The following is a 55,735-nucleotide window of genomic DNA, read 5'->3' as shown; positions in this document are numbered from 1 at the left end:
CTGAAGTATAAATCTTCACGCCTTTTTATAGATTTATTAGTTTTTTTGTAATAAAAAAGGTGATCTGTAATTTTATTTAAAAATTATGGGTTACCTTTTTTTATTTCGGGTATTAACCAAAAAAACTATTAAATCACTCATTAAAAAATTGAACATGAAAAATTCATTCAAATTAGGCTTAGTTGCCTTAGCTATCGCTACTTCATTTGCAGCTTGTAAAGGTTCTGGTTCTGCTTCAGGTACAGATACCGCTAAAATGGACACTGCTAAAATGGACACTGCTAAGAAAGATACCACTAAAATGGACACTGCTAAGAAAGACACAACTAAGAAAGACACTGCTAAAAAAATGTAATCTTACTTTTTTTAGATTCTACAAAAAACGCCTTCGATTTTCGAAGGCGTTTTTTGTATAGTACCAAGTCGCAGGTATCAAGATTTTTTTTTAATTGTATTAAAATATTTGCTTAAAAAAGTACAAGGAAGCGAAACCGGCATATCCAACGCGTCTTGATACTAATTACTCGATCCGAAATCAATGAACGCTATCGCGCAATGCTTTGATTTCGTCATGGGCATCCAAAATTTCGTCATGTTGCCTGTTTATCAGGTCGCGTAAAAATCCGGGTATATATTCTTCGGCCAATGCGTCGCGGTAGGCTTTTACAATAGCGTCTTCGCCAAACTCACACTCTTCTAAAATATCGTGCGTGTCATGGGCGGTAAAAGCAGCCTTCACGTCAAGCCAGGCACGGTGTATTTTACCACCGGTTGAAGTACCTGTATCAATATCTTTTCCTAAAACTTCAACTTCTTTGCCCAATTCATTCTTATAACGGTTACTGGCATCAATTAAGCTTAAAAAAAGCGTCCTCAAATCAGTTTCGCCATCTTTCAATTCTTTAAGAGCCCGTTCATAGCCCTTTATCCTGTCGTTATTAATTTGAACCAGGTCGTTTAAAACTTCTGCTGTTGCTTGTGTATTTTCCATGATAAATTATGTTTTTATACAACTATAACCTATCAAAAATTAAATTGTTTAATTAAATAATTAATAATTATCCCTATAAGAAATAACAAGTTATTACTTCCTGAATAATGAGATCAACCACACAATAACCAAAATAACTACGATAACCGCAATAACGCCAACAACGGCACCGGCCTTAAATATCCCGGTAATAACCGAGCAGCTGTTTAGCGTAAGCATGATCAGTGCGATCATCAATAAATGAACTTTTTTCATAACAATATTTTAAGTTGATGGAGTTTTATGACAGCCTTTTGCCATCCTGCTTTAGCAAATGCAAAAATCAAGCCTCTTTTTGTATACAGTGTTTTATTAGCCTGTGTATCAAAACTGCGTAAAACTTTAATACAATGTATAGTAAACCATACGCCTGTCTCGTTATATCCTGGTACATATTAACTGATAAAACAATTCAAATCAGCTTAAATTGAATGCTTTATCTATAAGCTACTGTTTATTTCGCCAAACAACATATCAAATAAGTATTAATCAACAAACAACTTAAAAAACGGAACACTTATTGTACTCATCATCCCGAGAAGAAAGTGCCAATAACATTTCAGCTACAACAACATCAGGTATTAACGTACGTAAACTGCATACGTATAGTGCAGTTTTTTGTTAAATTTTAGCCAATGCTAAAACATTTTCATAATTTTGATTTATCTATTTATAACTACATTTTGCTATGACTTTTCAAATACAACCAAACATTAAATGCGAAAATTGCATTAAATGCGGCACACGACCTCAAGTTGAACAATCAAAAAAACATTGGATTGTTGCCTGTCCAAATAAAAAATGCAATAATTTTGTTAAAGGCGAACTTGTTAATATCGAGGGATGGAACAGGTTAAACAAGAGCGATGCCAACATTACGCCAAATCAACACCTTAAGAAAACTGCTTAAACGCGCTCCCAATTATTCATGGTAAAATAAATAGCATCATACCCAGATGCTTTTCAGGGCAGTTGGTTAATTTTGCCCGCTATTAAGCTACCATGACTAAAACTATTTTTTCGATAAACAATGCAACTGTAAGATTTTTGAACAATACACTGTTCAAGGATCTTACATTTACAATAAACAAAGGCGAGAACTGGGCACTGGTTGGCCCAAGCGGTTCAGGTAAAAGCGCCTTATTACAAACCATTGCCGGCCGCTTTAATATTACGGGCGGTTCCATCGCTTATCATACTGAAAGCGCGCAGCGTGGCGAAAGCCTGGTTACAAATGGCATCAGCATTAAAACAAAGATGGTTGCCATTGTTGAACCCAGGCATCATTTCCGAAACTTATCAAACACCTCCGATTTTTATTATCAGCAACGTTATAACTCGTCCGACTCGGAGGATGCCCTAACCGTTAACAATTACTTAAACAACATTATCAATGAGACTGCCGGCGGATACTGGACCTTAGATAAGGTAATACCTTTGTTGAACCTTGGTTATCTATACGACAAGGAAATAATAAAGTTATCAAACGGCGAGACAAAGCGCCTGATGTTGGCAGCTGCCCTACTTAAAAATCCCGTTTTATTATTGTTAGATAATCCATTAACCGGACTTGATGTAAAAACAAGACAGGCGTTTAACAGTATTATCAGCCAAATTACCGCATCGGGCATCAATTTAATTATTGCCACACCCGCGCACGAAATCCCGGAAGGAATTACCCATATAGCCGTGTTACAAAATGGCGCAATTGCTCATGAAACTACCAGTACCAATTTTAAGCTGGAAGAGTTTATAACCGATGCTGCCGACAGCGTTGATATAGCGGCACTTAACATACTTTTAAACCCTGATAAACCGCGCATAAGCTATAACCATATTGTTAAAATGGAAAAGGTGCACATCCAATACGCCGATAAGGTAGTACTGGATGACGTAAATTGGGAAATTAAAACAGGCGAGCGTTGGGCGCTGCTTGGTCCTAACGGCGCAGGCAAATCAACACTACTCAGCTTAATAAATGGCGATAATCCGCAGGCTTACGCCAACCACATTGTTTTATTTGATAAAAAACGCGGTACCGGTGAGAGTATCTGGGATATAAAAAAGAAAATAGGTTTTGTATCGCCGGAGCTGCACCAATATTTCCCTACTGATAACAGCTGCCTGCAGGTAGTTGAATCGGGATACTACGACACCCTTGGACTGTTTAGGCCAAGCAATAAACAAATGGCTGGCATAGCCTTACAATGGATGAAAACCCTTGAAATAGAGCAATATGCCCGAATGCTTTTAAAAAACGTACCTGCAAGCGCGCAACGCTTATGTTTACTTGCCCGTGCATTGGTAAAAAACCCTTCGCTACTTATTTTTGATGAACCCTGCCAGGGCATGGACGACCACCAACAGCTCCATTTTAAAAACATTGTAGATACCATTTGCAAACTAAGCAATGTGACCATGATATACGTAACCCACTATCAGCATGAAATACCAAACAGTGTTGATAAGGTTTTAACGTTGGATAAAGGGAAGGTGGTTTATTAGCTTATTGGGTTCATTGGTTCATTGGTTCATTGGTTCATTGGTTCATTGGTTCATTGGTTCATTGGTTCATTGGTTCATTGGTTCATTGGAACGCGGGCATAGCGGACGGAACGTTTTAAGCCTGGCTTCCTGAAATCACCTGCACGCCATCAGACAGGACCAATGAACTAATGAACCAGTGAACCAATGAACGAAAAGAAAAGACCAATGAACTAATGAACCAGTGAACCAATGAACTATAGTTAGTCCCCCGGCTCGTAATCAACCGGCAGCAAATCGCATAGTTTGGCTTTTGACCAGGTGCCTTCGTAAAGCGGGGCCGGGTTTGATATTACGGTGCCGTTGTTATCAAACAAGGCATAACTACCGTAAAGGGTGATTATACTGGTTTCAAAGTTTTCCATATCCAGCGGGCGGTATACATCCTTAAATTCGGTAAGCTCATGCTTTTTGGTATATACCACATACAAAAAGTGCGGAAAGGCAATAGCATAAATTCCGGCCTCGGGTGTGCTGCGCAAAATCTCCATCGACTGGTATGGAATCTTCACTACGTTTTCATCGCTCCATTTGGTAAGGTTACTTAGTTTGTACCAGTGCATAACCGAATCGCGGTTGGTTTCTTTATATCTTTTTATTTTTTGTTGGATCAGTTCTTCCGGTGGTCTTTCACGATTTAATGCCCGGGTAAAGTCGTGGGCTTCAAAACCCTCTTCTTTAAGCTTATCTTTATATAATGACCTGAAAAAATGCTGGGGCGAGCCGTAGTAAGCTTCCTCGCGTTTGTGTTTCCACACTTTTTTTTGCTCGGCAGATCCCGGCAGGTTTTCAAACAAGGCCCTGCCCGAGTATTGTATGGTATGCTCAATACCATCGCTCACGTAGTTTTTCAATAAATATTTTGTCCGATAGCCTAAAGCTCTGTTCTCTACCACTAAAAACTCGTCGGCATCGGCTTCCAGCCGCTGTTTGCTGCGATGGTAATTAAGGTTAAGAACGCGCGGGTTAAGCACTTTGCATAATTTGGAATTTTCGGTAGTACCAATAAACTCCCTTCTGAACTGCTCATAGTTTTTTTTCCAGTCGGCATTGCTGCTTATCACCACTTCGCGCAGCATGAGTACTTTTTGCGTGAGCGATATATCGAGCTTTAAAGGTACGTTACCAACCTGCACGGTTTGGGCGTAGTCTTCATACCCAACCACGGTAACAATTAATTCATACTGGCCGGGTTTAACACCCGATAGCGTAAATGTGCCATCCTCGGCGGTTGAGGTACCGTAAGTAGCATTATTTAAAAACACGCTGGCATTGGCCAACGGCGATTTACTTTCGCCATGTACTACCTTACCGGTGATAGTAGCAGATTGCGCCAAAACAAACAAGGGGCATAATAAAACAAAGACTATAAAAACTATCCGGATTAGCCGCATTAACTAAAAATACTGAAATAATTATTCAAGCCACTAAAAAAAGCATTTTTTATGAACACAGGATGAATTGCCAAAGTATTTATTTGTTGATATAAGATTTTTACAATGGCCGTCGGGGGGCGGGATTCGATAGGAAGGGTTAAATCTCTTCATCTACTGCCCTTTGCATGATCATGTCTGCCCCGCCTTTAACTTCGCCCGGGGCAGACACGATTCATTACTCACTACTCAAACTACTGCTTTCCCCAGTAATAATTTACACCGAAACCAATATTTGTATTCAGGCCAATATTAAAGGAATTGGCTTTGGTTTGATAATCATGGGTATACAATATGTTGCCAAAGCCAAGATTTACGGCCAGTTTTTTAGTAGCAAAAAACACGATGTTGGGGTTACCGCCAACGCTTATCGAGCCCGAATTAAAGTTGTTGACATTGTTGGCCTCGGTAACGCCAAACTGTGGGAATATGCCAATCCTGTCATTCAGCATACAATAGTACCTGAAGTGGATGCTTAACGACAACGCTTCGGTGTGGTATTTATGGTCGTAAGAGTAGCTGGTGGTGCCGCTGCCGGCCAATGCGGTATAAACTGATGTTTCGGTTCCGCCCGTGCGCGAGTAACCAGGCTGGATACCAATAGTCCAGTTTTTTGACAGGAACATCCCAAAATCGGGGTTAATTTGCAGGTTAGATATACCATGATTGGTATAAACCGTAGTACCCGCCGCGTACGAATAGGTGTTGGTGTAGCCATACCCATCATAATTGTAGTTAAGGCTACCGCCAGTATAATACCGGCCGGTACCAATTTGAGCTTTTGCAGCAAAAGATGCCGCCACAATAAATAAAAGTGTAAATAAGTGTTTTTTCATTGCTGAATTTTAATAGGTGTAAAAGCGAAAGCAACGGGATATAACCACCAGGCAATAAAACAGATAAGGTAAAGTACTGCATATGGTTAACATCTCATGCATCCTTTATTACGGCTTTAAACGTAAAAGTGATACTAAAGGTTAGCGCAATATAACAAACAATAGCCCTAATCAACAAAAAGCCTATCTTTGCGGCATGGGTGTATCTTTTGAAGAATTTAATTTTAACCGGCAAATTTTAAATGCCATTACCGATGCCGGTTATACCGAAGCTACGCCTATACAGCAAAAAGCCATCCCTCCTATCATGAACGGACAGGATGTAATGGGCATAGCGCAAACCGGTACCGGTAAAACGGCTGCTTATGTTTTGCCCATAATCATGAAGCTTAAATATGCCCAGGGCGAAGCCCCCCGCGCGCTCATTATTTCGCCAACGCGCGAATTGGCCATGCAGATTGAAGAAAACGTTAAAACCTTTGCCGCCAATACCGACCTTAGGGTTGTAGTACTATACGGTGGGCTTGGCCCAAAAACACAGATAGAAAACCTTAATAAAGGTGTAGACATCATTGTAGGCACTCCTGGCCGCTTTATGGATTTATACCTGGCAGGCCATATAATTACCAAAACCCTGCAGGTACTCGTTCTTGACGAGGCCGATAAAATGATGGACATGGGCTTTATGCCCCAGATTAACCGCTTACTTGAGGTTGTACCGGTAAAAAGGCAAAATCTGCTTTTTTCGGCCACCATGAGTGATAAAATTCATGAGCTATCCAATAACTTCCTGGAGTATCCAACCATTATAGAGGTTACCCCGCAGGCTACGCCCGCGCAAACGGTTAACCAACAGCTATATTACGTACCCAATGTTAAAACCAAAATTCACCTGTTAAAGAAATTATTGGAGGCCGAGGGAGAGATTACCAAGCTGATGATATTTTGCAAAACCCGTGTTGTTGCCGATGATGTTTACAAATTCCTGCTGCGCAAATTTGGCGAAGGAGGTGTTAAAGTACTACATGCCAATAAAGGGCAAAATACCCGCATCAACTCCATAAACTCGTTTAAAAACGACGAGGTTAAAATACTGGTAGCAACAGATGTGGCATCGCGCGGTATTGATGTAAGCGATGTAAGCCATGTTATTAATTTTGACGTACCTGTTGTAATAGAAGATTATGTACACCGGATAGGCCGCACGGGCAGGGCCCTGCAATCGGGCGAGGCCATTACATTTTGTGGTCCGGCCGAGGAGTACTATCTTAAAAAGATAGAAAAACTCATTAAGCAAAGTATCCCTGTTTCTGCTATTCCGGATGATGTTTTTATTGAGGAGACAGGCTACGATGAGCGCCAGGAAATTGCCAAGGAAATTGATATGCAAAAGCGCAAAGACGACCCGGATTTTAAAGGCGCTTTTCACGAAAAGAAAACCCTCAATCAGCACAAAAAGTTTGACGAGGCCAAGAACAAAGTAAAATATGGCAAAGCCTATAAAGCAGCCGGCGGGAAGACCAGGTCATCATCCTCCCGAAAAAAACGTTAACCGATTTTAAAAACTTCAAACATATAGTCAATCACATGAAATTGCGCATTACCCCGTTAAATTTTGCTACGACATTTTTTTTGGTGGTGGCTGTTTATATCTGGATAAATGGAGCTGCCATTGCCGGTCGCCCTTTAGAGAACTGGAGCGGTACCATTGGTTGGATATTCCTGTTATTTGCAGCGGTTGTGTTTTTTATGGATCTCATGTTCCGCAATTTTTTTGCCGAACTTAAAAAACTATGGATTATTGAGTCGTGCGTAATAGCTTTGATAGCTGTAATCTTTTTTCTGGTTAAATAAGCGTTCTCTCTTATTTCAATAATTTACATTGTGGATAAGCATAATGTTCAATCAAAAATTACAAACTCATTATAGTCCGGTCGCGGTAAAATAACCTACTTTTGCGACTTTAATAAAACAGAAAATGAAAACTGCCGAAATAAAGCTCACCGTTACGCTGGACGATAATAACGTGCCCGAAAATATCATGTGGGAATCAACCGATTCGCAATCAAAAGAGGCATTGCCCGTAAAATCGTTCATGCTGGCCCTGTGGGACCAAAGCTATAAAAACACCCTGCGCATTGACCTGTGGACCAAAGATATGCCCGTTGATGAGATGAAACGCTTTTTTTACGAAACCCTGCAAACCATGGGCGACAGCTTTTTACGCGCCACCGGCGAAAAAAACATTGTTGAAGACCTGCGCGATTACTGCGCCCACTTTGCCGATAAAATGGAAATTAAACAATAAGTTGGTAAGTGGTGAGTAGTCAGTGGTGAGTTTTGCATTTTCAAGCCAAAATTTCACCAATCACTATCCACCACTCACCGCTGACTATTCACCACTAACCACTCCCTATTCACCACTCACAAAACAACCTATATGCGCCTTAGTTCAATTTTATCATTCCTGGGCTTTGTATTGCTTTTTGCCGGTACATACTGCCCGTTGTTACGCCCGTTCCATTTGTTTAACTGGAACGTTTATCAGCTTAACCAACCGTACGGTATAGCACTTGTACTGGTGGCTGTTATTGGTGTTATTTCGTCATTTTTAAACCAGTATAAAATTACGCGGGCCTGTGCATGGGCGTCGGTTATTTTGGTAGCCGTGCTGTTTATTGCCGCCATTATAAAGGTAGAAACAACTTTTAGTTTTATCCCTTTCCGCAAGTTCGATTCACTTTTAACCAGGCAAATTAAATTTAAGTGGGGTTGGTTCGTATTATTTGCAGGCCCGTTTCTGGCGCTTGCGGGTGCTATCAACGGCAAGCCCAAAGGCTTTGTCAAACCCGCCGAAACAGTTTAAATTAATCAAAATATTCCTGATATGTTTATTAGCTGTTCACTTTACGTAAACAGCTTTTTTTTGAACATATTTGTATTTGTTTAATTATTTCTATCAATGTTGAAACTTACCTTTCGTCAGCAAGTGTTAACTGGCTTTGCTGCATCAATCATCCTGGTTTTACTGGTTGGTATACTATCCTATAACAGCATCAGCCAGTTAGAAGAAGATAACACCTGGGTTGAGCATACCCAAAATGTTATCAAATCGTCCACCGGTTTATTGCAACATATGATAGATGCAGAAACCGGCATGCGCGGTTTTGGAGCTACAGACAAAAAGGTGTTTCTTGAACCATATCATGAGGCAATACCACGCATCAGCGAGGACCTGAGCTCGTTAAAAAATCTCACCAAAGACAATCCGGTTCAGTTAAAGCGGCTGGACTCATTAACATCCCTTGTAACAGCCCAGCTAAACATACTTAAAGAGAATGTCGATACCCGCGATAGCAAAGGGCTTGAATTTATGGTTGCCAATAACCTGTTTTTGAATGGCAAGCAAAACATGGATAACATACGCGGGCTGGTAAGCAGGGTAATAGAAAACGAAAACCTGCTTCTCAACATTCGCAAACAAAGCTCGGCAAAAGCATCAAAAATGGCTATTACCGTTATAGCCTGCGGATCGTTGATATTCCTATTTATCATCCTGTTTTTGTTCAGATACATTCAAACAGCATTTGATCAGCAGAAAAAGATAGAAGAAGAAATTAAGGTTGCCAACACCGAATTGGGTATAGTGCTTGCCGAAAATGAAGCCAAAAACTGGTTGCTTACCGGCACAGGTGCACTTAACGAAAAAATGCAGGGCCAGCAAAGCGAAAAAGAATTATCTCATAATATTTTGGCCGAAGTTTGTGCTTATACCAAGGCTGCCGCAGGTACATTTTATTTATATGACGATAGGCAGCATATCCTTGAATTATACGCATCCTACGCATTTCATAATCCAAATTTAATAAAGAAACGGGTACAGTTAACCGAAGGCTGGGTTGGCCAGGTAGCTGCCGATGAAAAAGCGGCTGTGGTAAAAGGCAAGCTGAACGATAGTTTGGAACTGTCTTCATCGGTAGTTAAAGAATTACTAACCCAAACTTTTATCATTCCGTTCTTTTTTGACAAAAAGCTAAAAGGCGTAATGGAAGTGGCCTTTGCCGGCGAATTGGCAGAAAAAGACCGTGGTTATATTTTAGCCATAGCCAATGATATTGGTATTGCTGTAAATACCGCCCAGGCCCGCACCATCATGCACGACCTGTTTGAAGAAACCCAGCAACAAGCCGAAGAACTGGAAGCGCAGCAGGAAGAAATGCGCGTTACCAACGAAGAATTGGTAAATAAAACAGAAATGTTGCAGGCATCTGAAGAGGAATTGCGGGTACAACAGGAAGAGTTACGTACGATTAACGCCGAGCTTGAAGAAAAAGCAAGCTTGCTTGAAGAAAAAAACCAGGCCATTGAAGAGGCGCGTGCAGCCATTAATATTAAAGTTGACGAGCTGGAAACTACCGGCAAATACAAATCGGAGTTTTTGGCAAACATGAGCCACGAACTGCGCACCCCCCTTAACAGCATACTGGTGCTGGCCCGTATCCTAAAAGACAATAAGCCGGCCAACCTATCTGAAGATCAGATTAAATACGCCAGCGTAATTTTCAATGCGGGCAACGATTTACTTACATTGATAAACGACATACTGGACTTATCCAAGATAGAATCGGGCAAGCTGGATATGCAAAATGAGGACATCAGGATATCCGAAATTGTGGACGATATGGAAATGTTGTTTGCCGAAGTAGCAAGTAACAAAAAAATAAAATACACCACCAGCATTGCCGGGGATGTGCCTTCAACCATATTTACCGATAAGGTAAGGGTTGAGCAGGTGATAAAAAACCTGCTCTCAAACGCGTTTAAGTTTACGCCCGAGAATGGCTCAATTTCCATCAATGTAAAACCCGGGCTTAAAGAAAATACCGTCAACTTTGCCATCAAAGATTCGGGTATAGGTATCCCTGCCGAAAAACAACGGATTATATTTGAAGCCTTTCAGCAGGCCGATGGTTCAACAAGCCGCAAATATGGCGGCACAGGATTGGGCTTATCCATTAGCCGTGAGCTGGCCTTATTATTGGGCGGCAGCATAACCATGACCAGTGAGCCGGGAATAGGCAGCGAATTTATATTGACGATTCCCCTTGAGGCCAAAATAGTACCGGTTGTGCATGACGAGGTTTTACCAACAGCCCAAACTTTCAAGGCCGAAAGTAGCTTCCTGAAGCCCGCTAAAGCCATAACCCGGGAAGATAACCACGAGCCGTTAGTGGTAATTGTAGAAGATGATAAAAATTTTGCCGGCATACTGCAGGATTATGCCCGTGATCATGGCTATAAATCTATTATAGTTTATGAAGGCACCCGCGCTGTAGAAACCGTGAAAGAAGCCAAGCCTGATGCTGTAATACTTGACATAATGCTGCCCGGCAAAGATGGCTGGCAGATATTAAAAGAGCTAAAAGCAGATGAAGATACCATACATATCCCGGTACACCTGATGTCGGCAGGCGAAGCGGCGGCTAATCGCGTACAAAAAGAAGGCGCCATTAGCTTCCTTAAAAAGCCCATTAATACCGAAACGCTGGATAAACTGTTTGCAGATATCATGTTGCAAAGCGGAACCCGGTTTAAGCAAATATTACTGGTAGAAGACCATAAAGCCCAAAGCCAGGCTTTAAAAGATATGATGCAGGGCCAGGGCATTACAGTAGACCAGGCGTTTGACGGAGAATCGGCATTTAGGATGCTGCACGAGAATGAGTATCAATGCGTTATACTTGATTTAAACCTGCCCGACATTTCGGGCCTGGATTTGTTAGACAAGATTAAGGAGGTTGATCGCTTTACTTCGTTGCCGGTAATTGTCAACACTGCTATGGAGCTGGATAAAACATCGGTAAACAGGCTTATGCAATATGCAAACGCAATGGTAGTTAAAACAAATAAATCTGCCGATAGACTAATTGATGAGGTTAACCTGTTCCTGAATAAAATCAGCGAATCATCTGCCGGCGGCCAAACGGCGCAAACATCAAAACCTAAATTGCCGGCTAAAGGCAAGGACGCCATAAAAGGCAAAAAAGTGCTTATTGTTGATGATGATATGCGCAATATTTTTGCCCTGAGCAGCGCCCTGCAAAGCTATGACCTTATTGTGGAAATTGCCAACGATGGCGAAGAAGCCATAGCCAAGCTGGAGGAGATCCCGAACATTGATATTGTTTTGATGGATATCATGATGCCCAAAATGGATGGTTACGAAGCCACAAGGTACATCCGCAAGCAAAACAAATGGGCCAAATTGCCCGTAATAGCGTTAACAGCCAAAGCAATGAAAGACGACCGCGAAAAATGTATAGCGGCGGGCGCTAATGATTATATTACCAAACCGGTTGATATGGACAGGCTAATTTCGCTGATGCAACTATGGCTGGAAAGTTAATTTATGACTGATACTAACGTAATTTTAACCGCAGCCCAAATAACCGAACTTATCGACCTTGTAAAAAGGATGCATGGGTTTGATTTTTCGGGCTACACCAAAGCCTCATTAAAGCGCAGGATTACCAGGATTATGCAGCTTAAAAAACTAAGCTTTTATGACCTTAAGCATGCGCTGGTAAACAACCAGGACTTTTTCCAGGAGTTTTTGGAAGAGATAACCGTGAATGTTACAGAGATGTTTCGCGACCCTTCGTTTTACAAAGGTTTAAACAGCCAGGTTATCCCCTACCTTTCCACTTATCAACATTCTAAAATATGGGTAGCAGGCTGCTCAACCGGCGAGGAGGTATATTCGATGGCCATCCTGATGCGTGAAGCGGGCCTTAGCAATAAATCGTTCATTTACGGCACCGATATTAACACTGAGGTACTAAGGGAAGCCCGCCGGGGCATATACAGCTTGCGTAATATAAAAAGTTATGCAGAAAATTATCAATTTACGGGGCTGAAAGGTTCTATTTCAGATCATTTTACTATCTTGTACGATGCAGCTTCGATACACAATGAATTGAAACAAAATACGTTGTTTTCGGTACATAACCTCGTTTCAGATGGGATATTCAACGAGTTTCAGCTTATAAGTTGCCGTAACGTATTTATTTATTTTGAAACTGAGTTGCAGGAACACATCCTCGAGCTTTTTTATAAAAGTTTATGCCCATTGGGCTACTTGTGCCTGGGGAGTAAAGAAACAATCCGTTCAGATACTTTTAAAAAGAAGTTTAAGGTGATTAATCCAAAGGAAAATATTTATCAAAAAATTGGCTCCTGATAAAAACCTGCTTGAACGTTGGAAATCTGCCGAAATACTGCTACTCGGTGGCTCTGCCGGTTCGTTTAAAATATTGTTTCAGATAGTTAAACTATTGGCTCCCGACCTAAACAAAACTGTAATTATTGTAATTCATCGCAAAAAAAATTTTTTTAGCGAGATTGAAAAACTGTTTGCAGAAAACAGCCGTATGTTAATGCGCGAAATTGGCGACAAGGATATTCTAAATAAGAATACTATTTACATAGCGCCCGCAAATTACCATACTTTAATTGAAAAAGAGGGAACATTTGCACTTGACGTATCGGAACCGGTTTGGTTTTCAAAGCCATCTATTGATGTAACGTTTGAAAGCGCGGCCGAAGTTTATAAAGAGCGTTGCATTGCCATATTGCTATCAGGTGCAAACCAGGATGGTGCGGAAGGATTGCTTAAATTAAGAAATAGCGGCGCCACCACCATTGCACAGCATCCGGAAGATGCCGAAATGACCGAAATGCCAACGGCTGCAATTAATATTGGAGCCGCAGAATATATTTTACATACTGACGAAATTTTTACATTATTAAGTACATAGGTAATTCACCATACACTAATCAATATTACATGACCCCTGTAAATATTCTTATTGTTGATGACAGAGAAGAGAACATAATAGCGCTTGAAGCCTTATTAAAACGCGATGACATCCGCATATTTTCTACAACATCCCCTAATGAAGCTCTTAAAATAGCCTGGGAAACCCAAATTGCCATAGCGTTGGTTGATGTGCAAATGCCCGAAATGGATGGCTTTGAATTGGTAGAGATGCTTAAATCAAATCCGCGCACCAGGGATATTATGGTAATTTTTGTTACCGCTATATCAAAGGAAACCAAATACGCCGTTAAAGGGCTGGGGACCGGCGCGGTTGATTACCTGTATAAGCCGCTCGATCCGTATATAACATCGGCCAAAGTTGATTCATTTGTACACCTTGCCCGCGCACAGGCCGAAATCAAAATAAAAAACCAGGAGTTACAAAATTATTCGATAGTTGTAAAAAACTCCGCAGATATCATTTGTTCTGTTGACGCGCAAACCCTGCGGATTGACAATATTAACCCGGCAGTTGAAAGTATTTTGGGCTTTAAACCCACCGAATTACTGGGCAAGAGCATAGTTAATCTGGCCATAACCGAGCATCAACCGGCATTTAGAAAAAAACTGGGCGAAATTATTAAAGATAATTTGCCCTTCGCGGTATTTGAAGGCAGGTTTGAACGGTTTGATAAACGGGTAATATGGGGCGAATGCCGTGCATCGTACCATAATAAAATGATATTTATCAATATCAGCGATATATCTCCTCAAAAAAGCTACCAGGAACAGCTCATCAAATCAAAGGATCAGGCAGAGTATACTAAAAAAGTTAAGGAAACTTTCCTGGCCAATATGAGCCATGAACTCCGCACACCTGTTAACGGTATTATTGGCATTACCACCATGCTGCTAAAAACTAATGTTGATGAGCAGCAAAGGGGAATGCTTGATTTATTGGAAACTTCATCAAAATCATTACTTGGGGTTATTAACGATGTGTTGGATATTTCAAAAATCGAGGCCGGGAAATTTAATATTATTCGTACTGCGAATAATGTACACGATATTATCAAATCGGTATTCGACCTCCTGAAATTCAGGGCCGATGAAAAAGACATCGAGTTTTTCTTAGAAATAGATCCTGAGTTGCCGCCGTATATGATGGTTGATTCGTTGCGTTTAAACCAGATATTGATGAACCTGCTCAGTAATGCCATTAAGTTTACCGAAAGGGGATATGTAAAGCTAAAGGTATCGGTTATACAAAAGCACGCCGATAAAGTAAGGGTAAAATATAGTGTTGAAGATACCGGCATAGGAATTCCCGAAGATAAGCTTAACCGGGTGTTTGAATCATTTGAGCAGGCCGATGAGGATACGGTGAGTAAATACGGAGGCACCGGGCTTGGGCTTGCCATAGTAAAAAGATTGGTTGAACTAAAAGGCGGCGAACTGACGGTAAACAGCAAAATTGACGAAGGCAGCACCTTCAGTTTTTATAATTGGTTCACAATTTCGGCCAAACCGGTTGAAAAGCCCGGTGCGAGACCAGATAAAGCACTTGCCCCTTTTTTAAATGTTAGTGTATTGGTAGCCGAAGATAATATGGTAAACCAGTTTATGCTATCGAAAATACTTAAAGACTGGCAGGTGCAGGTTGATATGGTTGATAACGGCCGTAAAGTGCTTGATAAGTTAAGGAACAACCATTACGATATTATATTGATGGATACCCATATGCCCGATTTGAATGGTTACGAAACGGCAAAAACTATCAGGGTTGATTTTGAGGAGCCTAAACGAAGTATACCTATTATATCACTTTCGGCAGCTTCATTTGGCTATGAGCAGCAGGAAGCTTTAACAGCCGGGATGAACGATGTGTTATCCAAACCATTTCAGCCGTATCAATTGCACGAAAAAATAAGTAAGCTATTAAGTGGTCGTACCCATAAGCTAAAAGTTTAACCTGGTTTGTCCTACGCCCATAACGTTGGCTTCGTGTTGCAGCAGCCATTGCTTACGCCAAAGGCCGCCCGCGTAGCCGGTTAAACTGCCGTCTGACCCTATCACCCGATGGCAGGGAACTACAACCCAAAGGTTATTTTTCCCATTGGCGGCAGCAATGGCCCTTATCGCCAATGGGTTGTTCATTTGTTGAGATTGCTGCAGATAAGTTGTTGTGGTGCCGTACTCAATAGTTAACAGGGATTCCCAAACCTGTTGCTGAAAATCGGTGCCAGGCTGCCTGATAGGAAAATCGAAGGTTTTTCTTGTGCCATCAAAGTATTCCTGCAACTGGTCAATAGCCATCTGCAACAACGGGGTACAGGCCGGCTCTATCTCATATTCTTCATCCCGGATAGAGATCCCCGAAATAAATTCATCAGTCTGTGTAATCCGAACGATTCCGATGGGGGTACGATAATAGGCTACGGTCATGAGTTTTAATTGTAATCAAAATTAAAGTAATCGGGGCTATCAAACAAATGCCTGAAATCCCTTATCACAAATTATTACCTTTGCCGTATGAAGCTTGTTCAGGAAACCGTCCATTTGTTAAAAAAAGAAATTTTGCTGGAGTGGCGGTCAAAATATGCTTTTAACGGCGTTTTACTTTACGTAGTATCTACCGTGTTTGTTTGCTATATCTCGTTCAATCAAAGCTCAGGCCTAAGCGGCACTACAGCCTACCCGCTGGTATGGAATGTCTTGTTTTGGATCATTATGTTGTTTGCATCGGTGAATGCCATTGCCAAAAGCTTTATGCAGGAGAGTAAAAGCCGGTTACTGTATTACTACTCCATTGCCAGCCCACAGGCCATTATACTTTCAAAAACCATATACAATATTTTGCTGATGACGCTCATTAGCTTTTTAGCCTTGCTGGTATACCAGGTTTTTTTCACCAATAAACTTGGCGACTTATGGTTTTATTTGCTGGCGGTATTAATGGGCAGCATCAGCTTTTCAACCGTATTTACCATGATATCGGCCATAGCATCCAAAGCCGGCAATAACGGCACGCTCATGGCTATTTTAAGCTTCCCGGTAATTATTCCGGTGATACTCATACTTATCCGCCTAAGCAAAAGAGCAATGGATGGTATAGAACGCAGCCTGAGTTACGGCGATATCGGCGTTCTTTTTGCCATTAACGCCATTGTAATTACAACAGCATTATTGCTTTTTCCTTATTTGTGGCGCGATTGAATCCCTAAAAGCTACATTATTAAGTTTCCTATTATTTTGACTCTACATCCGTTCAAATAAGTTGATCAGTTCGTTTCTTACTTTTCAATACCCTTATTTAGAATCATTTTAAATTTTATTTGGATTAAGTCTAATTAACTTATAGTTTTGCCGTCAAAGAACATACGACGATGCATGGCAAAAACTATACTTTACTCATAATATCTTTATTTATCTCGGGCGCATTGTTAGCACAACAGCCCAATAATTCAACAGCAGAAGATTCCCTTAATAACAATACTGCAAAAAACTCCGTTCTTACCAACACCTCAATAGGTGGCTACGGAAATGCTTTCTACCAGTACAACTCCAATCAGGGAACTGCCAGGGTTGACCTGGAACGTTTTGTACTGTTTGTGGGCCATAAGTTTAGCAACAGGATTTCGTTTTTCTCAGAACTTGAGCTGGAAGATGCCAAAGTTAACGGCGGCCAGCCCGGCGGCGAAATTACTATTGAGCAAGCCTATTTAAAGTTCAGCCTTAATCCTAATCAATATATTGTGGCTGGTTTGTTTTTGCCACGCATAGGCATCCTGAACGAAAATCACCTGCCTACCACCTTTAATGGTAACGAACGTAACTATGTAGAAGCATTGGTTATCCCGGCCACCTGGCGCGAATTGGGCATAGGATTTTATGGTCGCTTAAATAACCTGCCCGTTAATTACTCATTAGGGATAATGAACGGATTGAGTGCTGCCGGTTTCACGCACGGAACGGGCATAGTTGACGGGCGCTTTGAAGGGCGTAATGCTACCGGCACCAACCTCGCCGTAACCGGCGCTTTGCAATATTACCAGGGTAGCTTTAAAGCACAGTTATCGGGCTACTACGGTGGTACGGTAGGCATACGAAAAACTGAGGCCGATAGCCTTGGCTTAAACTCGGGCATATTTGGCACACCCGTAGCCATGGGCGAGGGCGATATACAATATAATAACCAGGGGCTTTCGGTTAAGGTATTGGGCACTATAGCATCTATCCCGGATGCCGATAAAATAAACCGGGCCTATGCCAGCAATACACCCAAAACCATGTACGGCGCTTATGCCGAAATTGGATATGATTTACTTTTTCGGAGCAACTACGGAAAGACGAACCCTGCCCAGTTGATTGTTTTTGTACGGGATGAAAAGCTTAACCTTAATTCGGGTATCCCCGCAAATGGCATAACCGACCAAACCCTTAACCAAAACTTTGTAGTTGCAGGCTTTACTTATCTGCCCCTACGCAACGTGGTTGTAAAGGCCGACGTAAGGCTGGCCCATAGCGGCGCGCAAAACCCGGCATTGATAATAAACCCAAGCCCTGTAGCATTGCCTTATAAAACCAGTAACACGCTGATAAATCTGGGTGTAGGATATTCATTTTAAATGGGGCTTTATATGCACAGAAGAAAATTCATTAAACAGTCGTGCTCGTTGTGTGTAGCTGTTGGCGCCGGTATGATAGCCGGATCTATATCTGGTTGTGCTACTTTACCTGTTTACAAAACAGGTGTAGCCAATAATGCGGTAAGCGTACCTGTTGCCATTTTTGGCACAACCAATTTCCAGCTTATTCAACCTAAAAACCTGTATTATAATATCGGCCTGAAAAAGGAGGCCGATGGCAGTTATACCGCTTTGCTTTTAAAATGTACCCATGCCGATAACCAGTTAATGCCTACCGGTAACGGCTATAAATGCGATTTGCATGGCAGCGCTTTTAATGGTGAAGGTAAAGTAATTACCGGCCCTGCCGAGCGGCCGTTAAAAAAGTACAAAACAGAAATACAATCAGATCAAATAATCATCCATCTAATTTAACTTACCTATGAAAAATAACTTACTCGTATTGGTTTGCGTAGCCGCCCTCGGTTTGGGTGCCTGCAGCAAAAGCAATACAACAACCACACCGGTAACAACCGACGTAGAAGCCCAGGTGATAAATGATTTTGTGAGCGTTGTTGCAAATCCCAATTACGTACAGATACAGGCAAACGCAGTGGTGTTGCAAACGGCGGTTACTACTTTAATTGCTACCCCAAATGCAGCCAATCTTTTAGCTGCGCAAAATGCCTGGAAAGCCACCCGTGCGCCATGGGAAGCATGCGAAGGCTTTTTGTTTGGGCCGGTTGAAGACAACGATTACGACCCCACAATGGATAGCTGGCCGCTAAACAAGCTTGATGTTGATGGCTTACTGGCCAGTTCGGGCTCATTGGCTGTTGCCGACATTGACAAGCTTGATGGCACAGCTAAAGGCTTTCACGCTATTGAATATATCATATTTGGCGTTGGTGGCACCAAAAAGGCCACGGATATTACAGCCCGTGAAAAACTATTCCTGGCCTCAACAACACAAAGCCTGGTAAATACCACTACCCAGCTACGCGACAGCTGGGCTGCCACAGGCGGCAACTACTCGGCAACGGTAACAACGGCAGGTAAAGGAAGTGCCGTATTCAAAACCCGCAAAGACCTATTTAAAGCAATGGTTGGTGCAATGTCGGATATCTGCAACGAAGTTGGCACCGGTAAAATGGAAGATCCGTATGCCGCACGCGACAGCACATTGGATGAATCGTCGTTTTCGCATAACTCCACTACCGATTTTACAAACAATATCAAGGGTATCCTTAATGTGTATACCTGTTCCTACAATGGGGCAAACGGCACCGCGAGCCTAAGCACATTGGTAGCGGCAAAAAATGCCTCGCTGGATGCCAAAATCAAAACACAGTACAATGCGGTATTGGCTTTATTTGGCACCATAACCCAAACTTTTGAAAAAGCCATATACAACCAACGCGGCCAAATCAAAGCTACACAAGACGCTATAGCCACGTTACAAACAACCTTGAGCGTTGACTTAAACGCTTTTATTGAAGCAAATATCGCAGACTAATTATACAGGTTTATACAGGTGAAAAAGTTAAAGGTAGTAGGCGTATTAGCACTTTTGGTACTTATTTTATCAGAATGCCAAAAGGCTGCGCAGTTTCCTGATACAGGATATGACGAGCGCCTGTCGGGCGGAATAACTACGGTATTTGATCTTACATCTCATGCGTTCAGCAACATGTTCCCCGGCATGTCAGATTATGATCAAAAGGTACATGGCTTTGGCGATGCTGCTTTTAGCAAAATATTTGTTACCGCCCCTGCACCCATTAACAGCGGGTTAGGCACTATTTTTAATAATACATCATGTATATCGTGCCATCATAATGATGGTATTGGCTTGCCTACCGCGGGGGAATCCCGTTCTTCGCTGCTGGTACGCATCAGCCTGCCTGGCGCCGACGCCCATGGCGGCCCCCTTCCGGTACCCGGTTATGGTTTGCAATTACAGGATAAGGCTGTATTTGGCCAGGTACCCGAGGCTAAAATAAATATTGCCTACACTTATACCACTTACAGTTTTGCCGACGGCGAAACTTATGAATTAAGGGCGCCCACTTATACGCTTACTAATTTATATACAGCCATATCCGGCAGTTACCTGCTGTCGCCCCGCCTGGCGCCGCCAATGTTTGGCCTGGGTTTGCTGGAGGCCGTGCCCGAAAGTGAAATTGTAGCCATGGCCGACCCTAACGATGCTGATGGCGACGGCATAAAAGGCAAGCCCAACTACGTTTGGGACGTTACTACACAATCGCGCCAGTTGGGCAGGTTTGGATGGAAGGCCAATACGGCATCGATACTGACGCAGGTTGCAGCTGCTTATAACCAGGACATAGGCATTACCAACAGGATATTCCCGGTTGAAAGCAGTTTCGGACAAATTCAGGATGATGGCTTGAAAGATGACCCGGAATTACCGGATAGCACCTTAAATGCCGTCAGGTTTTATGCCGCAACCCTCGCCGTGCCGGCCCGCCGCGACGTTACCGATGCCGATTGCAAAAAGGGAGAGGCGTTATTTAAGGCCGCCAAATGTGCCGTTTGCCACCGGCAAACCCTTACTACTGGGGTAAATGTAGCTTTCGCGCCGGTATCAAACCAGGTGATACACCCTTACACCGATATACTTGTACATGACATGGGCCCCGGTCTTGCCGATAACCGCCCCGACTTTTTGGCCAGCGGACAGGAATGGCGCACCGCCTCGCTTTGGGGCCTCGGTTTATTCGAAAAAGTGAACAGCCCAGGCTATTATTTACATGATGGCCGCGCACGATCCGTAACGGAAGCCATTATGTGGCACGGTGGCGAGGCGGAAGCTTCTAAAGTATACTTCTCCAAACTATCGAAGTCAGACAGGGCATTGGTATTGAAGTTTTTAGGAAGTTTGTAAAAGAAGCCTGAAATGTTGGTTTGCTTAGGTATTGTAATGCGTAACGGTCGGGTACTCTCCTAATTATAAAGTCAAAAAAGGCCACCTCAACAAAAATGAGGCGGCCTTTTATTTGATTTCAATTAGCTGTTATAAATTTCGGCAAATTCCCTGGCAAAATCTTCGAGTTTTACCTTGCCCGATTGGGCGGGTTTGTGGAGGTCATAATCTTCCCAGATTATTCCACTACGTACGGCTGTGCCCATTTCTACAAAGTTTTTGGCCATCTCGGGCGGCAAACCATGCTGCAACATCCCCTGAAGCGCCTGCTCGTCGCTAAAACCAGTCCATTGCAATTCGGGTTTACCAATGGCTTTGCCTAAAGCTGTTGCTACCTGGGCGGTTGTACTTTCGTCGCTCACAATGTAGCGTACACTTTTGCCGGTAAAATCGGCTTGCAGTTCTTCGGCAACGGCATCGGCAATATCCCGTGGGTGTACCATCACAAGCCTGGCATCAGCCGGATAGTTTGATCCCAAAATTCCCTGGTGCTTAATAGCCGGAATATCATTAAGCAAATTCACATAAAAGAAAGGCGCCCGAATGAATTTGACAGCTACTCCTGGTAAGCCACTCAAAATACCTTCCACATCGTGAATACCTTTTATCGGCCCGGTTCCTTCACTTAAATGTGCGCCGATACTACTTAACGCTACCACCTTTTTAACTCCCGATTTTTGGATAGCTTCGGCATAGCTTTTACCTGTGTCGCCCATATATTGCCTTAAGTTAGCGGCACCAAAGTTTGGCGGTACCATGGCGTAAACTGCATCTGCACCGGTAAAAGTGTCTGCAAGGAATGCGGTATCTGCTAATGAACCGATAGCCGCCACGGCGCCTAATGCTCCGATAGCCGCGGCTTTATTTTTATCGCTGCCGATGACGGTTACCTGGTGTCCTGCCTCAATTAATTGCTTTACCAATGGTTTGCTGATATTGCCTAATGAACCTGTTACGATGATTTTCATGATTATAATTTTGTTTTTGTTGAGGGCAAAGTTATATTTGTACTTACTTTTATACAAGTACTTACCCTAAAGTATGTATCCGCATGACCCAGATAAAAGAAACATCTACCATACAGGAAAACAAGCAGGCCGCATTTAAGGAGTGCCCTGTAACCTACGTGATGGAGCGTATAGGCGGCTATTGGAAACCAATTATAGTGTTTCACCTGCTAAACGGCAGCAAGCGCTACAGCGAATTAAAAAAGGCAATACCTACCATAACGGAAAAAATGCTCATCCAGCACCTAAAGCAGTTGGAAGCCGATAAACTGGTTATCAGGGAAGCAAAACCAGTGGTGCCGCCATATGTAACCTATAGCCTGAGCAGAACAGGTGAAGGTTTAAGGCCGGTAATGCATGCCATGGCAAGTTGGGCAATTGAAGACAGCGAAGCTAACGGTACGGCTATTTATAAAAACATGGGCAGTTTCCCGGAGATGCCGGAAACTGCAAAATGGGCGATATAAATCAGTGTTGGGCGATACCTGAATATATCCCCCTAAATTCTAAATTTGCCCAATAAAAATCCGAACTCGAACATCCCAAATCCGAAATCCTATATGGCTACAATCCTCATTAAATCAGCAACAATAGTTAACGAAAACAGGCAATTTGTAGCCGACGTATTGATTAAAGATGGTTTGATTGACCGGATAGACCCGCAAATTGATACCCATGCCGATGAAGTTATAAATGCCGAAGGGCTTTATCTTTTCCCTGGCTGCATTGACGACCAGGTGCATTTTCGCGAACCGGGGCTTACCTACAAGGCCGATATTCATTCCGAATCGCGTGCAGCTGTTGCAGGCGGTATTACATCATTTATGGAGATGCCCAATACGGTGCCTAACACGTTAACACAGGAGTTGCTGCAAGATAAATACGACATTGCATCGCGTAACTCGCTGGCCAATTACTCGTTTTTCATGGGGGCATCTAACGACAACCTGGACCAGGTACTTCGCACCGATACCGCCAATGTTTGTGGTATTAAGGTTTTCATGGGCTCGTCAACGGGAAATATGCTGGTAGATAATCCGCAAACTTTAGACAACCTTTTTGCTAATTCGCCTATGCTGATAGCAGTGCATTGCGAGGATGAGGCCACCATTAAAAGCAACCTTAACCATTACAAACAACTACTGGGCGATAATATACCGGTGACACTTCATCCAAAGATCCGTAGCGCCGAGGCTTGTTACCTATCATCATCAATGGCGGTGGACCTTGCTAAAAAGCACAATACACGCCTGCACATCCTGCATATTTCAACCGCGCTTGAAACGCACCTTTTTGATAATACCACCCCACTTAAAGACAAACGCATTACTGCCGAGGCCTGCGTGCACCACCTGTGGTTCACAGATGCCGACTACGAGACTAAAGGCAACCTGATTAAGTGGAACCCGGCCGTGAAAAAAGAAAGCGACAGAGACGCTATTTTGCAGGCTGTTTTAGATGGACGTATTGATGTAATAGCCACCGACCACGCCCCGCATACCATCGAAGAAAAAGCACAGCCTTATTTACAGGCACCTTCGGGCGGTCCGTTGGTGCAACACGCGCTGCCGGCCATGCTTGAGCTTTACCACCACGGTAAAATTACACTTGAACAAATAGCCGAAAAAATGGCGCATAATGTGGCTACCTGTTTCCAGATTGACAGGCGCGGCTTTATCCGCGAAGGCTACTGGGCCGACCTGGCTTTAGTTGACCTGAATAACCCCTGGAACGTAAACAAGGCCAATATTTTATATAAATGTGGCTGGAGCCCTTTTGAAGGCACTACCTTCCGCTCGCGGATAGCTTACACACTGGTATCAGGCAATATTGTGTACGCCAACGGAAGCCTGGTAGAAGGTGAGACCGGTAAACGGCTGAATTTTAGCAGGTAGTCTGAATCAGAATTTGCAGAATTTACAGAATTTACAGAATTTTCTGGAGTGGAAAAGCGGCAGAAAAATATCGGAAAGTTACATCGTTAGAAAGGGGCGGAGCAATCTAAAAATGACAAACATCAATTTTCATTCAAAACACATTCTGTAAATTCTTAAATTCTGTGAATTCTGATTTAGACAACCCCAACATATATATCCACTTCAGCATCTTCCGGGTTTTGGGCTTTGGTTCCCCAAACGTCAAAATCGGCAATGTATTTCCTATCTAAATCACTGCTCCATATGTTTTGCCAGGCCTCGGCCACGCAATCGGGCAGGCGGCCTTTGGCAACGTATTTCACATAGTCAGCGGCTGGCACTATAAGGCTTATCAGCCCTTCGGGTATGTTATCCAGCGAACTTACTTTACAACCCAATACCGCGGTGTAAAAGCCTGTATAATCGCTTTCATAATCGGTGTATACACAGTATATCTCGTCTGTTATCCTGTCTTCAATCTGCAGCAGCACATTGTCAGCCATAAACCGGCCCCATAGCTCGCCAATGTCTTTTGCCGACTGTCCATTTTGATTTGTTGTACGTACCGAAATACCTTCCAAAAAGAAGCCTTTAAGATGCGTTTTTGCTGTTATAGCTGTCATTACTATTTGTTATACTGGTTTATAATTAACTTTTAGTCAATTTATTATATAGTTTACTTAATATTATTATTCATCATTACAAACCGTCATTGCGAGGTACGAAGCAATCCCGAACTATGCGGGGCTTAGCATGTCGGGGATTGCTTCGTACCTCGCAATGACGAGTGGAGTCTTACTCAATCATCTTTTTCAAACCGTCAAACATACCCTGCCAGTTTTGTTCAGAGTGATCTTTGGCTTCCTGGTTTTTTATATTATCCTGAATAATAGTTAAAGTGGTTTCGCCGTTTTCTTCGTCCAGGCTGTAAGTGATATTGGCATAGTTTTCGGGCTTATCTTCGGTACCGGCCATGCTGCTCCAATAGCTGTATGTAACAAATTTGCCCGGCTCAATTTCCAGGATAGTTCCCTTGTCTTCATATTTATGCCCATCCCATTCGCCGCTGAATTTAATCGGCTCTCCTACCTTCCAGGTCGATTCTAAATTGGTGCCAAAAAAGTATTCTTTTACCATCGCCGGGTCGGTAAGGCCTTGCCAAACTTTAGCAGCAGGGGCTTTAAATTTAATTTCGGTTTTTAACGTTAGCTTTTCCATAATGAAGTGTTTTATTTATTGTTTATTGGTGTTGGTTCGTTTGTTAACATGTGTTTTTTTATCAGCTCAAAATCGTGCCCCGGCAATTCAAAAAAACCAAAGCGGAAGGGATAACCCCATGATTGTTTATTAGGCATAAAGCTCAATTTATCTACCAGGGGTACTATCGGCGTTTCATTACATTTATAGTAAGTAACATCGCGGCGAAAAGGTTTGAAATCTTCGCTCATTTTATATTGATATATCTCATCGGCGGCAACCTGGCCTATAGCTGTAAAGGCCTGGAGTTTTTCGTCTCCATCCATACTCTTCTTAGGCGAATAGATGATTACCCAATCGCCGGTTGCCATACGGGTAAGCGGCCCTTGTTTGCCATGATTGGCTTGCATAAACCCACCGGCCACGCCGCGGGTAATATGATCTTTTGAAACTACGGTTATCCAGTATTTCATAATATTAAGCTATTGATAGGGTTAACAAAAATATGACCAATAAATGCAGCCCAACATAAACGGGCGTCATTACCTCTTTTTGGGGTTCACGGAATTTGATGTGTGTATAAACGGCACCCGCCAAAATTACCGGGAACAATGCCATACCGTACATGCGGGTTGGGCCGTAAAGCATCAGGCTGCTGCCCAGCACCTCAACAAAGCCAAGCAAACGCATAAACCATAGCGGGTAGCCCCAGCCTTTAAATTGTTGTACTTTTTCTTGTTGACCCAATAATTTCTGGAAGCCAAAAATGTAGCCGGGTACCACGTATGCTAAAAGCAGTACCCAAATAAGGATTGTTTTAATTTCCATGTGTTGTAGATTTTGATTACAGCACAAATAAAACACGGGCCGATGACAGCAGTATGTCAGTAGGAATTTAACTCCTGCAAATTTTTATGGCTAATGGCGGTAATAATTTCGGCTACCCTGTCTTTCAGGGTATCAGGTTTAATGATCTCGGCATGGTCGCCAAACATCATATACCAGCGGGCAAAGCCTTCAATAAACGCGGTTAAAAACGTCATCTCTATTTTATTACCCACGTTTTTTTCGGAGATAAAACCACTGTAATATTTCTGGTGCTCAAGGTAATTGTAAATCTCTTTATCAACCCTGATCACTACCATCTGCAAATCTTTTTCTTTAATAGTTTGGGCAATGTAGGCTTTTAAAGTTGGGTGTTTGCTGCTGTTATAGCTATTATCGGTAACCACCAGTTTACGAATACGGTCTATCCTGAAATCGCGGTAATCATTGCGCAGGCGGCAATAGGCTATCAGGTGCCAGAACGCATCCAGGTAAACCACGCCAACAGGCTCTATATCACGCCGCGTATTTTCCTGGTTGTGGGCGGCAAAGTAATCAATACACAATACCTTTTTATGAATAATGCTGTCCAATATAGTTTGAATGTGATCATTAGTACCCGCCGCCCGTCGCTGGCTGTGGCTTTTCATTACCTCAATGCTGCCGTCCAGATTTTCAAGCGCATCTTTTTCTGATGTTTTTAAAATAGCCCGCACCTTATACATGGCCGATTGATATTGCGCGTTGGTGCTGGCATCGGTAAGTTTTTCTACAAACTTTTCGGCCGTTAAAAAGGCGGTGGCCTCTTCGCGGGTAAACATTACAGGTGGCAGGCGGTAGCCATCCATAATGGAGTAACCTACACCTGCTTCGCCTATCAAGGGGATACCCGCCTCTTCCAGGGTTTTAATATCGCGATACACCGTGCGCAGGCTGATATTGAAGCGCTCGGCAATATCACCGGCCTTAACAACCCGGCGCGATTGTAACTGGATCAAAATGGCAGATATACGGTCGATGCGGTTCATACACCAAATTAAACAAAAAAGGGGTTACATTTGTACTATTATTTCAATTATCAGCTTTATGGCTCTTAAACAGGACGACAAAATCATAACATTTGAAAACTATTACGATGTGATGCTGGCCCACATTGTGCGTACCAAGCTGGAAGATAATGGAATTCCCTGTTTTATTGCCGACGAAAATACACTTACCGCAAACCCATTGTACAACCAGGCTGTAGGCGGCATCAAACTCAAAATATTTGAACGCGACCTGGAGCGATGCCGCGCCATATTAGCCGCCGAAGGCGATATGCACGAGCTTGACCACGTAGAACTGGATGAGGAAACCAATGATGTCGTGATATGTCCGTTTTGTGCGTCAACTAACGTTGGGCCGACAGATCGCAGCAAGTTTGAATCAGTTATAACTTCAATTCTGCCATTTATAAATAGCAAAGCATGGCATTGCTTTAATTGCCAGCAGGATTTTGAATAAAGAGCCTCACCCTGCCCTCTCCAAAGGAGAGGGTTCTTGATTTACAGATTCGAGATGTATAAAACATCTTGGTTTTAAACACACTAAACTATTCTTTTAAAGTCCTCTGCTTTGGAGAGGATTTAGGTGAGGCTTTCCTTTGGAGAGGATTTAGGTGAGACCCTTTACTTTTTGCATGTTTTAGCTATATTAGCGATATGTACAATCGCCGTAAGTTCATTAAAATATCAGCTGCAGGTGCCTCGTTAGCAGCACTTTCAAAGTCAGCTATAGCAAAAACCGTTTCATTAAAACCCGAAGCTAATTTCCCTATCGTGATATCCACCTGGGATTTTGGAATTTTAGCCAACAAGGAGGCCTGGAAAACCCTCGAAAAAGGCGGCCGTGCGCTGGATGCTATTGAAGCAGGTGCACGCGTACCCGAAGAACTGGATATAACCAACGGCACTGTTGGACGCACCGGAACGCCTGATCGTGATGGCCACGTTACACTTGATTCGTGTATTATGGATGAGTTGGGCAACTGCGGGTCAGTTGCGGCGATGGAAAATATAGCGCACCCCATATCTGTTGCGCGCATGGTAATGGAAAGAACGCCCCATGTAATGCTGGTTGGCGAAGGTGCTACTCAATTTGCTGTTGAGCAGGGTATGAAAAAGGAAAAGCTGTTGACCCCAAAGGCTGAAGCAGCCTGGAAAGAATGGCTTAAAACCGCCAAATACAGCCCGGTGATGAATATTGAAAACGGCAGCAACCGCCCCGGCGGTAAATACAATCATGACACCATTGGCATGCTGGCCATTGATGCCAAGGGCAATATATCCGGCGGTTGTACCACCAGCGGCATGGCTTTTAAAATGCATGGCCGCGTGGGCGATAGCCCTATCATTGGCGCCGGATTGTATGTTGATAACGAAGTTGGGGGCGCCACTTCAACGGGTGTAGGCGAAGAAGTGATACGTAACGTAGGCAGCTTTTTGGTGGTTGAACTGATGCGCCAGGGCCTATCGCCCGAGGATGCCTGTAAAGAAGCAGTACACCGCATCATCAAAAAGAAACCCGAAACAGCCAAACAAATCCAGGTTGGCTTTTTAGCTATCAATAAAAAAGGCGAATATGGCGCCTATGCCATCCAAAGCGGCTTTTCGTTCGCTGTTTGTGATGCCAAACAACAGGATTTATTGATACCAGGTAAGAGTTATTATAAATAGAGGTGCGAGGATCGGGTGCAGGGCTTAAACAATGATGGTTTCGTTGATGACTATGCAATCTCGAACCCGGCAACCCGGACCTCGAACCAGAAAACATGATCCTCGAACCAGAAAATACGAACCTCAAATGACCAATAAAGTTTCTCTCGAAGTTTGCGCTAATTCGGTTACTTCGGCTGTGGCTGCACAGGAAGGCGGCGCCGTGCGTGTTGAGCTTTGCGAAAACCTGAAAGAAGGGGGCACTACCCCATCGCACGGGCAAATACTAATGGCCCGTAAGCTACTGCATATTAAACTTTTTGTATTGATAAGGCCACGCGCCGGCGATTTTTTATATACCGACCTGGAATACGAAATCATGATGGCCGATATTCGTTATTGCATCGATGTTGGCTGCGATGGAGTGGTTATCGGCATCCTGCATGCCGATGGCGCTATAGATAAAGAGCGCTGTATTGAAATGGTGCGCCTTGCCAAACAGTGGGGACTGGGTGTTACCTTTCACCGTGCTTTTGACATGTGTAAAGACCATTATAAGGCACTGGAAGACATTATTGAAATAGGCTGCGACCGGATTCTCACTTCAGGCGGTAAGAGCACAGCAATGGAAGGTGTTACCGTTTTAAATCACCTGGTAGAAAAGGCCGCCGGCCGAATCAGTATTATGCCTGGCGCCGGTGTAAACGAAGCCAACGTTGCCGACCTGGTGCGTTTTACCAAAGTAACCGAGGTACATTCATCAGCACGTATACCCGTTCATAGCAAAATGGAATATCATAACGACCATATTTTGATGAGCGACGCGCCCGGCGATGAATATACTACCGATGTTACCGGTGTTGACAGGGTAAAGAAGTTAATTGAACTGGCGAATAGGAATTAGAATCAAGAGGCAGGAATCAAGAGTTAAGACAACGAATGTTAATTCCTTTGTCGGCAGCTAAAAGAGCCGGGCTACGTGCGATTCCCTCCCTCGGGAGGGTAGGGAGGGTTTCTCAAAGCGTGCTTTCAAACTAACGTAATATCAATGTCCAAAATCATCCCTTATAATCCCAAACTAAAAGCTTTAGCCCGAAAGCTTAGAAAGGATATGACTTTTGGCGAAGTGCTGCTTTGGAATGAATTAAAAAACAATAAGGTCTTGGGCTTTGATTTTGACAGGCAACGCTGTATCGATAATTTCATAGTCGACTTTTATTGTAAAGATTTGATGCTTGCTATAGAAATAGATGGCATGTCGCACAATTATGAGGAAGCATTTATAAAAGACGAATTGCGGCAGCAAAAACTGGAAGGCTTTGGGATAGTTTTTATTCGATTTTCTGAATCTGAAATGAAAAATGATATGCTTAATACTATAAGGACCATTGAAAACGCAATTGTCGACATCGTTAAGGTTAATCCTAAAATGAAATTACCACCCGAATTCGATTTAGAGTTGTTAAAATAACTATCGGTTACTTTAATAGCGTAGAACCCCTCCCTACCCTCCCGAGGGAGGGAATCGCACAGGGCTCTGTTTTTGCTTGCCCTTATATCGCTATTATCATCTCCCCCCTAAAAAAACGTCACCGGCAATACCAGCTCAATCCTGTTCCTGCCGGTTCCTCCAAAAAAGTCTTCATCCAGTAAACGGCTGTACCTGATACCGAACGAGATGCTGTTTTGGTTAAAAAATTTGGTATCAAAAAACAGCGTTCCGCCGGCCGAGCGGAAGTTTTGTTTAAAGCTGCTGCCATCGGTGTAAAAATTATTGGCCGTGGCATGGGTGTAATCAAAAAACAAAGCCCCGCGCAGGCGCAACAGGTAAACCAAATTGCCAAAACCTCCATCGGGATAGGCTATCGGGAAATGGTAGGTTAAGCCGAATTTGTTCATATCCTCCAGGTTTTGGGCAGTGTAGCCTTTGCTGAAAGGAAAATCGTTAGAAAAACTAATAACATCATCCTTACCCTTTTGCTGGTGCGCCAGGCTAACCACAAAACTATGATTGGTAACCAGGCCGGGGAAGTAAAACGAGCCCGAGGCCAGTAACTGCGCAGCGCTTGCACCGGCAACAGTAGCCTTATAATTCAGGCTGATGCTTTGCGCAAAGGCGGGGTAAATGTTTTTGCGGGCCCTTTGGGTTTGATTGTTAAACGATATGTAGTTATTGAGGTAGGTATAGCTCCTATCGGCATATAGTGCGGCATAGGGCTGCTGGAAACTGGTACGGTTAAAATACAGATCGCTGCCAATGGTAAGGCCGGTAAAGTTTTTGCCTTGCGAAAAATTGAGCGGCACTTGTAAACCGCCATGTAGCTGGGTTTCGTTCCAATACACGTAGTGGCCTTTGGCAAAGCCCCGCCTATCTAAAGTATAATCGGCACCGGCAGCCAGGTACGGGAACAGCGCACCGTATATGGCATCAAAGCTGAACTCCTTATAACCTTCGTTAGTATTGTAATTAAAAGACACCTGCGATTGAAATGTATTCAAAACGTTTTCGCCCACAATAGCCACCGAATAATTAGGGTCGCTGATGTTGGGGATCAGGCTATGAAAGTTAAACAGGCCATGCAATTTTGAATATTTTGAAACCGGCAATGGTTTATCATCAACACGGGCCAGCATATTGGCCGAACTGTCTTTTTCAAGCGCATGTATCCCCATGAGGGGCAAATTGGTATTGGCATATAAATCGCCGGCGTCAATCCATTTCAGTTCTTTGCGGTTAGCCTCGGTTATTTGGTAGCCGGATGCGGTAAAACCCACCCAGGCCATTTTATGATCGGTAACAGCCGGCTGATAACTACCTATGGTGGCATCATTGGCCATTGGCAATAACTCATAAAGTTTATTAGTGCTAATCATTAAGGCAAACAGCCTGTCCTGCCGCTCTGCCACTGTCGAAAAGTATGCCGTATCGCCTTTTAGCGCTGTAAAACCTATGGGGTTAAAAGTGAAAGGCAATAAATATTTAGCATCGCCTGTGGCTATATCAATCAGGGCCAAGGTCATTTTGCCTTCGGGATTGCGCACTGCCGAAAGCAGTTGGTCACTTTTGTAAAATTTAGGGTAAGTATAAAACAGCTTTTGCGGGTTGGGCACAACTGACAGCAGCTTACCATCAGCATTCAAAATATGCAGTTCGCTTTTACCCGACGGGCCAACCTGCACCGCAGCAATATTGTTACCATCGGCGCTAAAGGCAGGGGCAAAGTATTTGGCCTTTGTAGTAATGCGCTTCTCCTGCCCTGTGTTTACGTCCAATAGCACCAGTTCGCTGTAATCTCGATATCCCCAGCGGACATCGGGGCGATAGGTGGCATAAACTACTTTACCGTTACGGTAATCAAAATAATTATCAAGCGAGTAAGAACGTGTACTTATTTTACGCTCGCTCTCCCCTGTTTTAATCACAAAAGCCGGCACATGATCGTAAGTGCTTTTCATGTAGATGAGCGTACTGTCGTTTATAAAAGCCGGGGACTCCCTGTCGGCATCAAAGTGCTTGGGGGCTGCTGTTTTAACAGGCTGATTTTGCATATCTGCAGCAAACTGTCCTTTAAAATAATCCAGTCCCTGGTTTGCAAATGCTTTAAAGCTGGTACCCGTATATTTTTTTACAGCATTTTGAAATGGATATAAACCCGTATAAAAACCCGCCGCATCATGTGTGATATTTTTCCAGATGTCGGCACCATATTTATCCCTGCCGTACGAAACCAGCATATAGCCCAGCGGGTAATGATCGGGCGTGTAATCGCGGTACGACCCGTTGCGCAGCTTCATGTAGCTATAATTTTTGCCCGCCGCCCACAATGCCCGGTAGCCGTTAAAAAAGTATGGCAGGCGCCCCCTGCCCTGTTGGCTTACGTGGGTTTCGTTAAACACGGCATCACCCTCAAAAAACCAGTTAGGTACCGATAGATCGTTACCCAGGGCTTGCCCGCCTTCGCCAAAAAGTATGCGCAGAAAACGGGATAAACCTACGTTGAAATTGTTGTATTGCTGCACATGCCTAAACTCGTGTATGGCCAGTTGCTGTTGCCAGGGCAGGCTGCCTATATCAAAGCTATTTTGCTCGGGTGTTAAAAAAAACTCGCTCCTGAACGGTGCCAAACCTACGTAGGCGTTTGATATCGTAGTTTGGTTTTGTAACACAATGCTAATTTGCCGTTGCCTATTACCTATAGTAGGCTTTATAAACCCGTTCATTTGCTGCACAATATTGGCCACATTAACAGCCGCGGTATCCATGCCATACGGAAAAATAACTTTAGCTGCCGGTGTATTTACCTGCTTCCACTTGATAGATGGCGGATTGCCCCCAAACTCCTGGGCTGTGGCGGTAGTTGCTATGGTAAGCAGCAATGGCGCCAGCAATTTGGGTAATATTTTATAGGCAGACGGGCGTTTGTTCATTAAGGGTTGAAAGTAAGTACAATTTGTAATTTAAGCAACGATATTGCTTCCGCTTTACCTTTTTTAACAAATTAGCCACCGTGAATTTAAGATTTACTTTGGCAATCATTTGTATAAACAATGAGATTGCCGGTGCTAAGCCCGATGGGGCCTGAAGGCGTAGGAAGTTCATTAAAGATTTGTCAATTACCGGGTTGTAAAGATTGGCGAAACTCTGAAGGAGAAATGACATTCAGAAATAAAAGACAGTCATCTTTGAGTTGTAAAATTTCACGAAATTCTAAATGAGAATTGATGTATATCGCATGGCGGCCAAGACTCACCCGGCGAGGCTGCGCCCGCCACCCTCTCTTCACCTGCGGTGTAAAGAGGGGCTTGAACGCTGAATATCAAAGTATAATCAAAAAAATAATTCATAAAATTTCAAGCCCCTCTTTCCGGCGAAGCCGAAGAGAGAGGGTGGCGGGCGCAGCCTCGCCGGGTGAGTCTTAGCCAGCGTTTAAAGCCAATGTTTGTGTAACACCGAATAGGTCATGGGTACAAACGAAGGAGCTACCAGCCGATTGTCTCGTCACAAAAAATTCCCTCGCAAAAAAATCAAAATAATTTAAAATGTTTTCAATCATCAATCGTCTGTACCTTTAAAGGAATAATAAATTGATAACAGCCGTAATGCCCGAAGACAAAAACAGTCATATTATACATACCATTAAAGAGTATGGTAAAAGCCTGTTGAGTTTTATAAGGCGGCGGGTAAACAACGATGCCGATGCCGAAGACATTCTGCAGGATGTGTGGTACCAGTTTAGTTCGGTTATCAACTCGGAGCCTATTGAGCAAACAAGCGCGTGGCTGTACCGTGTGGCCCGCAACAAAATAACCGATAAGCATAAAAAAAAGACAGAAACCCTGCTGGATGATATGCTTGCTACCGACGACGATGAAGAGGATGCCGATAATTTTAAATCGATCCTGTTTGCCGAAACCAGTACACCCGAAACTGAATACCTGCGCAACCTGTTTTGGGACGAATTATTTTTGGCGCTGGATGAATTACCCGAAGAACAGAAACAGGTTTTTATTTGGCATGAGCTTGATGATGTACCGTTTGAGGAGATAGCTACCCGCACCGGCCAAAATATCAACACCCTGGTATCGCGCAAGCGTTACGCTGTGCTGCACCTGCGCAAAAGGCTTAAACAGTTATACCTTGAAATAACAGAATATTAAAAAGAATTTAAAACATTAAAAGATAATGAAAAGATCATTTTATAAAGCGCGGTTTATACTGTTCCCTATAGGAGCAGCCGCCATCCTGGCGCTCATCAGTTTTGTGGTGATGCAGTTATGGAACAACTTGCTGCCTGCAATATTGCACGTAGGTGTAATAACCTTTTGGCAGGCCATGGGCATATTTATACTATGCAAAATACTGTTTGGTTTTGGTAAGGGCAGTAAACCGGGATGGGCCCGCGGAGGCTCGCCCTGGATGCGCAAACGTATGGAAGAACGTTTTAAAAACATGAGCCCCGAAGAGAAGGAAAAATTTAAAGCCAAAATAAAAGACCGCATGTGCAACTGGGACCATCACGGCCATGGAGGATTTGGACGCCGCCCATGGGATGATTTTGCATCGACAGAAGAAAAAGGAGAATAGCGAGTGGTTGAATGGGGAGTGGCAAGTAGTTTCAAAAATGAAACTACTTACCACAACCATCCTCCAAAAAATCTTGATACTTGATACTAACTACTTGATACTAAAACATGAACATCCTGGTATTTTCAACAAGCGTTAAAGAAAAAAGGCAGGTAAACAAAGTAACCACTTTGCTTACCAAAATTCCGGCTATCGCCCAATGGAATTTCGACCTGGAAGATTGCGATAATATATTACGCATCGAGGCCGACAACCTTTCGCCCCGCTACATCGAAAGGCTATTGATAGGCGCAGGGATAAATTGCCGGGAACTGGAATACTGATAACGTTGTACGTGTGACGTTTTACGTTATACGTAGTGGTTATACACCCAAACAAAACGTACCAAGTAAAACTTTACAACCTTCCCAACCTTTCTTCTGAGGTTCTGGATTACTGATTACGTTGTAAGTGGGACGTAGTACGTTATACGTAATTTTGATACATCCAAAAAAACGTAAAACGTATTACGTATTACGTACAACCTACAACCCAAACTACTTCTTTGGTGCCGGGCTGTTAATTTCGATCCAATAACCATCCGGATCCTGGAAATAAAGTTGCAGCACGCCGTCGGCCCTTAAGGTTGGCTCTTTACTATCACCTTTCCAGTTGCTGTATTTAATATTATGGCTTTCTAAAAGTTTGGCAAACTCATGAACCGATCCTACCGAAAAGCACAAATGCTCGGCTATTGGGTGTACACCGGCGCAATCGCCCTGGATGGCATGTAATTTTACCCCATTACCCAGGCTGTACCATTGGTGTACCGTATCTTTAAAAGGGTTGGTTACCTTGCGCAGGTGCATTACTTCGGTGTAAAATGCGGTGCTTTTTTTAAGATTTTTTACACAGATGGCAACATGATCAACCACCGGTACGGCATCGGTACCCGATTGGGCAAAGCAAAAGCCCGGTAACACAAGGGCGGCAATTAAACATATTAATTTAAGCTTACCCGATTTACGGGTATTAAGATTGAGTAATGGGCTCATTTTAAGTTTTTTGGTTTAAAAACCTAAAGATATGTGTTTATATAACACTAAGACCAAATCACAGAAATATTACTTAAACAGATATTGGTGATTAAACTCGATTTCCGGGACAACATTAACCGTATTATTCCTGTTCCAATCGTCAATATCTATTAAACCCATCCGGGTTTGATAATGGCCGTCGTCGTTAGGGCATTTAACCACGTAAAGCCCTTCTGGCGCCAGTTCAATAACCGGGCGCGCACCGCATGTTTTACAAAACATGCAGTCTATGGTTTTTGGTATATTAACGTAACCCCTCATATTATTCATGTTTACGTTCAACAATCTGTTACGGTTGCTTTATTGTTAACATAACACAATAAAAAATATTTTGCGGTAATATTTTTTATTGCCGTAGGGATTCGATCAGCCCCGAACTTATTAAATATCCGGTCGCGTATTAATTTCTTTTATTACATTTATTGCCATGCAACCCGATATTGAACAGTTAAAAACCACTTATAAAAACTTAAGTGATGATAAGCTTACGCACCTTGCCATAACCGAGGCCGCAAGCTTAAGGCCCGAAGCGTTAGATTTATTAAAAGCCGAAATAAAAAACCGCGGATTGGATGAAGGTATTATGAACGGGGTAAATGTGCAGCTTTCCACTCCGGGCAGTTTAGCCATTGATAGCTATATCTCGCTTATTCGCAACCAGCCGTGCCCGGTTTGCAGCAGTACGGCCCAACCACTTAATGCTATTGTAATTGGCAGTGTTAAAAGCTTTATTATATTAACACAGTACAAAAAAAAGCTGATGATTGCCTGCCCGTCATGCCTGCAACAAGCCAACCAACGTGCTACCTCGTCAACAGCCTTAATGGGCTGGTGGGGTTTACCCTGGGGAATTATACGCACATCGCAGGCATTGTTCCGTAACATGAAAGCCAACAAGATCATCAGGACCGAAGAGCCCTCGGATAACTTAGTCTCCTTCGTAAAAACAAATGTTGGTGTAATTGAAAGTGTGCGTAAAAACAACCATTCGTTACAAGTAATGTTAGACAGCGTTAACAAGCGATAAAGCCCGCCCCATGGTTATGCAAAAACTAAGTAAACCGGCATTTATATACGCCATATTGTTAGCTTTAATAGTTTGGTTTTCTGTTGTCTTACAATTTTTTATCTCCACAGCCGCCTACATGCAGCAGGGCCGAACATTTGGTGGCGCTATAGTGCAAATAATTAGCTTTTTTACGGTACTGAGCAATATACTGGTTGGGCTTTGCCTTGTTGCTGCTGTTTTAAACAAAGCTTCGGCACTTAAAAACTTCTTTGGCAGCAGCAGTGTAAATACCGCCGTAGCACTTTACATCACCATAGTAGGTTTAATATTCAATACCGTATTACGAAGCATTGTACACTTGCAGGGCTTGTTTGCGCTAACCAACGAGCTTACTCATGTATTTAACCCGATAGCTTTTGTTGTATTCTGGTTGTTTTTTGCACCTAAAACAAAACTATCGTGGCTACAGGCAGCCGCCTGGTTATGGTACCCGCTGTTATACCTTATTTACGTACTTATTCGCGGTGCTATTTACCATTTTTACCCCTACCCTTTTGTTGATGCCGATAAACTGGGCTATCAGCAAGTGGCTGTCAATTCTTTTTTTGTAATGGTGGCTTTTTTACTGTTCGGGTGCTTATTTCTGATGCTAAATAACCGGCTGGCTGCAAAATCTTTTCAATAATAACTTACAGTTTAGCCGAGTAATGTACTATCAGAACCTATTGTAGCACATAGCGCCGCGATTACACATTATTATTAAAACAAAAAACAGCGCCGGGTCTCTCAAATCCGGCGCTGTTTTCTTGCGGGAAAGCTTTGTGCTTTAAGCATTCGGCTTTTCCTATATGGCGTATTAACAGGATATCAAATTGTTACGGGTTTAATCGTTCCATAAATGGTTAAACGGGAACGACGTGGCCAGTTTACTTTTTATAAAATGATCTTCTTCTTTTTGTAAGCAATCGTTGGTATAAACGTCTTCGTCGGCATTTACTTTTAAAATGCTGCCTGCAATACGCTCAACAATGGTTGATAGCGTGGTTACTTCGGTGTCGGGGATTTGGATTGTTAATATTGCCATGGTAGTTGTTTGTTTTAATTGATATTTCAAAAATAATTGTTTGATGTTAATGCTGTGTTTGTTTAAAGTCAAAAATTAATCATTTGATTAACTTTTATAAAACGCCTTAAAAACCCTATCTATTGTTGCTCCTCAAAAGCTTTAACATTGTTTAACAAATAGCATGTAACCGGCGCCCTTTAGTATGATGACGATTGAGAAGCGCTAATATTTTATTAAATTGCTTTTTTTCTTCTATTTATGCACGGCAACGGTCTTTTGAAAGTTTTCCTGGTTATAGCTGCAATTAGTTTGTTATTGGACTGGTATGTCTTCTCGGGCTTAAAAACATTAATTGCCGGCTGGCGCTCACGGCTTTGGCAAAAAATAGTTTTATGGGGATACCTGTTGGTTTCGGTTGGTGTTACCGTTTTATTGGTAATCGGCTTACCTGCTTTTAAAACCGTTGGCGGCATGCGGCCATTCCATGAATGGATATTGAGCCTGTTCCTTACTTTTTTAATTACTAAACTGTTTTTTATACTTGTTTTGTTTTTGGGCGATATCGCTCGGTTGCTGACAGGCTTATTTAAACTGACGAAACAATCTCATGATAAACCGCTATTCCCGGCCCGCCGAAAATTCATCAGTGAAGTAGCCGTGTTAGTAGCAGCAATACCTTTTACCTCCTTTTTTTATGCTATGCTGAAGGGGAAATATGATTACCGACTACACAAAGTCACCCTTTATTTTGATGATTTGCCTGCCGCCTTTGATGGGTTTACCATAACTCAACTTTCCGATATCCACTCGGGTAGTTTTGATGATGCAGCGGCTATGCAAAAGGGCATAGATATGGCCAAAGCGCAGAAAAGCGACCTGTTTGTTTTTACAGGCGACCTGGTGAACAATGCCGCCACCGAAATTGAGCCTTATTTAGATCGATTTGGATCGATAAAGGCGCCCTACGGCCAGTTTTCTATTTTGGGTAATCATGACTATGGCGACTATATTGAATGGAAAAGCCCCGAAGCCAAATCTGCCAACCTGGAAACCCTGAAACAGCACCATAAAACTTTGGACTACCGTTTACTGCTTAACGAAAATGTAACCATCAAAAAAGGTGGCCAGCAGCTCTCGCTTATCGGGGTTCAAAACTGGGGCCGCGGTTTTATACAAATGGGCGATTTAAATAAAGCGCTTAGCGGTGTACCCAACGATGCTTTTAAAGTGTTGCTATCGCACGACCCTACCCATTGGGAAGATCATGTGCGGTATCACCCGGCCAATATTCACCTCACCCTATCCGGCCATACACATGGTGCGCAATTTGGTGTGGAGATACCTGGCTTTAAATGGAGCCCGGTTAAATACAAGTACCTTGACTGGGCCGGCCTGGCCAGCCAAAACCAACGCTATTTATACGTAAACCGGGGCTTGGGTTTCCTGGCCTTTAGCGGCAGGCTTGGCATTTGGCCCGAGGTTACCGTTATTGAATTGAAGAAAAAGGTTACAGCTTAACAACATCTATATGAACAAGTTACTGCAGCTGATTTTGATACCCCTGCTTTTTGCTTCGTGCAGGCATCCCAAACCGCGTTTGGTTAATAATTTATATACCCCATCAGACGAGGCCGAGATTACAACGCTTGCTTTTAATTACATTATGCCATCAGATAGTGTTTTAAAAGCACACTTAATTAAATACAAATTTCCTGCATCACAAACGGATAACATCGAACAACTAAAAAATCAATTAGATACTGCCAGGTTATATGTTTTCATTGCGGATACATTGATAAGAATACCGGAAGATTATTTAAAAAAACAAGCAAAAAGCCGACGTCGGGATGATAAGAATATGGTAAAAAATATGCTGGTAGATAGCTGGGCCCCTGAAGTGGTCATCAACGAAAAGCCAGGCATATTCCAACTGAAAAATTTGGCTTTTACTCATAATTATGAATACACGATGTATAATCAGCGAAAAAAATTGCCCCCGGTTTTCTTCAACGCGGGAATGTTCAGGATGTCGGCAGTATTTTTCAATCAGGATAGGACAAAAGCCTTTGCCTACATCGAAAAACGCGGCGGGTTGGTTGTAGCCCAGGGCTATGATATTTTCATGGAGAAGAAAAAAGGAAACTGGTTTGTTGTATTATGCGATATGGATTGGGCTTCCTGATTTCTGGCAAGGTTTTTATGCCTGTTATGTCATATCTATAAAAACATAAAACCATGGCAACATCCAACGTAAAACAGATAGGCAAAGGAAACACAGAAGTAAAACCTGTACACAGTACATGGGAAGTGATGAAGCCTTTTGTACATTTTGGCTTAAAGGCCACCGGGCTTATTGCAAGCGCCCTCATTACTATAGTTAAAAATATACCAAAGCCCGACAATCACAAAAAGCCTGAGGCAAAGCAGAGTAAAGTTATTAAAATTTAACTACTATAACATTTATTTTCATATTACAAAGGCCTGATACAACTTTTCGACCCCGTATTTTAACGGGGTCAAATACAGTGTTTTCACGGATTGACAGCCGACGTTAAATTTCGGACATTTAACATCGTTAACCCCTGAAATTAACTAACGATGCCCCTACAAATAATCGGTGTTCACAGAACCAACGATGTGCATGATAACCCTTATCTGGCTATTAACTCGTTAATGTGGATTGATGATCATACTCAAAACCGCGGCATCACTACCAGGGATGTACTCTTCGATTGGATAAACGATAACGGAATGGCTTATGTTCTGGATGAACAAGGCAATAAATTCAGGTTGCTTACAGCAATAACTAAAGGTGGTCTTAAATATCTGCGTACTGTGTTTGATGAAGCAGAGTCCGACAGATTATTGAGTCTTTCCGCCTAAAATAACTAACAAAAAGCCTAAACCTTCATTTTTATACCTTAACCTTGTAAGCGACCTCTGTCATACGTTTGATAGGGGTTTGCTTTTTTGCCCCTTTCGGGAGAATCAAGAGTTAAGAGTCAAGAATCAAGAAAGCTTCAAATTACAGTCAGACGAAAACGGGAATCAGCCCATATTGATTATACGTTTCATAAAGCAACTTTGGTTAACCAACCCAACCAGTCACCAAAATACCACAATTGTCGAACTAAATTCATTTTTGTAATTAATTAATGAATTTAATTCTGATAATTAGTAATATTACCGTATGATTAACGAAACAGACATCGTTTTAGACAAAACCGACCTACAGATATTACGATTGATGCAGGATAACGCCCGCATATCAAACGCCGACCTAGCACGCGAGTTAGGGATGGCCCCATCGGGCATATTGGAGCGGGTAAAAAAGCTGGAACAAAAAAATGTTATTCAGCAATATGTAACCAAAATAAATCCGGTAGCCCTACAGCAAAAACTACTGGCCTTTATTTTCATGAAAGCAGCCGACGGACCCGGATCTGATAAAACCACGAGTGAGCTTGCCAAAATACCCGAAGTACAGGAGGTACACCACATAGCCGGCGACGATTGCTACCTTATTAAGGTACGCACCTATGATTCGGCATCGTTGATGCACCTTATGCGTACGCACTTTAGCAAAATACCGCATATTTTGAACACACGTACCACCATCGTGCTCGAAACCGTGAAAGAACAACAACAATTAGTTATACCCGAAAAATAAATATATCATGGCCTCTTCTTCACAAAAATCTGCTTCGCCCCTATTGGTTATTGTAGCGTTTGCTACAGTTTACCTGGTTTGGGGCTCTACCTACTTTTTTATAAAAATGGCCGTGGATGGCTTTCCCCCGTTTTTACTGGGCGTACTCCGCTTTTTTACAGCAGGCGCTTTGTTGCTTATTTGGAGTGCCATTAAAGGCGAGCAGATTTTTGTAAAGCGCAATATGATCCATGCGGCGGTGAGCGGATTTTTACTGCTGGTAATTGGCAACGGGGTTGTGATATGGGTTGAGCAAACCTTGCCAAGCGCTATGGTTGCCATTATGGTATCATCGCCCCCCATTTGGTTTGTATTGCTGGATAAACCAAACTGGCGCACCAATTTTAAAAACAAAAGCACCATTATAGGCCTTATAATCGGCTTTGCAGGGGTAATATTATTATTTAGTGAGCAGATAGAAAGCATGATGGGGCCAGCGTCCGGACCATCAAAGCTGCCCGGAATGCTTTTATTAATTGTAGGAACATTGGGTTGGGCATCGGGCTCTCTTTATTCAAAACATTACAATACGCAAGGGTCGGCAGCGGTAAATACGGCATGGCAAATGCTGGTTGCAGGCATTGTATTTATTCCGTCGAGCTTTTTCCACCACGAAGTTCAGTCGCTTAACTGGAGTGCCATTCCGGCACATAGCTGGTATGCACTGTTATACCTGATTATTTTTGGATCGATAGCTGCATTTAGTGCCTATGTTTGGCTGTTGCAGGTACGCCCGGCAACACAGGTTGGCACTTACGCTTACGTTAACCCCGTTATTGCTGTAATATTAGGTGTACTTTTTGCCCACGAAGGTGTTACCCTGATACAGGTAGCCGGCCTGGTAGTTATATTAGCAAGCGTGCTGCTAATTAATTTGAGCAAGTACAGGGCCTCACCTAAATCCTCTCCAAAGGAGAGGACTTTTGATTTGCAAAATAATTAATAGTTTGACTTTTAAGAACCCTCTCCTTTGGAGAGGGCAGGGTGAGGCTTCATCAATTTTCCCATTTCCCAAACTCAAAGTACCTGGTAATTTTAATACTCACCTTGCCGCCTACCTTATATTTGCCCCTGTTGTAGTTCATTACCCTTAGGGTAACATCGTTATTATCGATGATCAATTCTTCAAAAAAACCTTTGAACAGGATCATTTTTATGAGCCATTTTTTGCCAATAGCTGCAATTTTCACATGCTCGGCATATACAACAACAATACCACGCTTACTTTTAATGCCACAAACTTTGGCCTGGGTTGATGTAAGCATGCTGCTACTGGCCAATATTTGCGAGGTATACAGCAATTTAGGCGAGTGGTATAATTGGTCGGGCGGGCCGTGTTCAACAATTTCGCCTTCTTTTATTACAATAAGTTCGTCGGCCATTGATAGTATCTCGGCCGGGTCATGCGATACCAGCACCACGGTTGTCTTCCACTCCCTCACAATCTGCCTGATATCGTGCTGTAGTGCTTCCCGGTAATAAGCGTCAACCTGGTTAAAAGGCTCGTCGAGCAGCAACACCTGTGGCCGGCTTATCAAGGCTTTGGCTATGGTAACACGTTGCTTTTCGCCACCGCTTAGTTTACCAAAAGGGTAATCTCTCAGCGGGTAAATATTAAGCATATTAAGCGCTTCAGTAACCAGCTTTATTTCGTGGCTGCGATCTTCAGGGGGCATTCCATCGCGCACAGTTTCCCAAACAGACGATTTGGGATTCATATCAACCCCATTTTGAGTAACCATCCGCATTACCTTATGGGCATGTTGTATGCCATGTTCCCGGCTTAATACCCTTTCCTCTTTAAAAAAAACTTCGCCATGATCTGGCTGCAGGGTGCCGAACAATAAGTTCAGGAGTGTAGTTTTACCGCTGCCGCTTTCGCCAACTATAGCGGTTATCTTTCCCTTGGGCACAAATATGGTTATATTGTTTACCCCGGTTGATTTATCGCCAAAAAAGTTTTTGGTAACAGATATGGTTTCAAGTATCAAATCATCTTGCATTCCTGTGTACTTTTTATCGCTTAAGTTTTGGTAAAGGCAAATAATGGAGGCCTAATAAAGCACCTAAGCTATAAAAAGTTTACTGTCAACAAAAACTAAAGCTTATATTTTATATCGGGCAAACAATTTACACCAATAGCCATTCTTATTGCAGCAAGACATTCAAAATCATTACCATGAACAAAACCATCGGTATAGCCCTTATAGTTATTGGTGCCATTATGCTTATCTGGACGAGTTTTACTTATACCAAAAAGGAAAAGGTGATTGACGCCGGCCCGCTCCAGGTTTCTGTTGATAAGCAAAAAACCGTTAACTGGCCCCCGTATTTAGGCGGCGCATTAATTATTGGCGGTATAGCCGTAATTGCCTTATCAAAAAATAAATAGGCCTTGTGTTAAGTTATAAGTACTTAGTCCGAAGCCTTAAGTCCTAAGCCAAATTGCCATTTTTGACTTTCGACTTAAGACTTAAGACTAAATATGACGGCCTCCTATTTATTATCGACCGCCTTAAGCACACTAATATCTTTACCGGCTAATAATTGGGCGTAATTAATCATTTTGAATTTTTTGCCCTCCATTGCCCTAAATTCCGGCGAAAGTAACATGTTTAATTCTGTTTGACGGTGAAGGCTGGTTAGGGGCTTTCCGTCTTTGGCGTTCATCATGCTGCTATTCATATCCACCAACGCATCCATCTCGGGGCTTGGGGTAGCTGTATGGATAACCACTAAATTTGGCTTATCGGGATTAAGTTTGGTGCTTACATAATTCAAGAAAACTTTCTTCTTGGTGGCTATCGGCTCGCCCCACATTTCCATATAGGTTTCTCCAAAATAAGTAACGCTGCTTAAGGTTGATATGGCTAATTTATATTTATGTGCCAGTTTTTCGGTTAGCGCTCTCAACTCAGGCGTCGATAACGCAATCCCCATGTGCGGGTCGATATAAGTAATTTTAAGCCCCGAGGCCAATGCACGTTCAATTTGCGCCGATAGCTCGGTTTCAACCTCATCCATTTTATACCCGCTTTTGGCGAACGATGATGTTGAATGCGGAAAATAGCCTACCTCATCAACTAAACTTGGCACCGCAGTTCGCCCGGTAACCGGCCCCCAGCGGTAGTTTTTCCACTCCGATGTTAAGGTTAAGTGTACCCCTACGCTTACATTCGGATACCTTTTCAAAATCTCAACAGCTTCCTGGTACCATGGGCAGGCAAACTGTAACGAAACGGAAAATGGTAAACCGGTTTTAGCCATCTTTTCGGCAGCCATATTTACAGAATGATTCATCCCTATGTCATCAAGCCTTATCAACAATTGTGGCAATTTATCGGCTGTTTGCGCAGTCGCGGGCCTTATCAAAACCACTATTATTAACAAAAACAGGTACCGGATAAGTATATTTTTCATCAAAATCAGGGATTTACTATCAAAAAATGAAGAATTAAATTAAAAACAGCTAAAAAAGCACCAAAAATTACCATTAATAGTAATAATAAAATGTAAATATTATAAAAATCATTCGCCAATGCATTTATTTAGTGTAACTTTTACATTTATTTAATATCTTGTAACACATAATGCCGGCCTTCCCCTAAAATACCGGCATTAATAGCTATTGATGCATTATATATGGCAACATTATAAGAATATGGTTAACCGCAACTGTTTAGGTAATACCGAACAATTGCATGGTTTGCCCTACTGGAGCAACAGGTTGTTTGCAGCAATAATGACTTATTTTTTACCGCTTTGCCTTGTCACCCTGATTCCCGGTGAGTACATGAGCATCGCTAATCAATTTTATGCACTTGCCGTTTTTCTTTTATTTATCGTAGTTGCTATCTGGGCAGTGGCGTTATTGCCAGGCATAGGCATCCCGGCCCGTAAATCACTTCTTATCGCATTCCTGTACATGCTTGCCATATTTTTGCTCTACTACCTGGGCTGGTATGGGCCTGGTTTGCTTTACTTATTGGCTATAACATTTGTTTGCTTACTTATATTTCATGGCAAACACCCGTTTTGTACTGTTTACATGAACATGCTCATCTGCATTTCGGTAGGGGTTTGTATTCAGTTTAAACTTTTATCCAATGGCATTGCATTACAATATACTATTGGCTCGTGGATAGTGGCATCGGTAAACTTAGTTGTTTTAAGCGCGACTATAGCCAAACTTTTGCCCGCGCTTTTTAATGGCCTGCAACAAAGTAATAACCGGTACGAAACCGTTGCACAAGCCACAAGCGACACCATTTGGGATTGGGATATTATTAGCGATACCATTCAGTACAATTATGGCATGAACCAGGTTTTCGGGTACAAGTTGAGCGAAATTGCCAATGTAAACAACTGGTGGAATACAAAGCTTCATCCCGATGATGCCGAAAAGGTGACCGGGGGGCTTGCACTGGCTTTTACAAGCAAAAGCAATCACCTGCAGCTTGATTATCGATTTTTATGTGCCGACGGCAAGTACAAACATATACTTGACAGGGCTTTGATAATAAGGGATGAGAGCGGTAAACCCGTACGGGTTATTGGCGCCATGCAGGATGTTACGCGCCAAAAAGAAGAAGAACAATGGCTGCGCCTTACCGAATCGGTTTTAAAATATGCTACAGATGCGGTTTTGATTTTTGAGGCCGAAGCCAATGAAAATCAGCAAAGAAAATTAGTATACGCAAACGAGGCGTTTACCAATATTACAGGTTACAGCCAACAGGAAACAATTGGAATGGTAACAGATGTTTTATGGGGTAATAACAATGCAGCCGCCGCTCAAAACAATTTGATGACTACATTTGATCAGCAGGCAGCATTTGAAGTTGAGGTAATTAATTATAAAAAGAATGGCGAACGATTCTGGAGCAGTAAATCGATATCACCTGTGAAGGATTCGGCCGGAAAAACAACCCATTGGATCTCGATTGAGCGCGATGTTACCCAAACAAAAAACCATGTAACCGCTATCGAAAAGCAAAATATTAAACTTAAAGAAATAGCCTGGACACAAGCCCATACCGTACGGACCCCGGTTGCCCGGCTCATTGGCCTGGTGGACTTACTACTTGATGAAAATACCCAATCAACGGATTACGACCAAGTGCTCAATTTCATTTCCGTATCGGTGCATGAACTCGATAACATCATCTTAGGCATCGTACAAAAATCAGAAAACGAGCAGATAAATTTAATGCCCAGACTGGACAATTGATATGTAATAACCACAACGCTTACCGTCAGGTTGAAAGGCCTTCCAACCCTGCAAAATCATCAAACCCCATATTACTCCAGCAACAACGTATCCTCATCGTCGGTAAGGCTTAGCTGAATGCTATCGGCCCCGGCAATACCTTCAATGCTGCCTTTAATGTGCGCGGCGTTTAACAATACTTTATCCAGCTGCTTCTCGCGCGATTTCCACATTTTTTCCATGGCGTCGCGCTCCTTTTGGATAGATAGCCGCATACTCATATATCCTTCACGAATAGCTTTCCACTGTTCAGAAAATTCGCTGCTGGTTAGGTAATCATACAACAGGTGCATTTTATCGCCTTTATTATCCTGCGATTTAATGAGGTTTGATAATTTGATAACGCCATCGCGCAGGATATACGATACCGCCTTTACCTCGTCAAAACTACAAATCCAAACTCCATCCTTCTCGCCAAAACAATCCATCCCCTTTGGGTAGCATTGTGTAACAATAACGGCTACATCTACACCAACGCTTCGCATGTCTTTTTTGAGTTTGTCAATCCAGTCGGCGCCAAAGGTAGCGGTGCGTTTACTTTCGTAAATAATTTTACCACACTCCTGCCCAAACTGGTTACGAACGGTTTGAACGCAATCGGCACCGCGAACGCCTTTACCAACTTCGCTTATTACATCAAACGGAAAATAGTTGCGTAGTAATTCTTCCAGTATCAGCTCCTGTACCTCGCCTTGTAACTGCATCGATCCCTGCTCGGCTTTGCGCTTCATTTCCTCGGCAAGCTTCTTTTGGTCGTCAAGCTGTTTTTCCAGTTCTTTTACTTTTAACTGGTATTCAATATCTTTTATACTATGCCGCTCGGCTTCCTGGCGACGGATCTGCTCGCCCAATTCATTTCGCTGCTCCTGCAATTTACGTTGCAGTGAAAGCTCCATTTCCTCTTCCTTTTGCTGAAGTTGTTTTTCGCGCTGTAAAAACTCCAGTTCCTTTTGTCGCGATAGCTTTAATTTCTCTTCGCTCTCCTGTGCCGAGTTTTTAAGCATCAGCATCTGGTTTTCATAATCCTGGCTGATGGATTTACGCAAATTTTCCTCCAACACCAGTTGCAGCTGTTTTTTCTCGGCATTCAGGCGCTGTTCAAACTCGGCTTTTTGCTGGCGTTCTTTACTCAAAAACTCCTCGTCCTTTTTACGGTATTCCTCCTCCTTTTGGCGGGTATAATCCTGCATTTTAACCCGGAGCTCTTTTTTATACTCCTCGGCCATCACCTCCTCTATCGGAAAACCAAAACCACAACTGGGGCACTTAACTTCTGTAGCCATACTTTTTATCACGCGAAAAACATTTTCGCACCTCAAATATAGGAATTTATACAGCGCCAAATTTTAACGAAAATGTAATACTTGCAGTTATCAATTATTATTTATACATTACATCAATGCAAATTTTACAAATTGGCAAGGTCTTGTGGAGCTACGATTACGAAATCGCGGCGCTTACGTTGATCGATGAAGCCGGAGCCCTTTTTTCGCTAACTCCGCCCCCCCACCATCGTGAGGGTGAAATTATATTGACCCCTACAAACCTTGTTATTGATGGCTATAACTACTTAAATATCCCCCTAAACAAGCTTGAGCAAGTTTATCTTGGATTTGATGATGTTTACAAAAGATCATTAGTACGAAATAATGGTCTTTTTTGCCAACCCTTAAGGCTGCGCTACAAGCAAGGTGATGATACAGCAGTGGTTTATCTTATTGTAGATCTTCGCTTCTTCGGCACAAAAAACCAGCTTTGGTTTGATACCTTAAAACAACTCCTGGCCGACTAAGCCTCTTTTATAGTCCAAACACAGTTTTTCCTGCAACATGTAGCGCTTTGCCAGAAAGCAATCCGGATAAAATACCGCATTATGGGTATTTTTTATTAAACACCAATGTGGCATATTTGGTATTACAAACCATCACTAAAACCCTTTATCTCCTGGCCACCTATTAATTGGCCACCTGTAGCAAAGGCTTACATAATTTATCAATCATTATGAAAAAACTCGGACTACTACGGTTATTTATTTGTTTACCGCTCATCGCCCTTATTATCCCCAACGTTACCGAATCATTAATAAACCCTAATTACAAGGTGCCAATTATACACGTTATAACGGGCGCCGCACTGGTGGTTGCAATTGGCATTTGCACCATCATTATTTATTACCTTCAAAAACAACAACTTAAAGTACAATACCAGCGCAATAAAAATTAACAAAAAGCAAACGGCGTACCCGGTTTACCAGGTACGCCGTTTAGCGTTTTAAACAATATTATAATTATTTTGCTTTTGCAAATTCGCCGTTAGCCTTAATGGTAACTTCGTCGCTCAACATAGCCGAACCAAATTTGCTGCCAAAGTTGAAATCAGAACGTTTGATAGTTCCGGTTAATTGGAAACCAGCATCATCAGCTTTGCTCATTGGGTTTTGGATAGTACCACGATACCATAAATCAAATGTAGCCGGCTTGGTAACTCCAGCCAGGGTAAGATTACCTGTAACTTTATAGTGTTTATCAGATGTTTTTGAAATACCTGTACTGGTAAAAGTAAGTGTTGGTTTGTTAGCAACATCAAAAAAATCAGGAGATTTTAAGTGACCATCGCGCTGATCGTTATCTGTGCTTACAGATGCTGTTTGTACAGTAAACGAAACTTTAGCATCACTAAAATCGGGTTTAGCAGCAACAATAGATGCATCATAAGTTTTAAAGGTACCGTCAACATCATTTACCAATAAGTGGGTAACTGTAAACTTAACATTTGAGTGTGCTTTGTCAACCGTCCAGGTTGTTTGTGCCGAAGCGGCAGTATACAAAAATGCTGACGCTAACAGGATAAAAACTTTTTTCATTTTACTTGCGGGTTTGTTTTTTTATGATCCAAAAATATACAAAGATTTGGAATAACAAGCAATTAAATGTTTAAACACTTAATTATTAAATTACGATGACAAATTACGACTAATTTAGTGGGGTAATAAGCTTTAAGCCAACCTTGTGGTTAAATAGGGATTATATTTACTTAGTGGTTTAGGTAAAAAATAGCCTGTAATACAATCTGGATTACAGACACATATTTGTACGTGCAGTTTGGATGTAATTTTTGATCCGGGGAAAGCTTCTATTCCCTCCGGGAAAGCACAACGTATAGTGTCATAAGACTCTCGGCCGGTTTTCTTATTTGACTCGTGTATGTACTTAATCACCGCGCAATCAAGGGCCCTGTTATATTCACCGTTAACAGGCATTGCTAAACCCAATGTTTCATGGAGATTTTTTAAGCCTTCGTAAGATTCACTTAATATCTCTAATGATTCTGCTTCAACGAGGTTAAGGCAATTTCCAAGTTCAATGATAGCGCCTATTACAAAAGGCGTTTTAACAGCTTCTTTATTTTTTTGAATTCCGTTTGAATTTTCAATGGCATATTGTAAAGCCCGTGTAGGATCGCTTTCCCAAAAATAACTTCCTGGTCCCAGCCAATCCCAAACATTATCACTCGGCCTCAACTCATCCCGTCCCATCAACAAGTTATAACCAACCTCTCTGTCACAGCTATGAAAACCAATAACATTTAATGACTGATAGTCGGACATTAATTACTTAGACTTTGTTATTGTAGATAATTTAGATGTTTCACCTTTTATAGCATCGGTGGTAATTATACCCGCACTTTTTAAAAATGCCATAGCGGTTTCCTTTGACACGTTCGCCTTAGAAGTGACAGCCTTTATAGCGGCAATTTGTTCTTGAACACTTTTAGTTGTCATATTAGAAAATTAAACACAAATATAACGATATTTTGCATACGGCTACCCTATTTTCACTGAGTCGGGGCTGCGGTAAATGGCGTTAATTCCTATCATATTTAACAGACATCCTGCTTTTAGGTTTCGGTTTACACCAACAGAAAAGCTATCTATCTGACTTAGCCTACAATGCCTTTTTTGGCTAAGACCTCTAAGGAACACGTTGGTGATACTATTTTAAATTAAGGCAGATAAATATTTCACTTATCTGCCTCAATTTACTACAATTTACTTAGCCCCAAATACATAAAATAATGAAAGGCCTAATCCATTGCTTATAAAACTGCCGCTAAAGCTATCCGTGCTTCCGTGATTTTGCGCTCCATCATCTGATTTTGAATGGGCATAATAGATATTAGCCAATGTGGCTGATACGCCTATTTTTTTTGTTGGGTAATAAACCAGGCCAAGATTTATACCGGCATTATAACTATCTGTTTTGCTTGAGTTTGAATTTACAGTAGCACCGGGATAATCGTAGGTATATTTTACATTGTACCGGCTATATCCCAGGTAAGGTCCTGCACGTAAACCAAATTTGTCGCCATACATAACATACTTTCTAATAAATATCTGGCCACCGTAATCATGCTGATGCTGCGTTGAGGGCGAACTTAGCTCGCCATTATCGTTACTCGAACGATCATAACTCAAATTGGCGCCAATATCCAACTTATCGGCAATAAAATAACTGTAATTTGGCCCAATACCAAAGCTATTATACTTGGTTTTTGAGCTACTTGAGGCGCCGGTAGATGGGTCGACACTTACATTACTTGATTTTTGAGTGTTGAAAATTAAATTCACACCTAACGTTTGTGAACCTTTTTCGGTTTGTGCTTTTGAAATTTGAAAAGCCAGTAAAAATGCAGGGATTAAAAACAGTACTTTTTTCATATTGTAATAATAGTTTATTGAGCATTTGAAACGGCTTTTATTTGCCTATATTTTACCAATACAGCTATTATTAAATAAATATTTTTCGCGATAATATAAAATTACAACCTGCGTTTAATCTGATTTTAGCACCAAAGCTACCTTCCTTCCAGGCTGTCCCTGTACTCCTTAAGCGCTCTTAGTATCGAAGTTGCGATGGTGAACTGGCCATCTTTTGAGTTCAGGTATTCTTCGTCAGCCGGATTATTGATAAAGCCGGTTTCAACTAACACGGCAGGCATTCCACTTTGGGCCAATACCAGCACACCTTGCTCCTTTACGCCAAAGGTATGGTGGCCATCTGCTTTCTTAACCTGATGAATAATCATATCGCCAAAATGAATGCTTTGCTTACGGTACTTTTGCTGAAAAGCGTTCAGTACAATGGTATTTACCACATTGTCATCGCCATACCCGTTATATTTATTCTTATAATCATCTTCAATAAAAATAGAAGCATTCTCCCGCAACGCCTCACGCTGTTCCTGGCTGCGGTGAAAACCGTAAACCAACACAAGGGTGCCATGCTCTTTGGCTCTTTTTTGAGGCGATGAATTACAATGGATAGAAATAAACAGGTTGCCGTGGTTACTGTTGGCAATTTCGGTGCGCCGGTGCAACTCAATAAAGGTATCTGTACTGCGGGTCATGATGGTTTTAACACCGGGCATTTCGTTATTTACCAAATCGCGCAGTTTTTTGGCAATGCTAAGTGCTATATCTTTTTCTTTTGAAGTAGCGCCGTGCGCCCCGGGGTCTTTACCGCCGTGGCCGGCATCAATAATAAGTGTTTTGAATTTAAAGTGATTTGTAACCGGTTTTGATGCACTGCTTTCTTGTCCGTATAAACTGTTAACAGAAAGCAAACCGAAGAAAAAACAAGCAAATACAAGTATACGCGTACTTTTTAGGCAGATGGAAAACATGAAGAATTTTGTATATAGGTACTTTAAATATTTTAATTATAAATGCCATAATTAAGATATTGTTTGGTGTACTTAGTTTAAATGTATGTTTAATTAAATTCCGCAAAGGTAGTATTAGTTAACACTTTAACGTTATTACGGTTTAAAAATAACAAAATCAAAAAAGCCATACCGGGCAAAACGCAGCTAAATAGCTAATGGCGATAAGCCGTTATTTAATAATAGCTAACAGAATAAGCTTATAGCATCGGGAAGATATAAGCATCAAATGACACCTTGTTTTTATCGGCTGATGGTGGTTAAATGATACGGGCACCAAGGAGACTTTTATCGGCCAACACAGGCATAAATATTTGGATGCTACTAAATGCGCGAACAATTTGGTGTTAACCATGATAAAATATAAAAAATTGAATATCAGATATTTATAAAAAATATATTTAAAATATGTTAAGTTATGTTAACCCCATTAAATGCGTTTGCCCTGAAAGCGATACCGGTATGCAGCGCATATCATGTTTTAATTTATATATTTATGTTTTACTAATTACCATTTGATCTATGCCATTTAGAAAACTGTCGCTTACCCTGTTCCTTTCAGTCTTTTTTGTACCAATCAGTTACAGCCAGCAAAAACAATTGCCATACGGCGACAACGCATCTGTAGGCAAATATTACAATATACGTGGCATTAAACTATATACCGAAACTTATGGCAGTGGGAAACCCTTGCTGATGATACACGGTAACGGCGACAAAATGAGCGCTTTCAAAAACAACATTCCATATTTTGCAAAAAAATATAAAGTTATAGCGGTAGATAGCCGTGCGCACGGCAAATCAACAGATGCTGCTGATTCGTTGAGTTTTGAACAGATGGCCGATGATTTTGCCGCCCTGCTGGATGCAATGCATATCGAATCGGCTTATGTTATCGGTTGGAGCGATGGTGGCATTAATGCGCTGGAACTGGCCATGCGCCATCCCGAAAAAGTTATAAAACTGGCATCGACAGGTGCAAATCTTTGGCCCGATTCAACCGGGTTAATACCCAGCTTATGGAAAGACATGCAGAAAAACTACGCGGCACATAAAAATGAGGCTTGGAAAACTGCCAAAGAAAAAAACGACTGGAAAATATTCATGCTGGATTATGACCAACCGCACATCAAATTAACCGAACTACACAAAATCAAGTGCCCTTCGTTTATCATAGGCGGCGATCACGACCTTATCCCGGTTGAGCATACGGTAATTATTGCTCAAAATATCCCTAAATCCTATTTATGGATTGTACCCAACTCAGGCCACCCTACCCTGCAGGAGCACGCAGATGATTTTAACAAACTGGTGGATGACTTTTTTGAGAAGCCGTTTAATAAAAGATAGTCCTCAGGGCCAAACACGGCTTTCAGGATATACCCTTAAAAATCTTCAATCATTTCAGGGTATATCCTGAATTTCAATTTTAAAAGTAACTACTCCGGCCCAAAAACTGCAGGCGTTAGCCTTATGTATTCCCACGTCCACATTTACTGTACTGCATATCGGCTTCAAATCCATGACAGTCCATGACAGTTCCCGAATTACAATTGCCTACATTAGCTTTACCAATTTAAACCAGTTAAGAGTATGCAAATTATTTTTGGAGTCTTTTTCCATTTTATCGGCGGGTTCGCTTCGGGGAGTTTTTATATCCCCTACAAAAAAATTAAGGGCTGGGCCTGGGAAAGCTACTGGATAGTAGGTGGCATTTTTTCCTGGTTTATAGTTCCGCCGCTGGCTGCATGGTTAACCATACCTGGTTTTGCTAATATCATCAGCCATACAAGCACGTCCGTTATCGGGTGGACTTATTTAATGGGCTTACTATGGGGCATTGGAGGGCTCACCTACGGCTTAGGTGTACGATATCTTGGGGTATCACTGGGCAGCACTATTATACTGGGCCTTTGTTCGGTGTTCGGGGCTTTAATACCATCGGTATATTATGACCTGTTTCCAAAAGAGGGCAAAGATACCTTTAGCATGATGCTGCATAACCAATGGGGCCAGTTTGTGTTATTAGGCATATTATTAAGTGTTGCAGGTATAGTTATATGCGGCAAAGCCGGTATGATGAAGGAGAAAGAGCTATCATCCGATAAAACCATCGCCAACGAAAATAAAGATTATCGTTTTGGCCTGGGCATCCTCGTAGCTGTAGTATCGGGTGTGTTAAGTGCTTGTTTTAACTTTGGCATCGAAGCGGGAAAATCAATGGCCGATACTGCAAACCATCTATGGCAGGCTGCACACCCGGGACAGGGTAATTTTCTGTACCAAAACAATGTAACGTACATTATTATACTATGGGGTGGCTTAACCACCAACTTTATCTGGTGCATGGTGCTAAACGCCCGCAACAAAACGTTTGGTAATTATACCGATAAAAAAACGCCGCTGCTTAAAAACTACCTGTTTGCAGCGTTAGCCGGTACCACATGGTTTTTACAGTTCTTTTTTTACGGTATGGGCGAAAGCAAAATGGGCAACGGGGCCAGTTCATGGATTTTGCACATGGCCTTTATTATCCTGATAGCAAACACCTGGGGACTGGTGCTAAAAGAATGGAAAGGCGTTAGTAAAAAGGCTTTTACTACGGTAATAGCCGGCATAGCGGTAATTATATTATCGGTACTTGTGGTGGGCTACGGTAATTCGTTAAAATAATTATTGAATTATTGATTGACTGAATTATTGATTTGAGCTGCAGCATAGTTTATAATGTAGGTTGCTTACTAACAATGAACGATAATTCACAACGCAATAATTTAATAACTGATAATTCAATAACTCAATAATTCGATAATTCAATAATTAAATACATATGTCTGTCAAAACAACACAATTTAAGCATGTAAGCTACCTGTGGGATGATGCCAAAGCAGCCGGGCTCGCCGGCGATGAGGTAGCATTATTAAT

The 55,735-nt window shown here is 42.2% G+C and carries 62 protein-coding genes (1 of these 62 cut by a window edge); 39 read left to right on the top strand and 23 right to left on the bottom strand.

Annotated elements, in window-relative coordinates; translation table 11 throughout:
* Positions 1-154 precede the first annotated feature (154 nt).
* Complete coding sequence (locus FSB76_RS25500) at positions 155-355, top strand: hypothetical protein (RefSeq protein ID WP_147058457.1); 201 nt, start codon at positions 155-157, stop codon at positions 353-355.
* Positions 356-535: 180 nt separating this feature from the next.
* Here FSB76_RS25500 and FSB76_RS25495 read toward each other — a convergent pair whose 3' ends face one another.
* Positions 536-991: a PA2169 family four-helix-bundle protein gene (locus FSB76_RS25495; protein ID WP_147058455.1), complete on the bottom strand. Its 456-nt coding sequence runs from the start codon at positions 989-991 to the stop codon at positions 536-538.
* A gap of 93 nt (positions 992-1,084) precedes the next feature.
* On the bottom strand, positions 1,085-1,246 hold the full coding sequence (locus FSB76_RS25490) for a phosphatidate cytidylyltransferase (protein ID WP_147058453.1): 162 nt from the start codon (positions 1,244-1,246) through the stop codon (positions 1,085-1,087).
* 786 nt (positions 1,247-2,032) lie between these two features.
* Here FSB76_RS25490 and FSB76_RS25485 point away from each other — a divergent pair.
* Positions 2,033-3,535, top strand: a complete 1,503-nt coding sequence (locus tag FSB76_RS25485; RefSeq protein ID WP_147058451.1) for an ATP-binding cassette domain-containing protein — start codon at positions 2,033-2,035, stop codon at positions 3,533-3,535.
* A 242-nt stretch (positions 3,536-3,777) separates the two neighbouring features.
* Here FSB76_RS25485 and FSB76_RS25480 read toward each other — a convergent pair whose 3' ends face one another.
* Both FSB76_RS25480 and FSB76_RS25475 read right to left on the bottom strand, forming a co-directional pair.
* The gene (locus FSB76_RS25480; protein WP_158642984.1) at positions 3,778-4,911 is read right to left on the bottom strand and encodes a carboxypeptidase-like regulatory domain-containing protein; all 1,134 of its coding nucleotides are present in this window, start codon (positions 4,909-4,911) and stop codon (positions 3,778-3,780) included.
* A gap of 290 nt (positions 4,912-5,201) precedes the next feature.
* Positions 5,202-5,843 carry a hypothetical protein gene (locus tag FSB76_RS25475; RefSeq protein WP_147058448.1) on the bottom strand — a complete coding sequence of 214 codons (642 nt, stop codon included), beginning with the start codon at positions 5,841-5,843 and terminating at the stop codon, positions 5,202-5,204.
* 196 nt (positions 5,844-6,039) lie between these two features.
* Here FSB76_RS25475 and FSB76_RS25470 point away from each other — a divergent pair, with 196 nt between their 5' ends.
* The 8 genes from FSB76_RS25470 (at position 6,040) to FSB76_RS25435 (ending at position 15,633) form a co-directional block, all read left to right on the top strand.
* Entirely contained in the window at positions 6,040-7,395 is a 1,356-nt protein-coding gene (locus tag FSB76_RS25470; protein ID WP_147058446.1) for a DEAD/DEAH box helicase, read from the top strand.
* A gap of 35 nt (positions 7,396-7,430) precedes the next feature.
* Positions 7,431-7,697, top strand: a complete 267-nt coding sequence (locus tag FSB76_RS25465) for a hypothetical protein (RefSeq protein WP_147058444.1) — start codon at positions 7,431-7,433, stop codon at positions 7,695-7,697.
* A gap of 124 nt (positions 7,698-7,821) precedes the next feature.
* Positions 7,822-8,151 carry a gliding motility protein GldC gene (gldC, locus tag FSB76_RS25460; RefSeq protein WP_090653031.1) on the top strand — a complete coding sequence of 110 codons (330 nt, stop codon included), beginning with the start codon at positions 7,822-7,824 and terminating at the stop codon, positions 8,149-8,151.
* Between the two features lie 132 nt (positions 8,152-8,283).
* Positions 8,284-8,709 (top strand): hypothetical protein, encoded by a 426-nt coding sequence (locus tag FSB76_RS25455; protein ID WP_147058442.1) that lies wholly within the window; start codon positions 8,284-8,286, stop codon positions 8,707-8,709.
* Between the two features lie 96 nt (positions 8,710-8,805).
* Positions 8,806-12,249, top strand: a complete 3,444-nt coding sequence (locus FSB76_RS25450; RefSeq protein WP_147058440.1) for a response regulator — start codon at positions 8,806-8,808, stop codon at positions 12,247-12,249.
* A 3-nt stretch (positions 12,250-12,252) separates the two neighbouring features.
* On the top strand, positions 12,253-13,083 hold the full coding sequence (locus tag FSB76_RS25445; RefSeq protein WP_192910101.1) for a CheR family methyltransferase: 831 nt from the start codon (positions 12,253-12,255) through the stop codon (positions 13,081-13,083).
* Positions 13,073-13,660 carry a chemotaxis protein CheB gene (locus FSB76_RS25440; RefSeq protein ID WP_158642983.1) on the top strand — a complete coding sequence of 196 codons (588 nt, stop codon included), beginning with the start codon at positions 13,073-13,075 and terminating at the stop codon, positions 13,658-13,660. Before FSB76_RS25445 ends, FSB76_RS25440 begins: the two co-directional genes overlap by 11 nt.
* Before the next feature lie 29 nt (positions 13,661-13,689).
* Positions 13,690-15,633, top strand: coding sequence for a hybrid sensor histidine kinase/response regulator (locus FSB76_RS25435; RefSeq protein WP_147058436.1), 1,944 nt, complete (start codon positions 13,690-13,692; stop codon positions 15,631-15,633).
* Here FSB76_RS25435 and FSB76_RS25430 read toward each other — a convergent pair.
* Positions 15,622-16,107, bottom strand: coding sequence for a methylated-DNA--[protein]-cysteine S-methyltransferase (locus FSB76_RS25430; RefSeq protein ID WP_147058434.1), 486 nt, complete (start codon positions 16,105-16,107; stop codon positions 15,622-15,624). The genes FSB76_RS25435 and FSB76_RS25430 overlap by 12 nt on opposite strands.
* Positions 16,108-16,194: 87 nt before the next feature.
* On the opposite strand from FSB76_RS25430, the gene FSB76_RS25425 reads away from it, so the two are divergent.
* The 5 genes from FSB76_RS25425 (at position 16,195) to FSB76_RS25405 (ending at position 21,198) form a co-directional block, all read left to right on the top strand.
* Positions 16,195-16,878 carry a heme exporter protein CcmB gene (locus tag FSB76_RS25425; RefSeq protein ID WP_147058432.1) on the top strand — a complete coding sequence of 228 codons (684 nt, stop codon included), beginning with the start codon at positions 16,195-16,197 and terminating at the stop codon, positions 16,876-16,878.
* A 170-nt stretch (positions 16,879-17,048) separates the two neighbouring features.
* The gene (locus tag FSB76_RS25420) at positions 17,049-18,290 is read left to right on the top strand and encodes a hypothetical protein (RefSeq protein ID WP_147058430.1); all 1,242 of its coding nucleotides are present in this window, start codon (positions 17,049-17,051) and stop codon (positions 18,288-18,290) included.
* Between the two features lie 12 nt (positions 18,291-18,302).
* Positions 18,303-18,725 carry a QcrA and Rieske domain-containing protein gene (locus FSB76_RS25415; RefSeq protein ID WP_158642982.1) on the top strand — a complete coding sequence of 141 codons (423 nt, stop codon included), beginning with the start codon at positions 18,303-18,305 and terminating at the stop codon, positions 18,723-18,725.
* Between the two features lie 7 nt (positions 18,726-18,732).
* The gene (locus FSB76_RS25410; protein WP_147058425.1) at positions 18,733-19,806 is read left to right on the top strand and encodes an imelysin family protein; all 1,074 of its coding nucleotides are present in this window, start codon (positions 18,733-18,735) and stop codon (positions 19,804-19,806) included.
* Between the two features lie 18 nt (positions 19,807-19,824).
* Positions 19,825-21,198: a di-heme oxidoreductase family protein gene (locus FSB76_RS25405; protein WP_225976306.1), complete on the top strand. Its 1,374-nt coding sequence runs from the start codon at positions 19,825-19,827 to the stop codon at positions 21,196-21,198.
* A 122-nt stretch (positions 21,199-21,320) separates the two neighbouring features.
* Here the strand turns inward: FSB76_RS25405 and FSB76_RS25400 are convergent, their stop codons facing one another.
* Positions 21,321-22,205: an NmrA family NAD(P)-binding protein gene (locus FSB76_RS25400; RefSeq protein WP_147058421.1), complete on the bottom strand. Its 885-nt coding sequence runs from the start codon at positions 22,203-22,205 to the stop codon at positions 21,321-21,323.
* 83 nt (positions 22,206-22,288) lie between these two features.
* Between FSB76_RS25400 and FSB76_RS25395 the strand changes: the two genes are divergently transcribed.
* Entirely contained in the window at positions 22,289-22,711 is a 423-nt protein-coding gene (locus tag FSB76_RS25395) for a winged helix-turn-helix transcriptional regulator (RefSeq protein WP_147058419.1), read from the top strand.
* Between the two features lie 93 nt (positions 22,712-22,804).
* Positions 22,805-24,139 carry a dihydroorotase gene (locus tag FSB76_RS25390; protein WP_147058417.1) on the top strand — a complete coding sequence of 445 codons (1,335 nt, stop codon included), beginning with the start codon at positions 22,805-22,807 and terminating at the stop codon, positions 24,137-24,139.
* 176 nt (positions 24,140-24,315) lie between these two features.
* Here FSB76_RS25390 and FSB76_RS25385 read toward each other — a convergent pair whose 3' ends face one another.
* From FSB76_RS25385 to FSB76_RS25365, 5 genes are all read right to left on the bottom strand, one after another.
* Positions 24,316-24,783: a GyrI-like domain-containing protein gene (locus tag FSB76_RS25385; protein ID WP_147058415.1), complete on the bottom strand. Its 468-nt coding sequence runs from the start codon at positions 24,781-24,783 to the stop codon at positions 24,316-24,318.
* Between the two features lie 172 nt (positions 24,784-24,955).
* Positions 24,956-25,378: an SRPBCC family protein gene (locus FSB76_RS25380; RefSeq protein ID WP_147058413.1), complete on the bottom strand. Its 423-nt coding sequence runs from the start codon at positions 25,376-25,378 to the stop codon at positions 24,956-24,958.
* Between the two features lie 11 nt (positions 25,379-25,389).
* Positions 25,390-25,830 carry an EVE domain-containing protein gene (locus FSB76_RS25375; RefSeq protein ID WP_147058411.1) on the bottom strand — a complete coding sequence of 147 codons (441 nt, stop codon included), beginning with the start codon at positions 25,828-25,830 and terminating at the stop codon, positions 25,390-25,392.
* Positions 25,831-25,834: 4 nt separating this feature from the next.
* Positions 25,835-26,185: a DoxX family protein gene (locus FSB76_RS25370; protein WP_147058409.1), complete on the bottom strand. Its 351-nt coding sequence runs from the start codon at positions 26,183-26,185 to the stop codon at positions 25,835-25,837.
* A 56-nt stretch (positions 26,186-26,241) separates the two neighbouring features.
* Positions 26,242-27,210, bottom strand: a complete 969-nt coding sequence (locus FSB76_RS25365) for a helix-turn-helix transcriptional regulator (RefSeq protein ID WP_147058407.1) — start codon at positions 27,208-27,210, stop codon at positions 26,242-26,244.
* Positions 27,211-27,268: 58 nt separating this feature from the next.
* On the opposite strand from FSB76_RS25365, the gene FSB76_RS25360 reads away from it, so the two are divergent.
* The 4 genes from FSB76_RS25360 (at position 27,269) to FSB76_RS25345 (ending at position 30,346) form a co-directional block, all read left to right on the top strand.
* On the top strand, positions 27,269-27,685 hold the full coding sequence (locus FSB76_RS25360; protein ID WP_147058405.1) for a putative signal transducing protein: 417 nt from the start codon (positions 27,269-27,271) through the stop codon (positions 27,683-27,685).
* Between the two features lie 197 nt (positions 27,686-27,882).
* Positions 27,883-28,896 (top strand): N(4)-(beta-N-acetylglucosaminyl)-L-asparaginase, encoded by a 1,014-nt coding sequence (locus FSB76_RS25355; RefSeq protein WP_147058403.1) that lies wholly within the window; start codon positions 27,883-27,885, stop codon positions 28,894-28,896.
* Positions 28,897-29,023: 127 nt separating this feature from the next.
* Positions 29,024-29,779 (top strand): copper homeostasis protein CutC, encoded by a 756-nt coding sequence (locus FSB76_RS25350; RefSeq protein ID WP_147058401.1) that lies wholly within the window; start codon positions 29,024-29,026, stop codon positions 29,777-29,779.
* 144 nt (positions 29,780-29,923) lie between these two features.
* Positions 29,924-30,346: an endonuclease domain-containing protein gene (locus tag FSB76_RS25345; RefSeq protein ID WP_147058399.1), complete on the top strand. Its 423-nt coding sequence runs from the start codon at positions 29,924-29,926 to the stop codon at positions 30,344-30,346.
* A gap of 107 nt (positions 30,347-30,453) precedes the next feature.
* On the opposite strand, the gene FSB76_RS25340 is transcribed toward FSB76_RS25345, so the two are convergent.
* Positions 30,454-33,303, bottom strand: a complete 2,850-nt coding sequence (locus FSB76_RS25340; RefSeq protein WP_147058397.1) for a TolB family protein — start codon at positions 33,301-33,303, stop codon at positions 30,454-30,456.
* Between the two features lie 657 nt (positions 33,304-33,960).
* Between FSB76_RS25340 and FSB76_RS25335 the strand changes: the two genes are divergently transcribed.
* From FSB76_RS25335 to FSB76_RS25325, 3 genes are all read left to right on the top strand, one after another.
* Positions 33,961-34,533, top strand: a complete 573-nt coding sequence (locus tag FSB76_RS25335; protein WP_225976305.1) for an RNA polymerase sigma factor — start codon at positions 33,961-33,963, stop codon at positions 34,531-34,533.
* Between the two features lie 25 nt (positions 34,534-34,558).
* Positions 34,559-34,960 (top strand): hypothetical protein, encoded by a 402-nt coding sequence (locus FSB76_RS25330; protein ID WP_192910100.1) that lies wholly within the window; start codon positions 34,559-34,561, stop codon positions 34,958-34,960.
* 107 nt (positions 34,961-35,067) lie between these two features.
* Entirely contained in the window at positions 35,068-35,283 is a 216-nt protein-coding gene (locus FSB76_RS25325; RefSeq protein ID WP_147058395.1) for a hypothetical protein, read from the top strand.
* Positions 35,284-35,496: 213 nt separating this feature from the next.
* Here the strand turns inward: FSB76_RS25325 and FSB76_RS25320 are convergent, their stop codons facing one another.
* Positions 35,497-35,994 carry a VOC family protein gene (locus FSB76_RS25320; RefSeq protein WP_147058393.1) on the bottom strand — a complete coding sequence of 166 codons (498 nt, stop codon included), beginning with the start codon at positions 35,992-35,994 and terminating at the stop codon, positions 35,497-35,499.
* 69 nt (positions 35,995-36,063) lie between these two features.
* A complete protein-coding gene (locus FSB76_RS25315) occupies positions 36,064-36,258 on the bottom strand; it encodes a hypothetical protein (RefSeq protein ID WP_147058391.1) in 195 nt (64 codons plus the stop codon).
* Positions 36,259-36,463: 205 nt separating this feature from the next.
* On the opposite strand from FSB76_RS25315, the gene FSB76_RS25310 reads away from it, so the two are divergent.
* Entirely contained in the window at positions 36,464-37,063 is a 600-nt protein-coding gene (locus tag FSB76_RS25310; protein ID WP_147058389.1) for a hypothetical protein, read from the top strand.
* 16 nt (positions 37,064-37,079) lie between these two features.
* Positions 37,080-37,730, top strand: a complete 651-nt coding sequence (locus FSB76_RS25305) for a Pr6Pr family membrane protein (RefSeq protein ID WP_147058387.1) — start codon at positions 37,080-37,082, stop codon at positions 37,728-37,730.
* 198 nt (positions 37,731-37,928) lie between these two features.
* On the opposite strand, the gene FSB76_RS25300 is transcribed toward FSB76_RS25305, so the two are convergent.
* Positions 37,929-38,129 carry a hypothetical protein gene (locus FSB76_RS25300; protein WP_143065553.1) on the bottom strand — a complete coding sequence of 67 codons (201 nt, stop codon included), beginning with the start codon at positions 38,127-38,129 and terminating at the stop codon, positions 37,929-37,931.
* Positions 38,130-38,369: 240 nt separating this feature from the next.
* On the opposite strand from FSB76_RS25300, the gene FSB76_RS25295 reads away from it, so the two are divergent.
* The 6 genes from FSB76_RS25295 (at position 38,370) to FSB76_RS25270 (ending at position 42,763) form a co-directional block, all read left to right on the top strand.
* Complete coding sequence (locus FSB76_RS25295) at positions 38,370-39,629, top strand: metallophosphoesterase (protein ID WP_147058384.1); 1,260 nt, start codon at positions 38,370-38,372, stop codon at positions 39,627-39,629.
* Between the two features lie 10 nt (positions 39,630-39,639).
* Complete coding sequence (locus tag FSB76_RS25290) at positions 39,640-40,293, top strand: hypothetical protein (RefSeq protein ID WP_147058382.1); 654 nt, start codon at positions 39,640-39,642, stop codon at positions 40,291-40,293.
* Positions 40,294-40,346: 53 nt separating this feature from the next.
* Entirely contained in the window at positions 40,347-40,559 is a 213-nt protein-coding gene (locus FSB76_RS25285) for a hypothetical protein (RefSeq protein ID WP_147058381.1), read from the top strand.
* A gap of 150 nt (positions 40,560-40,709) precedes the next feature.
* On the top strand, positions 40,710-40,994 hold the full coding sequence (locus FSB76_RS25280) for a hypothetical protein (protein ID WP_147058379.1): 285 nt from the start codon (positions 40,710-40,712) through the stop codon (positions 40,992-40,994).
* Positions 40,995-41,301: 307 nt separating this feature from the next.
* Positions 41,302-41,781 (top strand): Lrp/AsnC family transcriptional regulator, encoded by a 480-nt coding sequence (locus FSB76_RS25275; protein ID WP_147058377.1) that lies wholly within the window; start codon positions 41,302-41,304, stop codon positions 41,779-41,781.
* 7 nt (positions 41,782-41,788) lie between these two features.
* Complete coding sequence (locus FSB76_RS25270) at positions 41,789-42,763, top strand: EamA family transporter (protein WP_147058374.1); 975 nt, start codon at positions 41,789-41,791, stop codon at positions 42,761-42,763.
* Positions 42,764-42,815: 52 nt separating this feature from the next.
* Here FSB76_RS25270 and FSB76_RS25265 read toward each other — a convergent pair whose 3' ends face one another.
* Positions 42,816-43,823, bottom strand: a complete 1,008-nt coding sequence (locus FSB76_RS25265; protein WP_147058372.1) for an ABC transporter ATP-binding protein — start codon at positions 43,821-43,823, stop codon at positions 42,816-42,818.
* A gap of 176 nt (positions 43,824-43,999) precedes the next feature.
* On the opposite strand from FSB76_RS25265, the gene FSB76_RS25260 reads away from it, so the two are divergent.
* Positions 44,000-44,212, top strand: a complete 213-nt coding sequence (locus FSB76_RS25260) for a hypothetical protein (RefSeq protein ID WP_147058370.1) — start codon at positions 44,000-44,002, stop codon at positions 44,210-44,212.
* Between the two features lie 104 nt (positions 44,213-44,316).
* Here the strand turns inward: FSB76_RS25260 and FSB76_RS25255 are convergent, their stop codons facing one another.
* On the bottom strand, positions 44,317-45,240 hold the full coding sequence (locus FSB76_RS25255) for a ChbG/HpnK family deacetylase (protein ID WP_147058368.1): 924 nt from the start codon (positions 45,238-45,240) through the stop codon (positions 44,317-44,319).
* 241 nt (positions 45,241-45,481) lie between these two features.
* Here FSB76_RS25255 and FSB76_RS25250 point away from each other — a divergent pair, with 241 nt between their 5' ends.
* On the top strand, positions 45,482-47,050 hold the full coding sequence (locus FSB76_RS25250; protein WP_158642981.1) for a PAS domain-containing protein: 1,569 nt from the start codon (positions 45,482-45,484) through the stop codon (positions 47,048-47,050).
* A 71-nt stretch (positions 47,051-47,121) separates the two neighbouring features.
* Here FSB76_RS25250 and FSB76_RS25245 read toward each other — a convergent pair whose 3' ends face one another.
* Entirely contained in the window at positions 47,122-48,372 is a 1,251-nt protein-coding gene (locus FSB76_RS25245; protein ID WP_192910099.1) for a DUF2130 domain-containing protein, read from the bottom strand.
* A 116-nt stretch (positions 48,373-48,488) separates the two neighbouring features.
* On the opposite strand from FSB76_RS25245, the gene FSB76_RS25240 reads away from it, so the two are divergent.
* On the top strand, positions 48,489-48,881 hold the full coding sequence (locus tag FSB76_RS25240) for a hypothetical protein (RefSeq protein ID WP_147058364.1): 393 nt from the start codon (positions 48,489-48,491) through the stop codon (positions 48,879-48,881).
* 209 nt (positions 48,882-49,090) lie between these two features.
* Entirely contained in the window at positions 49,091-49,312 is a 222-nt protein-coding gene (locus FSB76_RS25235) for a hypothetical protein (RefSeq protein WP_147058362.1), read from the top strand.
* A gap of 64 nt (positions 49,313-49,376) precedes the next feature.
* Here FSB76_RS25235 and FSB76_RS25230 read toward each other — a convergent pair whose 3' ends face one another.
* The 5 genes from FSB76_RS25230 to FSB76_RS25215 all read right to left on the bottom strand — a co-directional run bounded on the left by FSB76_RS25230 (position 49,377) and on the right by FSB76_RS25215 (position 52,771).
* Positions 49,377-49,952 carry a YceI family protein gene (locus FSB76_RS25230; protein WP_147058360.1) on the bottom strand — a complete coding sequence of 192 codons (576 nt, stop codon included), beginning with the start codon at positions 49,950-49,952 and terminating at the stop codon, positions 49,377-49,379.
* Between the two features lie 132 nt (positions 49,953-50,084).
* Positions 50,085-50,696: a hypothetical protein gene (locus FSB76_RS25225; protein ID WP_147058358.1), complete on the bottom strand. Its 612-nt coding sequence runs from the start codon at positions 50,694-50,696 to the stop codon at positions 50,085-50,087.
* A 3-nt stretch (positions 50,697-50,699) separates the two neighbouring features.
* The gene (locus FSB76_RS32270; RefSeq protein WP_158642980.1) at positions 50,700-50,870 is read right to left on the bottom strand and encodes a hypothetical protein; all 171 of its coding nucleotides are present in this window, start codon (positions 50,868-50,870) and stop codon (positions 50,700-50,702) included.
* 267 nt (positions 50,871-51,137) lie between these two features.
* A complete protein-coding gene (locus FSB76_RS25220) occupies positions 51,138-51,806 on the bottom strand; it encodes an autotransporter outer membrane beta-barrel domain-containing protein (RefSeq protein ID WP_147058357.1) in 669 nt (222 codons plus the stop codon).
* Positions 51,807-51,943: 137 nt separating this feature from the next.
* Positions 51,944-52,771 (bottom strand): N-acetylmuramoyl-L-alanine amidase family protein, encoded by an 828-nt coding sequence (locus FSB76_RS25215; RefSeq protein ID WP_147058354.1) that lies wholly within the window; start codon positions 52,769-52,771, stop codon positions 51,944-51,946.
* Positions 52,772-53,332: 561 nt separating this feature from the next.
* Here FSB76_RS25215 and FSB76_RS25210 point away from each other — a divergent pair.
* From FSB76_RS25210 to FSB76_RS25200, 3 genes are all read left to right on the top strand, one after another.
* Positions 53,333-54,160, top strand: coding sequence for an alpha/beta fold hydrolase (locus tag FSB76_RS25210; protein WP_147058352.1), 828 nt, complete (start codon positions 53,333-53,335; stop codon positions 54,158-54,160).
* A gap of 243 nt (positions 54,161-54,403) precedes the next feature.
* A complete protein-coding gene (gene rhaT, locus FSB76_RS25205; protein WP_147058350.1) occupies positions 54,404-55,483 on the top strand; it encodes an L-rhamnose/proton symporter RhaT in 1,080 nt (359 codons plus the stop codon).
* Positions 55,484-55,640: 157 nt separating this feature from the next.
* Positions 55,641-55,735 carry the 5' end (the start) of a bifunctional aldolase/short-chain dehydrogenase gene (locus tag FSB76_RS25200; protein ID WP_147058348.1) on the top strand. Its footprint extends 2,026 nt past the window's final position, so 95 of the gene's 2,121 nt are visible here — the first part of the coding sequence; it begins with the start codon at positions 55,641-55,643; the stop codon falls past the right edge of the window.

Source organism: Mucilaginibacter ginsenosidivorax (genome assembly GCF_007971525.1).
Classification (GTDB): domain Bacteria; phylum Bacteroidota; class Bacteroidia; order Sphingobacteriales; family Sphingobacteriaceae; genus Mucilaginibacter; species Mucilaginibacter ginsenosidivorax.
The sequence above is the reverse complement of the archived record's forward strand: the minus strand, read 5'-3'. Positions and strand labels throughout refer to the sequence as shown.

What these genes read in the sequence shown, in the direction of transcription:
- FSB76_RS25500 (WP_147058457.1), top strand. Translation starts at nt 155, where the DNA reads ATGAAAAATTCATTCAAATTAGGCTTAGTTGCCTTAGCTATCGCTACT.
- FSB76_RS25495 (WP_147058455.1), bottom strand. Translation starts at nt 991, where the DNA reads ATGGAAAATACACAAGCAACAGCAGAAGTTTTAAACGACCTGGTTCAA.
- FSB76_RS25490 (WP_147058453.1), bottom strand. Translation starts at nt 1,246, where the DNA reads ATGAAAAAAGTTCATTTATTGATGATCGCACTGATCATGCTTACGCTA.
- FSB76_RS25485 (WP_147058451.1), top strand. Translation starts at nt 2,033, where the DNA reads ATGACTAAAACTATTTTTTCGATAAACAATGCAACTGTAAGATTTTTG.
- FSB76_RS25475 (WP_147058448.1), bottom strand. Translation starts at nt 5,843, where the DNA reads ATGAAAAAACACTTATTTACACTTTTATTTATTGTGGCGGCATCTTTT.
- FSB76_RS25470 (WP_147058446.1), top strand. Translation starts at nt 6,040, where the DNA reads ATGGGTGTATCTTTTGAAGAATTTAATTTTAACCGGCAAATTTTAAAT.
- FSB76_RS25465 (WP_147058444.1), top strand. Translation starts at nt 7,431, where the DNA reads ATGAAATTGCGCATTACCCCGTTAAATTTTGCTACGACATTTTTTTTG.
- gldC (WP_090653031.1), top strand. Translation starts at nt 7,822, where the DNA reads ATGAAAACTGCCGAAATAAAGCTCACCGTTACGCTGGACGATAATAAC.
- FSB76_RS25455 (WP_147058442.1), top strand. Translation starts at nt 8,284, where the DNA reads ATGCGCCTTAGTTCAATTTTATCATTCCTGGGCTTTGTATTGCTTTTT.
- FSB76_RS25450 (WP_147058440.1), top strand. Translation starts at nt 8,806, where the DNA reads ATGTTGAAACTTACCTTTCGTCAGCAAGTGTTAACTGGCTTTGCTGCA.
- FSB76_RS25445 (WP_192910101.1), top strand. Translation starts at nt 12,253, where the DNA reads ATGACTGATACTAACGTAATTTTAACCGCAGCCCAAATAACCGAACTT.
- FSB76_RS25435 (WP_147058436.1), top strand. Translation starts at nt 13,690, where the DNA reads ATGACCCCTGTAAATATTCTTATTGTTGATGACAGAGAAGAGAACATA.
- FSB76_RS25430 (WP_147058434.1), bottom strand. Translation starts at nt 16,107, where the DNA reads ATGACCGTAGCCTATTATCGTACCCCCATCGGAATCGTTCGGATTACA.
- FSB76_RS25425 (WP_147058432.1), top strand. Translation starts at nt 16,195, where the DNA reads ATGAAGCTTGTTCAGGAAACCGTCCATTTGTTAAAAAAAGAAATTTTG.
- FSB76_RS25420 (WP_147058430.1), top strand. Translation starts at nt 17,049, where the DNA reads ATGCATGGCAAAAACTATACTTTACTCATAATATCTTTATTTATCTCG.
- FSB76_RS25415 (WP_158642982.1), top strand. Translation starts at nt 18,303, where the DNA reads ATGCACAGAAGAAAATTCATTAAACAGTCGTGCTCGTTGTGTGTAGCT.
- FSB76_RS25410 (WP_147058425.1), top strand. Translation starts at nt 18,733, where the DNA reads ATGAAAAATAACTTACTCGTATTGGTTTGCGTAGCCGCCCTCGGTTTG.
- FSB76_RS25400 (WP_147058421.1), bottom strand. Translation starts at nt 22,205, where the DNA reads ATGAAAATCATCGTAACAGGTTCATTAGGCAATATCAGCAAACCATTG.
- FSB76_RS25395 (WP_147058419.1), top strand. Translation starts at nt 22,289, where the DNA reads ATGACCCAGATAAAAGAAACATCTACCATACAGGAAAACAAGCAGGCC.
- FSB76_RS25390 (WP_147058417.1), top strand. Translation starts at nt 22,805, where the DNA reads ATGGCTACAATCCTCATTAAATCAGCAACAATAGTTAACGAAAACAGG.
- FSB76_RS25385 (WP_147058415.1), bottom strand. Translation starts at nt 24,783, where the DNA reads ATGACAGCTATAACAGCAAAAACGCATCTTAAAGGCTTCTTTTTGGAA.
- FSB76_RS25380 (WP_147058413.1), bottom strand. Translation starts at nt 25,378, where the DNA reads ATGGAAAAGCTAACGTTAAAAACCGAAATTAAATTTAAAGCCCCTGCT.
- FSB76_RS25375 (WP_147058411.1), bottom strand. Translation starts at nt 25,830, where the DNA reads ATGAAATACTGGATAACCGTAGTTTCAAAAGATCATATTACCCGCGGC.
- FSB76_RS25370 (WP_147058409.1), bottom strand. Translation starts at nt 26,185, where the DNA reads ATGGAAATTAAAACAATCCTTATTTGGGTACTGCTTTTAGCATACGTG.
- FSB76_RS25365 (WP_147058407.1), bottom strand. Translation starts at nt 27,210, where the DNA reads ATGAACCGCATCGACCGTATATCTGCCATTTTGATCCAGTTACAATCG.
- FSB76_RS25360 (WP_147058405.1), top strand. Translation starts at nt 27,269, where the DNA reads ATGGCTCTTAAACAGGACGACAAAATCATAACATTTGAAAACTATTAC.
- FSB76_RS25355 (WP_147058403.1), top strand. Translation starts at nt 27,883, where the DNA reads ATGTACAATCGCCGTAAGTTCATTAAAATATCAGCTGCAGGTGCCTCG.
- FSB76_RS25350 (WP_147058401.1), top strand. Translation starts at nt 29,024, where the DNA reads ATGACCAATAAAGTTTCTCTCGAAGTTTGCGCTAATTCGGTTACTTCG.
- FSB76_RS25345 (WP_147058399.1), top strand. Translation starts at nt 29,924, where the DNA reads ATGTCCAAAATCATCCCTTATAATCCCAAACTAAAAGCTTTAGCCCGA.
- FSB76_RS25340 (WP_147058397.1), bottom strand. Translation starts at nt 33,303, where the DNA reads ATGAACAAACGCCCGTCTGCCTATAAAATATTACCCAAATTGCTGGCG.
- FSB76_RS25330 (WP_192910100.1), top strand. Translation starts at nt 34,559, where the DNA reads ATGAAAAGATCATTTTATAAAGCGCGGTTTATACTGTTCCCTATAGGA.
- FSB76_RS25325 (WP_147058395.1), top strand. Translation starts at nt 35,068, where the DNA reads ATGAACATCCTGGTATTTTCAACAAGCGTTAAAGAAAAAAGGCAGGTA.
- FSB76_RS25320 (WP_147058393.1), bottom strand. Translation starts at nt 35,994, where the DNA reads ATGAGCCCATTACTCAATCTTAATACCCGTAAATCGGGTAAGCTTAAA.
- FSB76_RS25315 (WP_147058391.1), bottom strand. Translation starts at nt 36,258, where the DNA reads ATGTTTTGTAAAACATGCGGTGCGCGCCCGGTTATTGAACTGGCGCCA.
- FSB76_RS25310 (WP_147058389.1), top strand. Translation starts at nt 36,464, where the DNA reads ATGCAACCCGATATTGAACAGTTAAAAACCACTTATAAAAACTTAAGT.
- FSB76_RS25305 (WP_147058387.1), top strand. Translation starts at nt 37,080, where the DNA reads ATGCAAAAACTAAGTAAACCGGCATTTATATACGCCATATTGTTAGCT.
- FSB76_RS25300 (WP_143065553.1), bottom strand. Translation starts at nt 38,129, where the DNA reads ATGGCAATATTAACAATCCAAATCCCCGACACCGAAGTAACCACGCTA.
- FSB76_RS25295 (WP_147058384.1), top strand. Translation starts at nt 38,370, where the DNA reads ATGCACGGCAACGGTCTTTTGAAAGTTTTCCTGGTTATAGCTGCAATT.
- FSB76_RS25290 (WP_147058382.1), top strand. Translation starts at nt 39,640, where the DNA reads ATGAACAAGTTACTGCAGCTGATTTTGATACCCCTGCTTTTTGCTTCG.
- FSB76_RS25285 (WP_147058381.1), top strand. Translation starts at nt 40,347, where the DNA reads ATGGCAACATCCAACGTAAAACAGATAGGCAAAGGAAACACAGAAGTA.
- FSB76_RS25280 (WP_147058379.1), top strand. Translation starts at nt 40,710, where the DNA reads ATGCCCCTACAAATAATCGGTGTTCACAGAACCAACGATGTGCATGAT.
- FSB76_RS25275 (WP_147058377.1), top strand. Translation starts at nt 41,302, where the DNA reads ATGATTAACGAAACAGACATCGTTTTAGACAAAACCGACCTACAGATA.
- FSB76_RS25270 (WP_147058374.1), top strand. Translation starts at nt 41,789, where the DNA reads ATGGCCTCTTCTTCACAAAAATCTGCTTCGCCCCTATTGGTTATTGTA.
- FSB76_RS25265 (WP_147058372.1), bottom strand. Translation starts at nt 43,823, where the DNA reads ATGCAAGATGATTTGATACTTGAAACCATATCTGTTACCAAAAACTTT.
- FSB76_RS25260 (WP_147058370.1), top strand. Translation starts at nt 44,000, where the DNA reads ATGAACAAAACCATCGGTATAGCCCTTATAGTTATTGGTGCCATTATG.
- FSB76_RS25255 (WP_147058368.1), bottom strand. Translation starts at nt 45,240, where the DNA reads ATGAAAAATATACTTATCCGGTACCTGTTTTTGTTAATAATAGTGGTT.
- FSB76_RS25250 (WP_158642981.1), top strand. Translation starts at nt 45,482, where the DNA reads ATGGTTAACCGCAACTGTTTAGGTAATACCGAACAATTGCATGGTTTG.
- FSB76_RS25245 (WP_192910099.1), bottom strand. Translation starts at nt 48,372, where the DNA reads ATGGCTACAGAAGTTAAGTGCCCCAGTTGTGGTTTTGGTTTTCCGATA.
- FSB76_RS25240 (WP_147058364.1), top strand. Translation starts at nt 48,489, where the DNA reads ATGCAAATTTTACAAATTGGCAAGGTCTTGTGGAGCTACGATTACGAA.
- FSB76_RS25235 (WP_147058362.1), top strand. Translation starts at nt 49,091, where the DNA reads ATGAAAAAACTCGGACTACTACGGTTATTTATTTGTTTACCGCTCATC.
- FSB76_RS25230 (WP_147058360.1), bottom strand. Translation starts at nt 49,952, where the DNA reads ATGAAAAAAGTTTTTATCCTGTTAGCGTCAGCATTTTTGTATACTGCC.
- FSB76_RS25225 (WP_147058358.1), bottom strand. Translation starts at nt 50,696, where the DNA reads ATGTCCGACTATCAGTCATTAAATGTTATTGGTTTTCATAGCTGTGAC.
- FSB76_RS32270 (WP_158642980.1), bottom strand. Translation starts at nt 50,870, where the DNA reads ATGACAACTAAAAGTGTTCAAGAACAAATTGCCGCTATAAAGGCTGTC.
- FSB76_RS25220 (WP_147058357.1), bottom strand. Translation starts at nt 51,806, where the DNA reads ATGAAAAAAGTACTGTTTTTAATCCCTGCATTTTTACTGGCTTTTCAA.
- FSB76_RS25215 (WP_147058354.1), bottom strand. Translation starts at nt 52,771, where the DNA reads ATGTTTTCCATCTGCCTAAAAAGTACGCGTATACTTGTATTTGCTTGT.
- FSB76_RS25210 (WP_147058352.1), top strand. Translation starts at nt 53,333, where the DNA reads ATGCCATTTAGAAAACTGTCGCTTACCCTGTTCCTTTCAGTCTTTTTT.
- rhaT (WP_147058350.1), top strand. Translation starts at nt 54,404, where the DNA reads ATGCAAATTATTTTTGGAGTCTTTTTCCATTTTATCGGCGGGTTCGCT.